We start from the raw sequence: 41,245 nt of genomic DNA on the forward strand, positions 1-41,245 counted from the left end.
TCCCTCCCCCTACCCCCTCCCGCAAGGGGAGGGGGCTTGGTTTTATTCGCCCTCAATTCACCCCGCCAGCGCGGCCGCGTGGTGGCGGAGATGGTCTTCGATGAAACTCTCGATGAAATAGTAGCCATGGTCGTAACCCTCATGCCGGCGCAGCATGAGTTTCTGGCCGGCGGTCTCGCAGGCGGCTTCGAAGAGTTCGGGCTTGAGCTGGGTCTCGAGGAATTTGTCGGCGAGACCCTGGTCGATCAGGATCGGCCGGCCGTAGGGGCGCTTGCGCACCAGCGCGTTCGCGTCCCATTCGGCCCATGTCGCGCGGTCGGGCCCGAGATAATTGGTGAAGGCCTTGATGCCCCAGGGTACCTGCGACGGGCTCGAGATCGGCGCGAAGGCCGAGAGCGAACGGAAGCGCTGGGGGTGGCGCAGACCCAGCACCAGCGCGCCATGGCCGCCCATCGAATGGCCGAAGATGCCGAAGCGCCTGGGGTCGGCGGGGAAGATCTTCTCGACGATCTCCGGCAGCTCGCGCGAGACATAGTCATGCAGGCGGTAATGCGCGGCCCAGGGCGCCTGGGTCGCGTCGAGATAGAAGCCGGCGCCCTGGCCGAAATCCCAATCCGCATCGTCGCCGGGCAGCCGCGGCTCGCGCGGGCTGGTGTCGGGCGCCACCAGCATGATGCCGAGCTCGGCCGCGATCTTCTGCGCGCCGGCCTTGATCATGAAGGTCTCTTCCGTGCAGGTCAGGCCCGCCAGGAAGAACAGCGTCGGCACATGGCCGCGCGCCGCCTGCGGCGGCCGGTAGACCGAGAAGCGCATCGGCCCGGCGCAGGCCGTCGAGGCATGGCGATAGAAGCCCTGGGTGCCGCCGAAGCAGCGATGCTCGGAGATCGTCTCGATCGTCATCCTCAGGACTTCTTCTTCGTTTCCTGGTCGAGCGCGCCCTGGAGCGCCACGAGGCAGCGGTCGCGCCAGGCGGCCAGCTCGGGGTAGCTCTGGCCATGGGCCTGGGATTTGGTGCCCTCGATGAAGGTCTTCATCAGCTCGGGCGTGAGCTTGGGATTGCCGAGATCGGCCCAGTTCTTCTCCATGTCCGGTCCGAAATGGTCGAAGCTGTAGGCGAGCCCGCCGGGGCCGCCCGCCATGTGATAGGTGAAGGCGGGGCCCATGAAGGCCCAGCGCAGGCCCGGGCCGTAGGCGACGCCGATATCGGCATCCTCGACGCTGACGATGCCCTCGGCGACGCAATGCACCATCTCGCGGAAGATCGCTTCCTGTACGCGGTTGACGTAATGGCCGACGATCTCCTTCTTGAGCAGGATCGCCTTCTTGCCGATGCCATCATAAAATTTCATCGACCAGTCGACCGCTGCGGGATCGGTCTTCTTGCCGCCAACCACTTCGACCAGCGGGATCAGATGCGGCGGGTTGAAGGGATGGCCGACCACGACGCGTTCGGCATGCTTGCATTTCGCCTGCAGGTCGCTCGGTGGATAGCTCGAGGTCGAGGAGGCGATGACGCGGTCGGGCGGCAGCACGGCGTCGATCGCGGCCAGCACGTCCTGCTTCAGATCCAGCCGCTCGAACACATTTTCCTGGACGAAGTCGGAGCCGCGCGCGGCATCGACCGGATCGGTATGAAAGGTGAGCCGGCTGGGATCGGCATTCTCCACCATCCCGAGCTTCTTCAGCAGCGGCCAGGCATCCTTGACGAAATTGCGCAGGAAGGCCTCGCGCTTCGGGTCGGCGTCGCTGGCCCGCACCGCAAAGCCGCGCGACAGATACCAGGCGGTCCAGCCGGCGCCGATCAGCCCGACGCCGATCACGGCGACCGTCTTCACCTGGGAAATGGGGATCAATTTCATCAGTGGATTCCTTGCAGGGGCGCGGAGTCTGAAAAGCCCTTGTCGCAGGACAATGCCCGATGTCCCGGCGAGCCTGGGGCGGCGAAAAAGCGCGCCAGTGTTCCAGAGCGGGGGAGGATAGGCAATCGTACAAAGTGGCGGAAAAAATCGTCCCGGCGTTCGCGCTTTCGAGGGGCTGGCCTAGCGCTTGGGCTTCACCCGCACGACCACATGCTGCTGGCCGCCTTTGGGGCCGCGGCGCTGCAGCTCGAAATCGCCGCTCGCTTCGAGCAGCGAGGTCAGCGTCTTCTGCCCATAGCTGCGGGAATCGAAATCGGGCAGGCGGTTGCCGACGATATGGCCGACACGGCCGAGATTGGCCCAGCCGGAATCGTCGCTCGCGGAATCCACCGCATCCTGCAGGATGGTCAGGATTTCCGACGGGAGAGCCACGGCCTTGGGGGCGGGTGCCGTCTCCTTCTTGCCGGCGCTGGTCCGGGCCGGCCCTTTCAGGATCTCGGTGTAGATGAATTTGTCGCAAGCCTCGACGAAGGAGGAGGGCGTCTTCTTCTCGCCGAGGCCATAGACCGTAAGACCTTCTTCGCGGATGCGGCTGGCGAGGCCGGTGAAGTCGCTGTCGCTCGAGACGATGCAGAATCCGTCGAAGCGCTTGGAATGCACCAGATCCATCGCGTCGATCACGAGCGCGATGTCGCTCGCATTCTTCCGGACCGTGTTGTTGAACTGCTGCACCGGCTTGATCGAGTGCTTGAGCAAGGCCGCCTTCCAGGGGTTGAGATGGCTGCTGGTGAAGTCGCCATAGGCGCGCTTCACGCTGGCCACGCCATATTTGGCGATCTCCGCGAAGAGCTCGTTGAGGAGGGCCGCTTGCGCATTCTCGGCATCGATGAGCACGGCCAGACGGCGCGGTTGATCGGTCATGGGCGCGAGGGGCCTCCTTCGGGTGGCGGAGGGCGAGCGTAGCAAATCGCCAGGGTGGCCGGCTATGACGGCTCTCTAAGGCGCGCTGGCGCTCGACTGGGTATCGCCGGGAGCGCCGCTGCCGGCGAGCGGGGCGCTGTCGCCCGGCTCCCAGCCATTGAGCCAGGTCTGCAGCGGCAGCACCACCGCCGGCGCGCCGTTGTCGTAGAACCAGGAATCGACCGCATAGCGCTGATCGGTCGCGAGGTCGCGGACCACGGCGGTGTTGTGCGCCAGGATCACGCCGCCCCGATGCGCCGGCGTCTCGACGGCGTGAAATCGCAGCAGGCCGGCGGATTCGATCAGATGCAAATAGGTCGAGCTGTTGACCGCCTCGTCGACGCAGTCGAGCTGCCCCGCTTGATCGACAACGGCGAGGTTGCGGCCGACATCCTTGGCGGTACCGGCCTGGGGTGCCACGAGCCGCTCCATCAAGCCGATCGCATTGGCGATACGCTGGCGCTCCGCGCTCGCGGTCGTGGCGGGGGGCTCGAACAAGGCACGGACGCTGTTCCAGTCGTTCCCGTCGAGCCTGACGGCAGTTTCGATGCGGCAGTTGCTGCCGTGGCAAACCTGCAGCGTCTCGGGCGTGGGCGCATGCTCGACCAGCGAGCCGACGCGGTGCTCTTCGAGGTCGGCGCAGCTGGCGAGGAAGATGAAGGTCAGGAACAGGAGGAGACTGAGACTTCCACGCGCGAGGCGGTCGATGATTCGTTGTGCCATGCCCGATGCCGCTGACGCCTGCGCCTTTCCGATCCTTGAAGCCTGCGCGGTCGTTGCGCGATTGGCAAGACATGGTTGGGAGGGTGGGATTGCCAGAAGGGCGGACCGGTCCCACACTCGGGCCATGGGCAAAAGGGGTCGCGCAGGCCTGGGTCTGTTGCTGGCCGTCTGGCTGGCCGGCGTCGCCGCCAACGGCGCCCGGGCCGGCTCCTCCGAGCATGATCAGCAATATGCCGCCTGGCGCGAGACCTATTACGGCGCCAACGTCATCGAATATTGCGGCTTCATCACCGACGAGGTAACGGACGGGTTCCGCCGCAAGGTCCAGTTCTTGCGCGCCTGGAGCGGGATGCCGGCCGCGATCGAATGGCGGATCCGGGTCTGGGCGGCGGTCCGGGCCGACTACCAATACATGGACCATAGCCTCGGTGGCCACCGGACCTGGTGCGAAACCGACGGCCTGAGCGCGGTGCGCAGCTTCCTCGCCTTCCGCCAACGCGACATGGCGCGGGAAGCGAGCGTCACGGAGTAGGAGTCTTCTTATCCTCTCCCCACCGTGTGGGGAGAGGGAGGGGCCCATTGCGAAGCAATGGGGGGTGAGGGGTGCGGTGCGCGCCAGGAAGGTCACCCTCTCCCAGCTTTGGCTAAGTCTCCGCTTTGCTCCGACTAACCCTGCGCAACCCTCCCCCTCGCTGCGTGAGGGGGCGGAAAGAGGGCTCCGCATTTGCGAAGGGCAGTCACGCGCGATTGGCATGGCGCGGCGGCGGCGGCCCATGTTATCGCTGGAACCGTCATGATCCGTTCCGTCCTCAGCGCCCGAATTCGTCAGCTTTGGCTCGGCTCCGCCTGGCGCGGCCGGAACGGCGTTTGATGTTTTGACGTCCTCATCCGGTCTCGCGAATCTCGCGGGGGCCGGATCTCTCCCTTCCTCCGCGATCGTTCCCGGGACCTTTCCCCGTCCGAAGTCATGAATGATCGCGTGATGTCCTCTCCTTCCAACTCCGCCGCTGCTGCGGCCGCTACCGCCGAGAAAGCGCCGTCGCGTCCTGTCATCGGCGGTGCGCTCTGGATCGGTTATGCGCTCGCCTGCACCGGCGCGACGCTGTTCGCGACCAAGGCGATCATCGTGAAGCTCGCCTATGCCGAAGGGGTGGATGCCGAGACCCTGCTGGCGGTGCGCATGATCCTGTCGCTGCCGGTCTATCTCGCGATCGGGCTCCATGCGTTGATGCCCTCGCGGCGCGGCCCCTTCGATCATGTGAACAGCCGGCTGATCCTGCGTGCGGCCCTGGTCGGCGCGCTCGGCTACTGGCTCTCGAGCTATCTCGACTTCAAGGGACTCGAGTTGATCTCGGCGCAGTTCGAGCGGCTGATCCTCTTCACATATCCGTTCTTCGTCATGCTGTTCGGCGCGTTCTTCTTCCGCCAGCCGATCAAGCTCAAATCGCTGGCGGCCTTCACCATCAGCTATGGCGGGTTGCTGCTGCTGTTCCTGCGCGACTTCTCGCTGCTCGGCGAGGACGCGGCGCTCGGGGCGGGCTTCGTGATGGGCGCGGGCATCTGCTTCGCGCTCTACCAGCTCTTCGCCAAGACCATCATCCTGGAAATGGGCCCGCGGCTCTTCACCTGCGTGGCGATGAGCGCCGCCTCGGTCGTGGTGATCGTCCAGTTCCTGTTGATGCATCCGATGAGCCAGCTGGTCCTGACCCCGCATATCTGGATGCTCGGCGTGGCGCTCGCGATCGGCGGCACGATCGTCCCGTCCTTCTTCATGAACGCGGCGCTGCAGCGGATCTCGGCCCAGGCCAACTCGATGATCGGGACCTTGAGCCCGGTGATCACGATCCTGCTGGCGGTGGCGATCCTCGCCGAACCCCTGACCGGGCTCGACATACTGGCGGCGGTGCTGGTCATCGTCGGCGTGGCGGTGGCCACCCTGGCGGACCGGCGCTGACGAACGCTGCTGACACAGCGCTGTCAGCAGCGTTCGTTCACGATCTTCCCATCTTCAAATTTCGATGGGGAACGGGCGAATGATCACGCGGGGCTTCGAGACGAGAGCGGTGCGAATGGAGCCGATGCTGCTCCTGACCCTTCTGGCGCCACCGGACGATGTGGACCGCATCATGGCGGCGGTGATCAAGATCGCGCCCCTCGTCATGGGCAAATATGACTGCAACGCCTATCAGTCCGGCGCTGGAATCGAATGGTACCGCCCGCTCGAAGGCGCTGCGGCCGGGCCGGAGACGGAGGTGCGAAAGCGGCCGGGCACCGTCGAGCTGTGTTTCGAGCTGTCGCCCGAGCAACCGCTGGTCGACGAGGTCATCGAAGCGATCTTCCAAACCCACAGCTATCAGGAGCCTGTGATCCGGATCCAGAACATCCTGGCCAGCCGTTCCAAAGGCCTCGACGACCGCGACAATCCCAACCGCTGGTGGAACACGACGGGAGATTGGAAGAAACGCGCCTCATCGACGGCGGAGTCCGGCAGCCGCTAGGGTCACACCCTGACGGCCTGGGCGAGGGCGCGGAAGGGCAGGAGGACGCAGTCCTGCCGGCTTCGCACCTTGCGCACGGGCGCGAATTCCTCGACCGCGCTCCAGCCCGAGGGTGCCGGACCGTCCTTCTGCAGGAAATGGCGCACCCGGTCGGTGAGGCCCGCCAGCGCAGCGAGGGAAGCGCCAGGGGCCTGCTCGACGATCAAAGCGGATGCGGCCTCGCAGAGCAGGCAGCCGCGGGTGCGATGGCCGGCTGCCGCGACCTGGCCATCGACAATCTTCAGATCGATGGTGACGCGATCGCCGCAGAGCGGATTGTCGAGCGTCACGCTTTTGTCGGGCTGCTCCAGCCGTCCAAACGCGCGTCCCGCTTCGGCGCGCTGCGTCAGCTTCTCGTGATAAAGCTCGTCGGTCATCGAAACCTTTTCAGTGCGTCATCGAGCCCGGCGAGCAGGGCATCGATATCCGCATCGTTGTTGTAGGGCGCGAGGCTGGCACGGGTGGTGCCGGCGACGCCGAAACGCTTGGCCAAGGGCTGCGCGCAGTGATGGCCGCCGCGCAGGGCCACGCCCTTGCGGTCGAGCCATTGGCAGAGATCGTGCGGATGAATCCCGTCGAGCGTGAAGGAAACGACACCGAGCCGCCCCTGCAGCCCGGTCGGGCCGATCACGCGGGCGCCTTTGAGGGCGCCGAGCCCGTCGAGGATGCGGCCGGTGAGGCGGGCCTCATGCTGGGCGACGCCAGCCCAGTCCAGTGCCTTGGCCCAACGGACGGCGGCGCCGAGGCCCACGGCCTGCGCGATCGGTGGTGTGCCGGCCTCGAAGCGGCGTGGGATGTCGGCGAAGCTCGTGCCCATGTCGAGATCGACCTGCGCGATCATGCCGCCGCCGCCCATGAAGGGCGGCATCGCCGAGAGCAGCTCGCGCCGGCCCCACAGCACGCCGACGCCATTGGGCGCATAGAGCTTGTGGCCGGAGAAAGCGTAGAAATCGATGCCGAGCGCCGGCAGATCGAGCGGTCCCTGCGGCGCGCGCTGGGCGCCATCGATGAGCACCTTGGCGCCGACGCTGCGGGCCGCGGCCACGATCGGCCCGATATCGGTCACCGCACCGGTCACATTGGAGCCGTGGGTCAGCGCGATCAATCGCGTGCGCTTGCTCACAAATGCCGGCAGCCGCTCGAGATCGAGCCGGCCCTCGTCGGTCACGGGCAGAACCTTGAGCGTCACGCCGCGGCGCGTCGCCAGCATCTGCCAGGGCACGAGATTGCTATGATGCTCGAGCTCGCTGACCAGAATCTCGTCGCCGGGCCCCAGGCTCTCGCCGAAGCTGGTGGCCACCAGATTGATCGAGGCGGTGGTGCCGCCGGTGAAGATGATCTCTTCCCGATCGGGGACACCGAGATAATCGGCGACGGCGCTTCTCGCATCCTCATAGGCCGCGGTCGCGGCCTCGGCCAGCTGATGGACGCCGCGCGCGACATTGGCCCGCGCCATGGTCTCGTGACGGCGCACGGCCATCAGCACCGCCGCCGGCAGCTGCGCCGAGGCGGCATTGTCCAGATAATGCAGCGGCAGGCCGCCCGGCGGCTCGGTCAGGATCGGAAATTGCGAGCGGCAGTCTTCGGGATCGAAGGTTTTTGGCGCTCTCATGCGGTTCGATCCCCGCCGCTCTTGCCTTCCTGCCGGCGCAGCGCCTCGAGGGCCTGGGGCGTATCGACATCGGTCAGGACCGCGTCGTCGGGCATGGCGACCTCGGCGACGAGCTCGCCATTCTCGGCGATCAGATGCCGCGCGCCCACATCGCCCTTGAGATGCGCCATGGGCTCGAAGAAGCGCCGGCTCCAAAGCACCGGGTTGCCGCGCTTGCCGTTGAAGGTCGGAACGCAGATGGCGCGGCCCTCGACCGGATTGAAGGCGGAGATCAGCCGGTCGAGCTGCGTCGGCGCGATGCGCGGCATGTCGCCCAGCAGCACCAGCACGCCGTCGATGGCGCTGTCCTTCAGCGCCGCCAGTCCGGCCGCGAGCGAGCTGGCGATGCCACTGGCATAGTCAGGGTTATGGACGAACTCGACCTTGCGGCCCGTGAGGGTCTGGCGCACCCGTTCGGACTCATGGCCGGTCACCACGATGACGCGCTCGACGCGCGTCGCGAGCGCAGCATCGACGGCATGGTTCACTAAGGGCTTGCCATCGAGCTCGGCCATCAGCTTGTTGGCGCTGCCCATGCGGCTCGAACGGCCAGCCGCCAGCACGATCGCCGCGACCTTGGCGGCGCGCGGTGCCAGGGTCTCGTTGGCGGCGCGGGGCTGCGGACGGGTCGGGATCTCCTTGAGCAGGCCGCCGGTGCCCATCGCCATGATGTCCTGGCGCGTCACGGGGAGATCCGCCATCAGACGCTGCAGCACCCAGTCGAAGCCGTTGAGCTTGGGCGATCGCACGCAGCCGGGGAGGCCCAATACCGGCTTGTCGCCGATATGGGCCAGCAGCATCAGATTGCCGGGATCGACCGGCATGCCGAAATGATCGACCGTGCCGCCGGCGCGCGTAATCGCGGCGGGCAGCACATCGCGCCGGTCGGTGATGGCCGAGGCGCCGGCGATCAGCACCATCTCCGAGCCGCTTTTGAGGGCCGTGTCGATTTCCGCCATGAGGGCCGCCTCGTCATGCGGGCAGCGGCGGTCGCGCGCGGGCTCGCTGCCAAGGCCTGCGAGCCGGTCGTTCATGATGGCGACCGTCTTGTCGATGACGCTTTCCTTGAGGCCTGGCAGGCGGGTCTGGATCAGGGTGATGGCGCGGGGCCGCAAGGTCGCCACGCGCAGGAGCGGCTCGCCCGCGACCGTCCAGAGGCAGCGCTCGAGCGCTTCGCCCGGCACCGCGAAGGGGATGATCTTGACGGTCGCCACCATGTCGCCCGGCGCCACCAGGTCGAAGGCGGGCAGGGTGGCGAGGGTCACCGCTTCATCCACTGCATTGAGCTGGTCGAGCCGCGGCCGGTCGATCACCAGCAGGCCATGGCGCTTGGCGATCAGGTTGGAACGGCCGGTGAAGGGCGCCGCCACCTCGAGATTCTCGCCGCAGACGGCCGTGGCGATCTTGCGGGCGGCTTCGTCCTCGGCGACATCGCCCGGCTCGAAGCGGACGACCGTGACGCGCTCGATGCCTGCGTCGCTGAGCGCGCGCAGATCGTCGGGCGAAAGCTTGCGGCCCTTGCGGAACGCCATCTTGCCCATCTTGATGCTATGGACCAGCAGCGCGCCTTCGGCTTCGTTCACGGGAAGGCTGGCAAAGATCACGCCGCATGCTCCGAGGCGGGCGCTTCGCCGCCCACGGGCCCCTTGGCGCCGGCGCGGCGGACTTGCGTGATCTGGCCCAGGATCGCGACCGCGATCTCGGCCGGCGACATCGCGTTGATCGACAGCCCGACCGGCCCATGAATGCGCGCGAGATCGGTTTCGTTGAAGCCGGCGCGGGTCAGGCGGTTGAGCCTGGCCCCATGGGTCTTCTTGCTGCCGAGCGAGCCGATATAGAACGCCGGCGATTTGAGCGCGACCGTGAGGGCCGCGTCGTCGAGCTTCGGATCATGCGTCAGCGTCACGACGGCGGTGCGGACATCGGGCGCGAGCCGCTCGAGCGCTTCATCGGGCCAATCGGAGGTCAAGGTTACGTCGGGAAACCGCGCATCGGTCGCAAAGGAGCGCCGCGGATCGACCACGGTGACGCTGTAGCCGGCAAGCGCCGCCATCGGCGCCAAGGCCTGCGAGATATGGACCGCACCCACCAGGATCAGGCGCGGGGCGGGCATGGTGGCCTGGAGGAACAATTGCCGGCCGGGAACGTCGAGCAGGCCGCTGCGATCGGCCTTGAGCCGGCGCCGCGCCTGCTCCAGGGCTTCGGGCGCAAGCTTCAGGTCGCCCGTCGCATCGTCGGGATGCAGCAGCAATTGCTGGCCGCTGGCGAGATCGGTCACCAGCCCGACCGGCCGGTGATGCTGGCGGTCGGCGACCAGCCGGCGGAGCAGGGCCTCCTTCATTCCACGGCCTCGACATAGACCTGCAGCTTGCCGCCGCAGGCGAGCCCGACCTCCCAGGCCTGCTCGTTGGTGATGCCGAAATCGAGCAGCCGCGGCTTGGCGCCGGCCATGATCTCCTGCGCTTCCTTCACCACCGCGCCCTCGATGCAGCCGCCGGAGACGGAGCCGACCATCTGGCCGGCCTCGTCGACCGCCAGCTGGCTGCCCACGGGACGCGGGGAGGAGCCCCAGGTCGCGATGACGGTGGCCAGTGCCACCCTGCGGCCTTCGCTCCGCCAGGCCAGCGCCTGGTCGATGACGTCCTGTTCGCTGCGATCCATGGTTCGGTGCCTCTCTCATATATCGCGTCTTCCCCCTCCCTAGCCCTCCCCCGCAAGCGGTGGAGGGGGCAGATCGCGACTGTCCCCTCTCCCCGAAAGGGGGAGGGCTAGGGAGGGGGCTGCTCTCCCGCATCAACTTCTACCACACCCGCTCAAGCCCCGCCGCGCCCGGCCATCAACTCGGCGTAGGATCCGGCAGCTTCGAGACGGCGGGTGGGTTGGCGGCCGAGGACGGCGCCGAGCTCGGCGATACTCTCTAGATTGTGCACCGGCCTGAAATCGTCAACATGCGGCAGGATCGCCTGGGCGCCCTGGGCCTTGGGCTCGTAGCCCTCGAAGCGCAGCAACGGGTTCAGCCAGATCAGGCGCCGGCAGCTTTTATGCAGCCGCTCCATCTCGTCGGCGAGCCCATGGGCGCCTTCGCGGTCGAGCCCGTCGGTGATGAGCAGCACGACCGCGCCCTGGCCCAGCACGCGGCGCGACCAGACCGCGTTGAACTCGGCGATGCAGCCGCCGATGCGGGTGCCGCCCGACCAGTCCTCGACCTTGGCGGCCACCTTGGCGAGCGCGATATCCACGTCGCGCTGGCGCAAGGCGCGGGTGATGTTGTTGAGCCGCGTCCCGAACAGGAAGCAATGGACCCGGTCGCGGTCGTTGGTGATGGCATGCATGAAATGCAGCATCATGCGCGAATAGCGGCTCATGGAGCCCGAGATGTCGCAGAGCACGACCAGCGGCGGATGGCGCCGGCGCTTGCGCTTATATTGCAGCGGGATGGTGCCGCCGCCGCGCAGCGAGGCGCGCAAGGTGGCGCGGATATCGACGCGCCGGCCATGGCGATCGGGAAAGAAGCGCCGGGTCGGGAGCTGCATGATGGGCAGGCGCATCGACGCGATCATGCGCTTGGCCTCGTCCATCTCGGCATTGGTCATCTTCTCGAAATCCATGTTCTGCAGCAGCTCGCGCGCCGAGAAGGTCATGGCCGCGTCGAACTCGACCTTCTCTTCCGGTTCTTCGCCGGGCCGCTCGCTCTGCCGGCCCGCCAGCGCTTCCGCCAGCCGGCGCAGCATCTCCTCACCCTTCTCGGGCTCGTCGCGTGGCACCGCGATCGAGGGCAGCATGGTCTGCAGCATCTTTTCCAGGAGCTGCGGATTGCGCCAGAAGATGTGGAAGGCCTGATCGTAGAGCGGCTGCTGGTCGCGCCGGTTAACGAACACGGCATGCAGCGTCCAGTAGAGATCCTCGCGGGTGCCGATGCCGACCGCCTCGATCGCGCGCAAGGCATCGATCACGCGGCCGGGCCCGATCGGCAACCCCGCCGCGCGCAAGGTGCGGGCGAAGAACATGACGTTCTCCGCCAGGCGGCTCGCTTCGACCGGCGGAGGCCCGGCGCCGTTGCTGGTGGAGGTGGCGGCGAGGGAAGGGATCATTGGCGTGGGAACCCGCGATGGGCCGCCGCTCAGCGCGGCGCCGCGGCCAGCTCCGCCTTCACCTGCTGCAGCAGATGCGCGGCCTCGCTGCCTTTGATCTTGGCGATGTCGTCCTGATATTTCAGCAGCACGCCCAGCGTGTCGTCGATCCCTTGCGGATCGAGCGCCACCTTGTCGAGCTGGATCAGGGCTTCGGCCCAGTCGATGGTCTCGGCCACGCCCGGCAGCTTGAAGAGATCCTGCTGGCGCAGCTTCTGGACGAAGGCGACCACCTCGCGCGCCAGGGCGGGGCCCACCTCGGGCGCCTTCACCGTCAAGATCTCGCGCTCGCGCTCGGCGCTCGGATAATCGACCCAGTAATAGAAACAGCGCCGCTTCAGCGCGTCATGGATCTCGCGCGTGCGGTTGGAGGTGACGACGACGATCGGCGGCGCGTCCGACTTGATCGTCCCCAGCTCGGGGATCGTGATCTGGTAGTCGGCGAGGATCTCGAGCAGATAGGCCTCGAACGGCTCATCGGTGCGGTCGAGCTCGTCGATCAGCAGTACCGGCGCGCCGCCGATATCGCCTTCGAGCGCCTGCAGCAGCGGCCGTTTGATGAGGAAGCGTTCGGCATAGATGTCGCTCGCGAGCGCGTCGCGATTGGCGGCACCGGCGGCTTCGGCCAAGCGGATCTCGATCATCTGGCGCGAATAGTTCCACTCATAGGCGGCAGAGGCGATGTCGAGGCCTTCATAACATTGCAGCCGCAGCAATCTGCGGCCGAGCGTGTTCGACAGCACCTTGGCGATCTCGGTCTTGCCGACGCCGGCCTCGCCTTCGAGGAACAGGGGCCGGCGCAGCTTCAGCGCGAGAAAGAGCGCGGTGGCGAGGCTGCGGTCGGCGATATAGTCGCCCGATTTCAGCAGCGCCAGCGTCTCGTCGACGTTTTGCGGCAGGGGCTTGCTCGCCGTCATGGCGCGATCTTTCGCCGTCTTGGCGATATTCGAGGTCATTTCTGAGTCCAGCTTCCATCCGCGGCCAGGAACCAGGTGCCCTTCGGCGCCTTTTGGATGATCTGGCCGGCATAGACCTGGCCGACCTCGTTGGCGGTCACGCCCTGGGCCTTGGCGCGCGCCTCATAGATGGCGCGACGCTCGGCATTGACGCGATCCACGACCGACTGGGCGGTGGCGCCGGTGGAATTGTCCTTGACCATCACATAGCCGTCGAAGCGCTCGGCGATGGTCCCTTGCGCGCGCAGGCTGTTGAGCTGGGCATCGTCGGCACCACGGGCCGGCCCGGTGGCGGCGAAGGCCGACAGGACCAGTGCCAGGAGGCCGAAGAGGGCGAAACGGGTGAAGTATCGGCGAGATGAATACATGGGGTTCTCGGATCCTGCCTCAGAAGATGTCGGGGTTCTTGGCAATATCTTCTTGCGCCTGCTGTTCGATCTTCACGCGCACCTCCTGCTCGATCTTGATGTTCATGTTGATGACGATGGGCTTGTCGGGTGCCTCGACCTTGACCGTCGGATTGCAGGCGGCAAGGCCCAGCCCCAGGAGGAGGGCGGCCGCACCGCCATGACGTAACCTTTTCAGCACGAACCCTTCCTTCCGGGCCTAGCCCGTCGGCTCCAGTCACAAATGGCGCCCTGTCCAACCCACGTCCAGGGGCAGCCGGTCCTACGCTGGTCTTGCTCGAGCCCCGTCAGGGTGGCTTGGCCAGCTTGTCGCGCACCAGATCGGGCACGCTGTAACCTTCTAGACTATCGTGCAAAATTCGGTCGAGCTTGCCGTTGAGGGCAAGATTGAGCTCGATCGGATAGCCGTTATAGAAATTCGGATTCTTTCCCCGGACATGTAGCAGCAGGGTCGCTTCTCCGCCTCGATCGCGGTCGAGCGTCAGCCATAGCTGATCATACCGGAAATCGCCCAGCGCCGAGAGGACCAGACCCATCGTTTCGCCGGCCGCGTCCATGCCGCTTGGAGGGGCCGTGGGCGAATAGGCCAGGCGGCCCGGCCCGGCGGCATCCAGCCGGGCGCCCGAGATGACGACACCCCCATTCTCCAGGATGACCGGAATCACGCCCTGGAGCTTGCCCGTGCCGGTCAGCCCGTCGACCTCGGCCAGCGCCAGCAGCTCGCCCAGATCGACGTCCTGGACATGGAGATCGACCTGTTGCCGGGCGGCGGCCGGATCCAGACGGGTCGGTCCGACCGTCACCTGGCCGTGGGCGAGCTCGAGCGAGGCTTTCTGGATATTGAGGATGGGACCCGGGCCGACCGCGAAAGTGATCAGGCCGTTCTTCATCGGCACGCCGAGATCGATCTGACCCACGGCGATCTGCTGATTGGGAGGCGTCGAGACGGGCTGGAGATTGGCCAGGGTCACCGCGCCATTGATCCGGGTGAGGGCCATGTCCGGGGTCGAGACCGAGACGTCCTTCAGCCGCATATCGAGGTTACTGAAGAGGGCGCCGTTCTTCCAGGCCAGCGCGCCCGCCACCAGCACGGTGCCGGTGGCCTCGTCGATCGTGGGCCCGATGCCCGGCACCAGGTCGCGCGGCTGCAGCCCGCCCGGCAGGAACCGGACCGGTGTCATCTCGATATGCCCGGCGCCGCGCCCGTTCGCGAGGTCATGGATGCCGGAGAAGGCGAGCTGGAGGACCTTGCTCTTGTCGTGGGCGGTCAGCGCGAAATCGACCGTGTTCCGGCGCAACTGCGCCGTTCCCTCCATCGCCATTTCGGGCAGCCATTTCCGATCGGCGCCCAGGCGCAATCGCCCGGCCGTCGCCGTCAGCTTGGCTTCGTCGGCTCCGCCATAGGCGAGCCGCCCGTCCAGATTTTCGATGGCCAGGCCGCGGTTCGGCAGATCCGCCACCAGATCGGCGACACGGATCTCCCCGGCCGCACCCTCGGCGGCCGACCAATGGCCATAGAAGCCGCTGGCGCCCAGGCGGAGATTGATGGGCTCGGTCTCGTTCTTGGCGATCTGCCGGAGCGCGAAGGTGAGCGGCCCGGTGCGGATGCCGTAATCGAGGCTGGTGCCCTCGGGCCCGAGCCGCGCAACCAGCAGCGGCCGGTCCTTGGCCGGGCGAAGCGCGAAATGAACGGCTTTTCGGCTTTCGACCCCCGCCGCCAGGGTGAAGCCGCCAAGATCGGCGGTTCCGGGTTCCGGAATCGAGAGAGTCAGTGTCTGATCAATGAATTGGATCTGATTGTTAAGATCAAAGGCGAGACTCTTCAGGATTCCGGTTGTGGCTTTAATATTCGAGAGTTGCGGCGCGATTCTCATGTTGCCAGAGAACTGATCCGGGCGGCCGGAGAGGGCGCCGGAGAAGTCTACCCGGTCGAGCCACAGCGTCGTCCCGGCTTCCGCCACGGGCCAGTTCTGGGCCTGGCCCTCGATCCGTTCGAGCTCGAAATCGGCGATGCCCTGGCCGTCGGGCGCGGTATGGACCGTGCCGCCGAGGCGCAGGCTCGCCGGCTGGGCGCCCGCGAGCTGGATCATCAGATCGCCGTCGAGCGTCTGGCCGCCGGCCGCGTCGCGCTGGGCGGTGACGCCTTCGGGTGCCGAGAGGCTCAACTCGACCGGGGCGTCGAAAGGCCGGCGCAGGGAGGCAGGGAGCGAGAGACGGTCCAGCAGGGCCGGGTCGAGCTTCGTGGTCAGGGCCAGCGGCGCCGGGGTCTGGACTGCCACGAGGTTGTTGGGTCCCATGGTAATGATGATAGGACCACCACCCGAGACGCTTTCCACGATGCCGGGCCAGACCACCTTGTCGAGTTGGACGTCCAGATGGGCGGTTACGCCGGCGATCGGTGGGGTGCCGGCACCGGTGGGCGGCCCCGAGAGGCTGATCGAGGCGGGGCCGCTGATGGTGATGCGCCCGCCCGACGGCGCCGGCAGGCCCAGCGCCTGCCAGACCGGGGAGTTCGCGTCGGCATCGAGCGCAATCTGGCCGTCGGCCGAGGGCATGGCGGAATCGAGCGTCAAGGTGCCCTTGCCGCTGGCCCGGAAGCTGCCGTCACGGCCCACGGCCTCGGCGCTGATGAGGGTGCGGGTCGCATCCTGATCGACCTGCAGCTTCACCCGCGAGGTCGGCAGGCCTTGGAGGCTGACCTGGTCGGCGCTTACGGCGACCGTGGCCGCCCAGGGTTCGAAGGCGATCAGGCTCAGATAGGCCTCGCCGGCGACCTGGTCGGCGGCGAGGCCATGCTCGGGCAAAGTGAGCTTGCCGTCGGCGAAGGACACCCGCAGCGAGCCGCTGCCGGTGAGGTCCAGGCTGCCATCGGCCCGGCCGGCAACCTGGCCCTGGGAGCCGGTGCCGGTGACGACAAAATCCACCGCGTAACGGTCGTCGCCGGCCGGATCGAGCCGTCCGGTAAAGCCGAGCCGGGCGAGGGATCCGCCATCGGCCCCTTTCATCAGGATCTCGCCATTGCGGATCTCGATCGGGGGCAGGCCCGGTAGCCGCAAAGTACCGCCGCCGGCGGCGGGAGAGCCGAAATTATCGCCCAGGCTGGCGATTGCCTGGTCCAGGGGGGTGTCCGCGGTGAACTCGATCCGCGGGTTCTGGACCAGGATCGACTGGATCTGGGGCTCGAGGCCCTGCCAGCCATAGACGATCTGAATCTGGGGCAGATACAGATGGGCATCGCCCGGCAGATCGACATCGGTGATCCGAGCCTCATGCCAGCCGATGGAGGCGATGTGGAACTCGAGCTTGCCCAGCCCGCGCGATTGCAGCTCCTGGTCGGCCCAGCTTTGGGCCAGCCGCGGCAAAAGCAAAAGGACGAGCAACACGGCCAATGCGCCCGTGACGAGCGCAGCCGTAGCCCCGACCAGCAATCTTTGGGTGAGCCTTCCCCGCATCTTTATCTTCGAAACGCCGCGCGGAGATGCGCCGCGTTCTTTGGAGGTCAGCATAGAAGGGGGGCCCGTCGATTCCATCGCGAGGGGCCTGTGGTTAAATAGAATCCTGTGGATGATACGAGTCGCAGCGAGTCGCTGTGTTTTTGCATGAGCCTCAGAGATCGCTCACACAACCGCCGCTAAGCGCGCAGAAAGATGTTTCAATCACGCCCTGGCGGTCAAAACGACTCGCATTGGGCAAGGTTCCGAGTCGAGAGGCCGTGAACCTGCCTGTTCGAGGCCATTGCGACGACTCGGAAGGGCTCGCTGGAAAGGGACAAAGAAGAAGAGCGCGGATGCCATCGGCACCCGCGCCCTCGATCCGCGAAGCAGGATCGTCGGCGATCAGCTCGCCGAAGCCACGGCCCTTGCCGCCATCACGCTCACCAGATTGGCGCGATATTCGGCGCTGCCATGCATGTCGCTATTGAGATTCCCCGAGGCGATCTTGATGGACTTGACGGCATCGGGCGAGAAGTTGCCCGCCAGCGCCTTCTCCATCTCGGCCACGCGGAAGACGGAGGGACCCGCTCCGGTGACGGCGACGCGAACGCCACCGGCGGTCTTCGCCACCATCACGCCGACCATCGCGTAGCGCGACGCCGGGTTCGGGAACTTCGAATAGCCGGCCTTCTCCGGCTTCGGGAAGCTCACGGCGGTGACGATCTCGCCATCCCCGAGCGCCGTCTCGAACATGCCTTTGAAGAAATCGTCGGCCGCGATCTTGCGCTTGTTGGTGATGACGGTCGCACCCAGCCCCAGCAGACCCGCCGGATAATCGGCCGCCGGATCGTTGTTGGAGATCGATCCGCCGATGGTGCCGCGATTGCGGACCTGCGGATCGCCGATGCCTTCGGCCAGCACGGCGAGGGCGGGGATGGTGCGTTTCACCTCGGCGGAATGGGCCACCTCGGCGTGGGTCGTCATCGCGCCGATAGTGAGCCCGCCGCCTTCGGCCTTGATGCCCTTGAGCTCGGCCACCGACCCCAGATCGACCAGGGCCGAAGGCTGGGCGAGACGCTGCTTCAAGGTCGGCAACAAGGTCATGCCGCCGGCCAGGAGCTTCGCTTCGCCCGAGAGCAGTTTCGCCGCTTCCGCGAGCGAGGCCGGACGCTGATAGGAAAAATTATGCATGATCGTTTCCTCCCTTACTCAGCGGCCATTTTGGATTTGGACTTCTGCGCGATGCGCCAGACGCGTTCCGGGGTGGCGGGCATCGCAATGTCCCGCACACCCAGTGCGTCGGTGATCGCGTTGATGAGCGCCGGCGGCGCGGCGATCGCGCCGGCTTCGCCGCAGCCTTTCACCCCCAGCGGATTATGCGGGCAGGGGGTCACGATCGTGCCGATCTTGAAGCTCGGCAGATCGTCGGCCCGCGGCATGCAGTAATCCATATAGGAGCCGGTCAGGAGCTGGCCGGTGTCCTTGTCATAGACGCAAGCCTCGAGCAGGGCCTGGCCGACACCTTGCGCGATGCCGCCATGAACCTGCCCTTCGACCACCATCGGATTGACCACATTGCCGAAGTCGTCGACCGCCGACCAGTTGGCGATGGTGGTGACGCCGGTATCGGGATCGATCTCGACCTCGGCGATATGCACGCCCGCCGGATAGGTGAAGTTGGCGGGATCGTAGAAGGCCGTCTCGTCGAGGCCCGGCTCCAGATCCTTGGGATAGTTGTGCGGGACATAGGCGGTGAAGGCGATCTCCTGGATCGTCTTCTGCCGGTCGGTGCCCGCCACCTTGAACACGCCCTTGGAATACTGGATGTCGTCGACCGAGGCCTCGAGCAGATGGGCCGCGATCTTCCTGCCCTTGGCGATGATCTTGTCCACGGCCTTGACCGCGGCCGAGCCGCCGACGGCGAGGCTGCGCGAGCCGTAGGTGCCCATGCCGAACGGCACCTGCGAGGTGTCGCCATGGACCACGGTCACCGCATCGACCGAGAGACCGAGCTGATCGGCCACGACCTGCGCCAGGGTCGTCTCATGTCCCTGGCCATGGCTGTGCGATCCGGTGAGAATCTGTGCCGTGCCGGTCGGGTTGAAGCGGATCTGCGCGGATTCCCACAGACCCACGCCGGCGCCGAGCGAGCCGACGACGGCCGAGGGTGCGATGCCGCAGGCCTCGATATAGGCCGAGAAGCCGATGCCGCGCAGCTTGCCGCATTTTGCGGATTCGGCCTTGCGGGCCGGATAGCCCTTGTAGTCGGCGAGCTTCAGGGCCTCGTCGAGCGCTTTCTCGTAGTTGCCGGAGTCATATTGCAGGGCAACCGGCGTCTGGTACGGGAAGGCGTCCGGCTTGACGAAGTTGCGGCGGCGGATCTCGGCCGGATCCATCTTCAGGTCGCGCGCGCAATTCTCGACGATGCGCTCGACCACATAGGTGGCTTCCGGACGGCCGGCGCCGCGATAGGCGTCGACGGGGGCCGTGCTGGTGAAGACGGCCTTCACATTGGCGTAGATCGCCGGCGCGGTGTACTGGCCCGCCAGCAGCGTCGCGTAGAGATAGGTCGGCACGCAGGTCGCGAAGGTCGAGAGATAAGCGCCCATCGCGGCGATCGTATCGACCTTCATGGCGAGGAACTTGCCGTCCTTGTCCATCGCCATCTCGACATGGCTGACATGGTCGCGGCCATGCGCGTCGGAGACGAAGGATTCGCTGCGCTCGGCGGTCCATTTCACCGGGCGCTTCACCTTCTTCGCGGCCCAGGTGCAGACGACTTCCTCGGCATAGCAGAAGATCTTGGAGCCGAAGCCGCCGCCGACATCCGGCGCGATCACCCGCATCTTGTCCTCCGGCACGCCCATGATGAAGGCGCACAGGATGAGACGCAGCACATGCGGGTTCTGGCTGGTGGAGTAGCAGGTATAGCTGCCGGTGCCGCCGTCATACTCGCCGATCGCGGCCCGCGGCTCCATCGCGTTGGGGATGAGCCGGTTGTTCACCAGATCGAGCTTCGAGATATGCGCCGCCTTGGCGAAGGCGGCATCGACGGCCGCTTTGTCGCCGAGCTCCCAATCGTAGCAGAGATTGTTGGGCACATCGGCATGGAGCTGCGCCGCCTTCGGTTCCATGGCGGTAGCGGTATCCACGACCGCCGGCAGCTCTTCATAGTCGACGTCGATCTTCTCGGCCGCGTCCTTGGCTTGCGCGATGCTCTCCGCGATGACCACGGCGACATGGTCGCCGACATAGCGGACCTTGTCGTTCGCCAGGATCGGATGCGGCGGCGCCTTGTGCGGCTTGCCGAAGCGATCGGTGACGGTCCAACCGCAGATCAGCCCGCCGATCTTGTCGGCGGCGACGTCGGCGCCGGTGAAGATGGCGACCACGCCCGGCATCTTCGCTGCCGCGGCGGTGTCGACCTTCGTGATCTTGGCGTGGGCGTGGGGCGAACGCAGGAAATAGGCGTAAGCCTGCCCATGCTTGTTGATGTCGTCGGTGTAGTGACCCTGACCGGTGAGAAACCGGAAATCTTCCTTGCGCTTTACCGAGGCGCCGATGCCAGTGTCAGCCATGACGTCCTCCTCCTAGCGCTTCATCGCTTGCGCGCCGGCCTGGATGGCCTTGACGATGTTGTGATAGCCGGTGCAGCGGCAGATGTTGCCTTCCAGCCACTCACGCACTTCCTTCTCGGAAGGGGCGGGGTTGTTCTGCACCAGATCGACGGCGCTCATCACCATGCCGGGCGTACAGAAGCCGCATTGCAGGCCGTGATGCTCCTTGAAGGCCGCCTGCATCGGATGCAGATCGGCGCCATTGGCGAGGCCTTCGATGGTGGTGACGCTGGCGCCGTCCGCCTGGACCGCGAGCATGGTGCAGCTCTTCACCGACTTGCCATTCACATGGACCACGCAGGCGCCGCATTGGCTGGTGTCGCAGCCGACATGCGTGCCGGTCAGGCTCAGCTTCTCGCGCAGAAAATGAACCAGCAGCGTCCGCGCTTCGGCATCACCCGAAACGGACTTGCCGTTCACCGTCATTGAAACGGTGGACATCCGATCCTCCCTCTCGATATGGCCTCGGGCAACCTATCGGTTGGCCGGGGTATCCCTTTTCACGCCGATCGGGCGATCGGCGGCTCTCCCTGGCAGAAGCCGCCACGGGGCAGCCCTGCTTATTCTTTGTGTCTCGTTGCTAGTCTTGTGTGCAGCTTGGCCGAGGTCAAGGCCGACCGGCGGACGCCGGCGATCCTGACGCTTCGGTTACATCAAGGTGACTCTAGCGGCCGAAATAGATCAGCAGCCCCAGCACGACGACGACCAACCCGCCGATCCAGACCACCGGATGCAGGCCTTTGCGGGTCGGCGGTGAGGGTGGCAGAGCGCCAGGCTGGGTCTTTGGCGCCGACGGGACCGGTTCAGACTGTAGCGTCGCGAGTGCCGCTGCGGGGGCCTGGGCGCTGACCAGTGCCGAGAATTTGCCGAAAAATTCATCAGCGAGCTTGCGCGCCGTTCCGTCGATCAGCCGCGCCCCGATCTGGGCGATCTTGCCGCCGACCGCGGCGTTGACGGTGTAACTCAGCACGGTGCCCTGACCGGTCTCGTCGGGCGTCAGCTTGACGTCGGCGCCGCCTTTGGCGAAGCCCACGGCGCCGCCGGTGCCTTCGCCGGTGATCTTGTAGCCGTTGGGCGGATCCAGGTCGGAGAGGGTCACCTTGCCGGAGAAGCGGGCGGAGACGGGGCCCACCTTCGTCACCACCTTGGCGGTCATCTCGGTGTCGGAGAGCTTGACGATCTCCTCGCAGCCGGGAATGCACTGCTTCAGCACGTCAGGGTCGTTCAGCGCTCGCCACACGGCTTCGCGCGGCGCGGTGATCCGGTATTCACCGGTCATTTCCATGGACTAGAAACTCCTGTCTCGATGAGACCCCACCCTCAAGGACGGCTCAGAGATAGCGGAAGTAAACATAGGCCGTCGAGATCAAGATGCTCACGATCATCATGGGAAAGGCGAGCAGCAGGAACGGGACGAAGCGAAACGGGACGCCCGACCGCTCCCCGATCCCGGCCACCGTCAGGTTGGCGCTGGCCCCGATCAGGGTCCCGTTGCCGCCCAGGCAGGCGCCCAGCGACAAGGCCCACCAGAGCGGCAGAAGCCCTTCCGGTCCGCCGAAGGTGGGCGCCATGTTCTTGATCACCGGGATCATGGTCGCGACGAAGGGAATGTTGTCGATGATCGCCGACAGGATCGCGGAAGCCCAGAGGATGGCCAGGGTCGTGGTGGTCAGATCGCCGCCGGTGGCCTGAATCAGGTGATCGGCCAGCAGCGCCAGCAGGCCGGCATGCTCGACGCCGGCAACGATGATGAAGAGCCCGACGAAGAAGAAGATCGTGATCCACTCGACCTCGCCGAAAGTCAGGTGGACGGAATGCGACTGCTCCTCGCCGGAACGGCCGAAATTCTCCAGCAGCAGGAGCAGGGCGGCCCCCAGCATCGCGATGCTGCCAGGCTCCAGATGCAGCGGATGCGCAAGGACGAAACCGACGATCACCAGGGCCAGGACGAACAGCGATTTCCACAACAAGGGCCGGTCGGTGATGGCTTCCGCGGGCTTGAAGGCCATGACACGGGCTCGGTCCGCATCCGCGACCTTCATCTTCCGACCCCAGATCAAATGATTGATCAGGATTTGCACCGCCAGGACGATCAGGACCAGTGGCGCCAGGTTGATCACGAAGTCGTTGAAGGCGAGGCCGGTCGCCGAGCCGATGATGATGTTCGGCGGGTCGCCGATCAGGGTCGCGGTGCCCCCGATATTGGAGGCAAATATCTCAGTGAAGAGAAAAGGGTAGGGCGGGACCTTCAACTGTGCTGTGATGACCAGAGTGACCGGCGCCATGAGCAGCACGGTGGTGACATTGTCGAGCAGGGCCGAGACCAGCGCCGTCACCAGCGTCAGCAGCGCCATCATGAGCCAGGGACTGCCGCGCGCGACCTTCGCGGACCAGACCGCCACATACTGGAACATGCCGCTGCGCTTGCAGATCGCGACCAGCAGCATCATCCCGGTCAGCAGCGCGATCGTGTTGAAGTCGATGCCGGCGATGGCCTGATCCTGATCCAGCACGCCCGACAGGATCACGACACCCGCGCCCAGGAGCGCCACGATCGCGCGGTTGGCCCGCTCGGTCATGATGGCGGCGTAGCTGAGGATCAGGATCGCGGTCGACAGCCACAGCGGATCCAACCCGAAAATGGTGGCGTGGCTCGCGATGTCGGCCGCCATCAGCGCTGTCTCATCAGCGCGCGCAACGCATCCCAGTAAGACACCATGCCGACCAGCTTGCGGCCGTTCTTCTCGACCACGGCCAGCGTATTGCGCGCCCGATAGAGCTCGAGCACCGCTTCAAGCGTACCGGATTCCGGATGCAGCACCGGCGCGGTCTTTTTCAGATGGTCGCCGATACGAAAGAAACGAGCTTCTTCAAGCTGATCCTGGACGGTATTTACGTCGTCTTTCAGGAAGCCGAGATCGAGCCCGGCGCTCTCATCGAGCGCGGCTTTGGGCAGGACCAGCGCCAGAAGATCGAAGACGCCGAACACCCCGAGATAAATCCCGTCCCGATCGGCCACCGGCAGATTGACGAACCGGTTCTCGATCAGCTGTTGCGCGGCCGCGCCGACGCTGTCGTCGGGTCGAAGCGACAGGGGCGGCGACGTCATGAAGGTTTGGACGGTCATGGGACGCTGGGATGACTCCGGAGGGGACGATCCCGCAGGCTTGGCCAGGGGCAGGGGCCTGTCAAGGATTCGCGCCGGGCTGCTAGAGTGGCCGCCATGCGCGCTTTATTCGCTTTTCTCCTCGGTCTGTTCCTGCTGCTGCCGTCGGGCCCGGGTCATGCCGCCCTGGAACAGGCGCCGCTCACGATCGACACCGCGACGGGCTTGACCCTCAGCTTCCATGTGGAGCTTGCGCGTACCGAGGCGGAGCGGGCCCAGGGGCTGATGTATCGGGACAAGCTGGCACCCGATGCGGGCATGTTGTTCTTCTATCTGACCGACCGGCCGGTGGCCTTCTGGATGAAGAACACGCTGATCCCGCTCGACTTGTTGTTCATCAAGCGGGACGGCACGATTCTGTCGATCGCGGAACGCGCCGTGCCCCTGTCCGAAACCACGATTCCCTCAGAGGGTCCGGTCGCGGCGGTCCTGGAGCTGAACGGGGGAACCGTCTCGCGACTGGGCATCAAGCCCGGCGATCGGATCCACTGCGCGGTGATGCCACAGTCGCAGCCCGAAGATTAGGCCCGGGGAATTAGACGGGGTGGCCGGAGGCCTGGGTGACGGGTTTGGTCGGCTGCCAATCCTCGCCCGCCGCCACCAGGCAACTGGTTCCGCTGGGGCTGGTGGCGATGATGGTCCAGGTGGCGCCGCCATTGCTGGAAAACACCTCCAGCAGGCTGCCATTGCTGGCAAGCCCGAGGGCCACCGACGCTTCCTTGTAGCGTTCGGAGAGTTCTTTCAGCACGTCGGCGCGATGGCCGCAGGCCGGCTCCGCCTTGGCCGGAGCCAGGGGCAGAAACAGGGTCCAGACGACGAAGAGGGGCGAAACCAAGCGCATGGCTCATCTCCTTCCTGGAGAATTGTGCCGCCTGCTTGCGGCACCATCGACGCTGACCGGCAGGCTGCGCCCCGGAGCTTAAAGATCGACTTAAATTGCGCCGATGCCTGTGGGTATCTCTGGTTACAAATAATATATGTATAACAATATATTACGCGGCAATTTCGCCGCCGGCACGGCGGCTTAGTGCTTGCGCGCCAGGGTCAGCCCGTCACCAATCGAAACCATGGCGAGCGTCACCCGGTCGTCCTTGGCTAGCTTGTCGTTCAGGCGCCGGATCGCGACCGTGTCGTCGCTCTTGTCGCCCGGGTTGGCGACATCGCCGCCCCACAGGACATTGTCGATGGCGATCAGGCCGCCGGACCGGACGAGCTTCAGCGCCCGCTCGTAATAGGGGTCATAATTGGTCTTGTCGGCATCGATGAAGGCGAAGTCGAACTTGCCGGCCTCACCCGCGGCCAGGAGCTTGTCGAGCGTTTCGGTTCCCGGCCCCAGCCGCAGATCGATCCGGTCGGCGACGCCGGCCTCGCGCCAATAGCGCCGCGCGATCGAGGTGAATTCCTCGCTGATGTCGCAGCAGATCATGCGGCCCTGCGGCCCCATCGCCTCGGCCACGCAAAGCGAGCTGTAGCCGGTGAAGGTGCCGATCTCGAGCGCGCGCCGGGCGCCGATCAATTCGGCCAGAAGCCCCATGAACTGGCCCTGGTCGGCCCCGATCTGCATCATGCCGAGCGGCAGCTTGGCGGTCTCCTCGCGCAGGCGCCGCTTGATCGGGTTGTCGCGAACGGAATGGGCGATCAGATATTCGTAGACATTGTCGGGGAGCCCGATATTGCGAACGGACATGGGAGATACTTTCGCTGGGGGCAGGCGGGGAGGGTGAGGCCGCGATCGCTCGCGCGCTCAGTTCGAGCGTTTATACTGGATGCCGCGGCGCAGAGCGTCCTGCGCGACGGTCTTGCGCTGGCTGCGGTCGTTGACATTCACCAGCATGGCATAGGGAACGCCATCGGGGCCGCGAAAAGTCTGCGTGACCTCCCAGATGATGAGCGCGGCGTCGATCTTGCGATAGCGCTCGCCAACCGCAACGACTTCTTCCCGATTCCGGTTCTTCGCAAACATCGTCGGTCGGATCCTGGCGTTGGAACGGGCCGCTCCGGCCCGGGACTTCAGAGGAGCAATTTGGGGGCCATATCTGCCACTCAATGGCGCGGGAATCCAGGGCTTTCGGGGAATGCCACGGCAACCGCCGCTCTCCCATGGAGTGCGCTTAATCCGCGAAGCGATAACGCTCGATCATCGGCTTCGTGGCGATGCGCCGCTCCAGAATCCCGAGGGTCTCGGGATGCCACGGGATCTTGTGGCGCGGCTGGCGAGGGGCCGCGAACACGATCGAGGCGCAGGCCTCGAGATAGTCCGGCGGCGCAGTCACCCCGAGAAATTCGCATAAGCGCGACAACTCGCCCCTCGGATCGGCGACGAGATCTTCGTGATGCACGGTCGCGACGGCATCCGCGCCGACGCGCTTGATGATCGCACGGTTGGTCCGCAGCAGCTTGAAATATTCTCCGACCGCTGCCTTCAGCGACTGGCCATGCTGAACCATGGCGGCGATGTTGTCATAGGGATTGCGCAGCACATGGATGAAGCGCTTGCGCTTGCCGAAGCGGGTCATCACCTGCTTGAGCAAAGCGGGGTTGCGCGCAATGCGCAGCGTCGTCATGCCGCCTTTCTTGTCGCCGATCACCGCGAGCTGCGTGTGGCGGCCTTGCCATTGCCCGGGCACCCGGTAGGTATATTCGCCCCAGCGCCGCCCGAGCTCGCCATGCATGCGCGAGACCTCGAGCATGAGATAGAGGATCTCGCGCGGGTGGAATCCGCGTTTGAGGTAGAACAGCGCATCGAGCTCATGTGCGATCGCCATCTGCGGATGCGCGTCGAGCAGGCTGCCGACCAGGCTGTGGCCGCTGCGCTGATAGCCGATGAAGAGGCAGAGCGTCCTGACCTCGTCCAGCAGCGGCTTGCTGGCGATCGCACCCGCGTGGGCCCGTTCCTGCAGTTCTGGCAGATCCAGCCCCATCAGCCGCCAGAGATTTTGCTCCTCGGCGAGCCCGGCGACGATCTTCTCGCGATCGATGGCGAGCGCCAGCGTCGGGCCGGCGCGGCTGGAGGGCGGCGGGGCGGCCCCGTCATCGGTTGCCATGGCACCGGAATTCCCGCGGCCGGCATTCCTGCCGTCGCGGTTCCGTTTCCGGTCCACGGCTGGTTTCGGCGGTGCCCCCAGATTTGCCAAATCGCCCCCGCTTGGCTGCATGGTCGCGGACAAGGGAGCCATCGACATGGGCTTCCCTGACCAAATCGTAACATGAGTCCCGCAACATCGGCGTGAAGAGCCGTATCCGACTCAATCAGAAGGGATTGTGGATCAATCTCCGTTGGAACATAGAAAGAACATCAGGGGCGCCACGAAGCCGCGACCAGGGGTCCGGCAAGGCATCAGCCGCGGATCATCCACGAATGTTCCTTATATGTTCTCTTGCTCCAGGGTTGCGACTTGTCGGAGAACTCCATAGTTTGCAAGCGCTTTCCGGGGACCGGGGTGTAGCTCAGTCCGGTAGAGTGCCTGCTTTGGGAGCAGGATGTCGCTGGTTCGAATCCAGTCACCCCGACCATTCCCCGGCCGCGGGCCCTCTTGGAGGGCCGCGGCAGCGTGCCTAACAAAAGCGGAGCGACGCTGACCATGCAGGTACGAATTTTCCGGCCTTCCAAGACGGCCATGCAGTCCGGGCGAGCGGGCGAGCGGCGCTGGCTGCTCGAGTTCGAGCCCTCGGGCCGGCGCGAGGCCGACCCCCTGATGGGCTGGACCGGGTCGGCCGACACCAACAGCCAGCTGCGGATCTATTTCGACAGCGAGGGCGAGGCGATCGCCTATGCCCGCAAGAACGGATACGCCTATCGCATCGTCGAGCCGAAGGAACGCGTCGTCAGACCCAAGGCCTATTCCGATAATTTCCGCTACGACCGGGTCAGCCCCTGGACGCATTGATGGCGTCCGATCGATGCGCCTGAACCGGCGTACGCATGATGCCTCGTGCGCCCGTAGCTCAGCGGATAGAGCAACCGCCTTCTAAGCGGTAGGTCGCTGGTTCGATTCCAGCCGGGCGCGCCACAGGCTCTTCGATTCTCATCACGCCGACCGCAAAACTGCAGCGCTCAACCCGCACAAAAAACGCGAGAAACACTGCATTTTCCGAATGATTCTGCGTTACCCATTTGTAATTTGAACCACCTCTCCGCCGGGGCTTCACTCACCCCGGGCGCAGGAAGCGCCTCCCTGATGCAGGTAGTCCTTGCGACGAACTGCGCCGCTTCCGGGGGTCGCCTGAACGGCTACCGAGGGACAGGCCAACCCACCCACCGGCACTCCCTAGGCCTGCCCCCAAACCACCTTCGGTCAGCCGGAGACCCCCGGAAGCGGTGCATATTCCCCGGCTCGTCGCCGGGTCCGCCGGCGGCAGACGCCGCTGGCCCTCGATCGTCCCGACGACGTCGAACCTTCATCCCCGAAACTCAATCAGGCGAGCCGCTGCCCGCAGCCGGGCCAGCCTCATCCCCTTTGGCGCGGCTTCGCCTTAAGGCGTGACCTGCGTCAGATTGATGATGCGCGGGCGGTTGTAGGAGACTTGATAGAGCGACGCGCTGGTGATCTTCGTGGCGCCGAGGAAGACCGGCACATAATTGTAGAACACCTCGGCGACGATGACGTTGTCGCCCTGCCGCAGGGTCAATCCGGCCGGCAGTGCGGCGATCTGACCGGCGGTGCCGAGGGCGCTGGTGACGGCGACCGTCCCGCTGGAAATGCGCTGCCACGCCACGGTCGGGTCCGCCGCGGTCGGCTTTGCGACCGACGAGATGATGACGCGGCCGGTCCCGGCGAGATCGAAGGGCAGGGCGGAATCGTCGGCCGCCGAGAACAGATCGGTGATCTGCGCCTCGCTGATCCCTTCGGATTGGGCCACGAGATCGGCCGTGGTGGCGGCAACGCGCGCCAGCTTCTGATCGAGCAGCACGAACCGAGCCGCCTCGAAGCAGCCCAGGAGGATCATCACCAGGATCGGAAGACCGAACGCCAGCTCCATGAGGACGGTGCCGCGCCGGTCGCGGACGAACCGATAGATCAACGGCAAGAGACGCTTTCTCATCTCAGCCTCCACTGGCTACGACGGCGTAGGGTTCGTTGCGCACCACCACGCTGGCGCTCATATGGAACACCCCGTTATCGCCGAGCACGTCGGAGAGCAGGGGGGTCATGAGGCGCCATTGGTAGTCGACCTTGTAGCGCACGACCTCGCCGGAATTGCCGACACCCGCGATGCCGCGGTCGTCGTCCCATTTCCCGTTGCCGTTGATGTCGGTGTAATTCTCGCCGATATCGTACTTGCCATTGTGGTTTGGGCTGGGTGCCGGGGTGTCGACGAAGGGTTCCGGCTGGCCCACATCCTGGAAGCTGGCGTACTTCATGAAGGTGATGCTGGTGGTATCCGGGTCCAGCATGCCGAAGGAGTTGGCCTCGATGATCGCGAGGATCTGGTCTTGCCGGCTCATATCGGCCGGCGTGTCGCCGGTGATGCCGAAGCGCGACGCTTCGCGCAGGCCGTTCTCGACCGAGGTCGAGACGAACATGGCAACCGCGACTTCGAACATGCCGATGATCAGAAGGATGAGCGGCGGCAGCGCGAGGGCGAATTCGAGCGCCGCTGAACCCGACTGGGCGCGGGCGAACCGGTGCAGCCCGGAGAGGGCCTTGGCGGCCCTTTCCGGGACCCGGGGCACAAAAATGCCACAGCAGATAAGTGTAAGTGGTGACATGGGTTTTTACCTTCCGCTAACCATGGCGGGGATAGTGTTTGAGCCATGCAGACCATTCCCCGTATCTGCGGTCATTTGCTGCCGGCGCTGAGCGTGGCGCTGGCGCTTTCCGCCTGTTCCAGCAACGCCGAGCAGCCGACCGTGGTGTCGTCCGCCGCGGTGGTGCGGGTGGCGGACATGACCCGTGACGAGGGCGATCTCACCAGTGCCGCCGGCCTCTATCAGAAGGCCCACGAGATCGATCCCACCAATCCGAAGCCGCTGATCCTGCTGGGCCAGACCCTGGCGAAGATGGGTTCGCCCGGCGGTGCCGCGCAGGCCTATCGCGCGGCGCTGCAGCTCGACGGAACCAACGCCGAAGCGCTGCGCGGTCTCGGCACCGCGATGCTCAACACCAACGATGCCGAAGGCGCCATCGCGCAATACGAGAAGGCGCTCGATACCGGCGAGGATTACCGGCTCTATAACGGCATCGCGGTCGCCTACGACATGCTGGGCGATCATGCGTCGGCCCAGACCTATTACCGGACCGCCCTGCAGCTTTCGCCGGGCAATCTCGAGCTGAACAACAATCTCGCCCTCTCGCTGGCCCTCGAGGGCCGCTACCAGGAAGCGATTCCGCTCCTCGAGCAGGCGGTCTCCGATCCAATGGCGACCGCGCGCTATCGCCAGAACCTGGCCTTCGTCTACGGGCTCGCCGGCGAGCGCGACCGGGCCCGCCAGCTGGCGGAACGCGATCTCGACGCCGCGACGGTCGAGCGCAACATGACCTATTTCGAAGTGCTCAAGGGCATGAAGGACGACCGCACCATGGCTTCGGCCCTGGGCGCCCATTATGCCGATCAGAAGTTCCCGAACGCGCCGGTCGCCGCGGTGCCGGAAGCCAATGGCGCGCCCGTCGTGCCGGCGCCCGAACCCGACAGCATCACGGCCGCGCCGATCAATCAGAGCCAGTTGACACCGAGCCCCGTTCCGGCCGCGAACGTCACTGTGCCGGCCGCCGAGATCAGCAACATCCCCGCCGCGCCCGTCGCAGATCCGACGATCGGTAAGCCCCGCGCCGAACTTGAGGGCGGTGGCGCGCCACTGGCGCTGATGGGCGGCGGCGGGCAGCCTCCAAGCGGCGTCGACGCTTCTGCGGCGATGACAATCCCAGTCGCCCTCGTTGAGCCCGCAACGGAGGGCTCCGCCGGGGCCAACGGCTCGGCGCGCAACAGCTCCGATTATCGCTGATCTTTTCATCGTCAGTGCATATGCCTGAAGGCGTCGATCACCCGGAGGATGGCCGGGCCGATCAGCACGATGAAGAGCGGCGGCAGGATGAACACGATCATCGGCACCGTCATCAGCGCCGGCAGCCGCGCCGCCTTCTCCTCGGCGCGCATCATTCGCTCTTCCCGGAACTCGGCTGACAGCACGCGCAGCGACTGCGCCAGCGGCGTGCCGTATTTGTCCGACTGCAGCAGGTTGTTGACCATGCCGCGGATGCCCTTTGATTCGGTGCGCTGCGACAGATTGATCAAGGCCTGACGGCGGTCGGGCAGGAAGCCCAGCTCCAGCGAGGTGATGGCCAACTCGTCGGCCAGCTCCGGGCAGGACCGCCCGAATTCCTCCGACACGCGTTTGAGCGAGGCGTCCAGGCTGAGGCCGGCCTCGGCGCAGATCACCATCAGATCGAGCGCATCCGGCAGACCTTTGCGGATCTTGTCGGCCCGTTTGATGATCGTGTTCTTCACGATGATGTCGGGCAGGAATGCCCCCACCAGCACGCTGCCCATGATGACCGCCAGCCGCGTCATCAGCGGCAGGTGATAGAGCTGCATGATCTGGAACAGGAACAGCGAGATGCTGCCAAAGACGAAGGGCAGCAGCAGTTTCGCGAACAGGAACCGCACGAGCGCATCCGAAGACCGCCAGCCGGCCTTGGCGAGCTTGCGTTGCATCGCCTCGCTCTTGCTGGTGCGCAGGAGCTTGAAGCGGTCGACGATCTGCCGCATGCCGCCGGTCGACAGCATCGAGCTGCGCTTGCGATTGCCATGAATATAGTCGTGACGCAGGGTGACACGGCGCTGCGCCAGCTCCTTCAGCCGCCGGCCGCCGATCTCGCGTCGCAGGAAGGCGTGCCAGACCGCGACCACTGTGAGGAAGGCGGCGGCGGCGGCCATCATCGTGATCACGTCTTCCATGGTGACCCCGGGCGGCAGGTAGTCCTTGAGGCTAGGGGTCATATCTCGAACCTCACCATTTTCGCCATGATGCCGATGCCCATGCCGTAGCAGACGAGAGCGCAGGCCAACATGATCCAGCCGCGCGGGTCGGTGAACAGCGTCATCGCGTAGCGATGGTTCTCGGCCATGATGATGCCGAACATCATGAAAGGCAGCGAACCGATGATCCAGGCGCTGGCCTTCGCTTCGGACGACAGCGCCTTGATCTTGAGCTTCATCTGCCGGCGCCGGCGCAGCACTTGCGACAGGTTGTCGAGCGTCTCGGCGAGATTGCCGCCGGTCTCCTGCTGGATGCCGAGTGTGATCGCGAAGAAGCGGTATTCCGGGATGTCGATGCGCGCCGCCGCGGCCCAGAGCGATTCCTGGAGCGTCATGCCAAAGGTGATGGAATCGGCGATCAGGCGGAACTCGATGCCGACGGGATCCGAGATCTCGCGGCCCACCGCCTTGATCGATTCCGTGACCGGGAGGCCGGAGCGAAGCCCCCGAACGATCAGGTCGATCGCCTCGGAGAAATAGGCGTTGAACTGCTTGAGCCGGCGGTTCCCCAGATACCCGATATAGATATGAGGCAGCAACAGGCCCAGGGTGACGCCGAAGAGAAGACAGGCGATCCCCGGCAATCCCAGCCCGAGTTTGGTGCCGGCACCCGCAACAGCCGCGATCAGGATGCAGGCCAGCGCATACTGACCGAGCGAGATGTTCTTTCCGGTGCGCAGCAGGCGCTGGCGGATCTTGGTGGGATTGGGCAGCACCGCGCGCGCCAGGCGTTCGAACAGGGGCAGGGGCTCGCTCGGGTCGCGACGGACCGAGAGCGCTTCCTGCTCCTGCATCCGATTGCTCATGCCCTGGGCGCGTTTGAGCCGGCGCTGCATCTGGCGCCGATCCTTGGCGCCCGATACCAGCGCCATGAACAGGATACCGACTGACAAGACACCCAGCACGAAGGCGCCGATCAGGAGATGCGTCAGTTGGATGCCGCCGGTCATATGACCTCCAACAGAGCCCGATCGAGACCGAAATAGGCGGCCTTCGGCGTGAAATGCGGCCGCAGGCCCGAGGACTTGAACTGGCCGCGCAGCTTGCCGTCGGGCTCTTCGCCCTCGAACTCGTAGGTGAAGAGATCCTGGGTGATGATGACGTCGCCTTCCATGCCGACCACTTCGACGACATGGGTGATGCGGCGCACGCCGTCGCGCATACGGCTGATCTGGACGATGATGTCGATGGCGGCCGAAACCTGGGTCCGAACCGCCTTGGCCGGCAGGTTGATGCCGGCCATGCCGACCATGTTCTCGAGACGGGTCAACGCCTCGCGCGGCCGGTTGGCATGGATGGTGGACATGGAGCCCTCATGGCCGGTGTTCATGGCCTGGAGCATGTCCACCGCCTCGGAGCCGCGCACCTCGCCGAGGATGATGCGGTCGGGGCGCATACGCAGCGCGTTCTTGACCAGATCGCGCATCGTGATCTCGCCTTCGCCCTCGAGATTGGCAGGGCGTGTCTCGAGGCGCACCACATGGGGCTGCTGCAGCTGGAGCTCGGCCGCGTCTTCGATGGTGACGATACGGTCGCCATTGTCGATCATCTGCGACATGGCGTTGAGCAATGTCGTCTTGCCCGAGCCGGTACCGCCGGAGATCAGGATGTTGAGCTTGGCGCGCGAGGCGATCTTCAGCACGGTCGCCAACGGATCCGAGATGTTCTTTTGACGGGCCATCACGTCGAGCGTGATGCCCTTCTTCGAGAATTTACGGATCGAGATGCTGGGGCCGTCGATCGCCAGCGGCGGAATGATAATATTGACGCGGCTGCCATCCATCAGGCGCGCGTCGCACAAGGGCACGGACTCGTCGACGCGCCGTCCGACCTGGGACACGATGCGCGTGGCGACGTTCATCACATGCTGGTTGTTGCGGAATTTGATGTCGGTCACGACCAGCTTGCCGCCGCGCTCGACATAGACCTGGTTCGGGCCGTTGACCATGATGTCGGTTATGGTCTCGTCCGCCAGCAGCGGCTCGAGCGGGCCCAGGCCCAGCATGTCGTCGAGCAGCAGCTCGGTGAGGTCGCGCTGTTCGCGCTGGTTGAGGCGGATCTTCTGTTCGGCCAGGACTTCCTGGGCGATCTGTGCCACCTGGCGGCCGAGCTCGCCGCGCTCGAGCTTGACCGCGGCAGCGAGGTCGATCCGTTCGACCACGAGGGCCTGGATCTGGTCCTTGGCGATTTCGATATGCCGGGATCCCGCCACTTTTCGCTCGGGCGCCTTGGGCGTCAGCGATTCCGCGGTCGATTGCGGCCGCGAGGCCGGTTGCGGTTCCTGCACCGGTTCCTGCGTCGATGCCGGCGCCGGTGCCGGTGTCGGCCGGGGCGAGGAACCCGGATCGGCGGCGAGCGTGTCCTGAACGATGGCCTCGACGTCTCCTGGCGCGGCGGCAGACAGGGGCGTGCCGGTTTTCACTTCGGCGGCGGCCAGCAGATTGGTCATCAGCTGCGCGATCAGGTTGCGCCGCTCGAGCAGATTCAATGGGATCTGGCGGCCATCCAGCACCGTGGTGACTGCCTGGCCGACCTCGATCGCCAGGCTCTGGCGCGATAGAGTCAGCACATCGCGGCCGGAGAAGAACCGATCCACGACGGGGTGCAGCTCTTGGGCGATGCGCGCGATCAGCTCCGAGCCACGCGGGGCCGGAGCGGCGCGGTCACGGGCGTCATCGGGAGCCATGCGCTACTCCTTGCGGCGGCGCCACAGGCTCCATCGCCGCTTTGCTGTTGAAACGTGCCCGAGGCGTCCCGCCAGTTGGCGCAGCGCAGCGGTTGTCTTACTTGACGGCACGGCAGCAGAAAGCGGTTTGCCGGCGCTGGCTGCCTGCTGCGCGGCCTTTGCATCCTCCGGGAGGAGGAGGTCGATTTTATGTCCCAACGCGCGCTCGAACTCCGAACGGGCCAAGGCGGAGTCCTTGTGGACGCAGCGATTGGCGACGATCGTGAGCCGGGCGCTGCTGGCGACCTGCTGGATCTGTCCGTTGATGCGGATCGCGTCGCGCAGGCCCGCCAGGGTGAAATCAGTGACCAGGACGATGTCCGTGGCCGCCGTCAGAACGCGCGGGCGCGCCCGGATCGCGCTGCGCGGCAGGTCGATGACGATGCATTCGGACTGGCGCTTGATCGCATCGAGCAGAATGGTGACGCCCGAGGCGTCGTAATGCACGTCTTCCTCGACCGATTCCTCGGCCGCCATGACGTGGAGATGCTCGCCGACTTTCACGGAGGCGCTGCTGATGAAGAGACTGTCGATGCGCGCCGGATGCTCCAGCGCCTCGCGCAGGCCCCGGGTTGGCTCGATATCGAGGGCAAGAGCCACGGTCCCGTTCTGCAGATCGAGATCGAGCAGCGTCGTCGGGCGCTTCTGTTCTTGCGCCAACAGCCAGGCGCAATTGACCGCGATCAGGCTCGAGCCGACGCCGCCGCGTGAGCCGATCACCGTGACGATGCGGCGGCTGTCGTTCGCGTTGGCCGCGGCCGTGGGCTGCGTGATCCGGTTGATCGTGGCGGTCAGCGCCTTGTCGGTGATCGGCTTGACCATGTAGTCGGCGACGCCGGCCTCGATCACCTCGTGATAGAATTGGACGTCGTTGACATTGCCGATGGCGATGACCTTCGTGTCGTCCATGAAGGCGGCCACGATCGGCAGCAACGCGTTCAACGGCTTGGGCGCATCGGTGATGTCGACGATCAGCAGGCCGGGCGCGGCATTCTCAGTGAGAAACTCCAACGCCTCGCGGCTGCCGCCATCGCGAACCTGCGACTTGCCGAAGAGCTGTTTGGCGACGCTGCTCATGACGCCATGGGTCTGGTTGTCGGCGACGAATGCGATGCAGTCCAGGCGCTGCGCGTTGGCAGGCTTGGGCGCCGACGCCGGCTTGGGGGCGTCGTCCTTCTTGGAACGTTTGGCGAGCTTCAACATCGCGGGTGCCGTTAGTTGGTCGTGCCCTGCGTTACCGGCGCATAGGTCTGGCCCGTGCGGTAACGCTGGATGGACAGGGATTGGCCCTCGGCATCGGCCGGCGGCAGGGCGCGGCCCTGGCTCAGATCGTTCGGATTTTCGAGCATGAGGCCGAGATCGATTGCGTTGGCGCAACCGGGGTTGAGGATCGGCCGGCCCTCATGGTCGAGCTGGATCGGTGCGTTGTAACCCGGGCAATTGATCGGGACGATCTGTGATTTCATCGCCACCACGGCGACCTGGTTCGGATTGCCACCCTGCAGTGGCGGCGCCATCTCCACGATGAGGCCGCGCGCGGCCAGGATCCGGCGCACCTCGCCCATGCGATCGGCCAGCAGGCCGGCATCGGTGCCGTCGGGTGCGTTGGGTGTCACCGTCACCCGGGTGCCCGAGGTGATGTTCTGGCGGTTGAGGAAATCCAGCAGGGACGCCTTTTCCGCACCCGGCATCGCGGAGGCGCGGGGCGGGAAGCTGACCGGATGCGTCAGCGCCACTGTTTGCACCCGGGGCTCCGCCGGCGGCGTCGCCTGCTTCCAGGTCCCGAGGGTGACGAGACGGTCCTGCTGCTCGGCTTCGCAGGCCTGGAGGGCCGGGCTGAGGACCAGGGTGGCGAGAAGAGCGAGCGTGGTGCGGTTCATGGGGATCTCGGTTCCTGGGCCGCGATTACTGTACGACAAAGCCGACGGGGCCATTGGCGCCGACGGCAGGGACGGGCGCGCCGTTGGCGGTCGGCTGGTCGCCGACAGAAACCCCGGTGCCCGAGCCATAGGCCAGCTTCTGGCTGCCTTCGCTGCCGGTGCTCGCGTCGGTGGGGGCCGCCAACCGGGGTGACGAGACCGGCTGCACGATATAGGGCGTGACCAGGATCACGAGTTCGGTTTCCTGGCGCTGGAACTTGTCGGACTTGAAGAGGTCGCCCAGGATTGGGATGTCGCCCAAGCCTGGCACCTTGTCGGCGTCGAGGCGCTGGTTGTTTTGGATCAGGCCGGCGATCGTGAAGCTTTGGCCGCTGGCGAGCTCAACCGTGGTTTCGGCACGCCGTGTGGTGAGCGAAGGAACCACGAAAGCGCCAATTCTGAGCGCGTTGTCCGTACTGAGCGCACTGACTTCTGGCGCGACGCGCAGACTGATGCGCCGGTTGCCCAGGAGTGTCGGGGTGAAAGCCAGGCTGACACCAAACTTCTTGAACTCGACAGTGAAGACCGCACTGGAAGTGCTCTGCGGAACCGGGATCGGAAACTCGCCACCGGCGAGGAAGCTCGCCGTTTCGCCGGACAGCGCAGTCAGGTTGGGTTCGGCGAGCACCGTGACCAGGCCTTCGGTGGACAAGGCGTCGATGAGCGCATTGATATCAACTCCGCCGGAGCTGTAGCCGAGCGAGCCGATTGTCGTGGTTTGGGCGGTCGTGCTGAGATTGGCGGCGCTGACTGGGAAACCCAGTGTCGTAAGGCCGAAAGCGAAGCCGGCGGTATTGACAGCGGCGCTCCAATTGATGCCGAGCTGCTTGATGACGCTGCGTGAGACCTCGGCGACGCGGACTCGGAGATTGATCTGATTGGCGGCGGTGATGGCGAGATGGTCGATCACCTCTTCGCCTTGGCCGATGAAACGAACCGTGAGCCGGCGGGCGTCCTCGGCCTCGGCCGCGGTTGCGACCGCGCCATCCAACACGATGCCGGCGTCGACCGAGTGCGGGGTGATATCGCCGTCCGGGACCATGCGTTTCAGCTCTTCGGTCAGCCGCGACAGGTTGTGCTCGACGACGATCGTGGAGCTGAGCAGGACCTTCTCGTTCTCATCGACCGCATAGAGCGTGGTCTCGCCGGGCTTCTTGCCGAGGACGTAGATCAGCCGCGGCGACTTGACCGCGACATCGGCGATCTCGGGGTTCGCGACGAAGACCGAGGCGGCGGGCGAGTTGATCCGGAGCAGCGTGCCCTCGTTGCGCTCGATCTGGATCTTGGCGCCGGTGACGGCGACCTGTTCCTGCGCGGAGACAGGCATGACCGCGCCAAAGGCGAGGGCGGCCAAGGCCGCCGCGCCAAAGACCAGCCGTTGCAACGGGGGGCGCATGACTGAGCCTTTCATTGGTCGAACGTCATCTGGTTGACCGTGCTGCCCTGGACCACTTGCACCTGGATGGTGGATTTGCGGCCCAGCAGCCGGCTGACTTCGCTGTCGAAGGTGTAGGTCTTGCCGCGGATCGGCGGCGTATCCTCGTCGACCGGTTCCGGCAGAGCTGATTCCGCGGGCTTGGAGACGCTGTCGTCGCCGGGATCGCCGGCGAGCGTTTCGTCGTTCTGGCGGCCGGCCGCGCCGTTGGGCGTGGGGGTCGGCTGGGCGCTGGCGATCGCCGGCTGCTGGTCGGCGGGATCCTTCGCCAGGCTGCGCAGGCTGAACTGGACGCGGCCGATCTCGCCGATGACGGCGATCATCTCCGCCTGCTTGGGCGTGACTTCGAGCGTTGCGACCTTGCCGGAGACCGGCTGGCCCTTGATGTCGTCGAGCGTCTGGTCGATCGCCAGGATGCGGATATTCTCGAGCACCGTCTCGGTGGCGTGACGGTCCTGTTTGTTGCCCTCGGTGTTGGCTTCGGCGGGCAGGGTCTGGGTGAGCAGCATGTCGACGCGGTCGCCGGGCAGCATCATGCCGGCGATGCCCGTGATATCGCCCACGCCGATCGAGATGGCGCGCATGCCCGGCTTCAAGACGGCGGCGAGGAAGCCGCGTTCGCCCGGCTTCACGACGGCTGTCGCCTGCAGCGGCTCGCCGATGGCGACGCCGCGGCGGATGACGGCGCCGACGAAGTCCTCGACCTTGAACTGATCCTGGGCGAAATAGGCCGGCGTGATGGCGTTCTGCGGCCAGGCCTGCCATTTCAGATGCTCCGGCTTGAGCAAGGTGCCGGTCGGCAGATCGGCCGCGGCCACCAGGATCATGCTGTCGGCGGCGGGCAGCGGCGGCGCCACTTGCGCAACGGCCTGCTGTTCGGCGGGCTTGCGAGCCCCCAGCACACCGCGGGTGATATAGGCGGCCGTGCCGGCGATCAGCAGGGCCGCAATGAGCAGGATCACGCTGCGTGCTGACATGGGAAAACCTCAGCCTTGCATCAAAAGGGAAACAGCGACCGCGAGGCCGCCGAGAGCGATCGCCGCGCCATAGGGCAGACTCATCTGCGCGGCGCGTTTGGCGACGGGATCGTCATGAGGGACGCCGGCGGCACTCAAGCCATGCGCGGCCGCCCAGCGCGGCGCAACACGCGGGGCCAGATGCCGGCGCGCCAGCATCGCCCCGGCGATGAGGCCGCCGCTCACCCCGGTGATGAGCAGGAAAACCGGGAACAGGGCAGGGCCGGCCCAGAGGGAGACGACCGCGAACAGCTTGGCGTCGCCGCCGCCGGCCCATCCCATGAAGAAACAGAAGATGCCGCCGGCCAGGACCAGTCCGGCGAGGACGAGCGAGCCCTGCCAGTCGATCGGCGTCGCCGAGACCAGCACATGGCCGGGATAGAGCAACAGGATCGCGAGGCTCAGCCGGTTGGGCAGCTTGAGCGTCAGCATGTCCTGCGCCGCCGCGTAGAGCAGCAGCCCGGCATAGCTGGCAATGATGAGCAGGTGGACGACCGAGCTCAACATATCGACGGTCTACCTCGTTGCGATCGGCAGGAGCGCGTGCGCCACGGCGGCGCGATACGGGCGCTCTCCGTCAACCCTCAGCGAACCACCTCAGGCTTAAGGTTCGGTAAAGCGGAGCGATGATGCGGGGCCGTGCCACAGCACAAAACATCAGTGTTGCTGTGGTATTTTGCGGGCTGCGACGATGAATAATGCGCAAGAGCGAGCCGGCTCGTTTTGCGCTGCATCACTTCTGGCGGAAACCCGCCATCGATCGCTCGAGCTTGCGGCAAATTCACCGCAAACTGCGTCCATCCTTAAAGATTCCTTTAAGCGTGCCGGCGTATCTGAGCGGCATGGATCGACGTGTCACGAATCCAGTCGGACGTATGCGCCAGCTTTGGCGGCAATGCGCGGCGGGCCTTCGCGCCTTCGCCGCGGATCGCCGAGGCACGGTCATTACTTTCATGGCGGTCGCGATCGTGCCGCTGATCGGCGCGCTCGGGCTCGCGACCGACGCCGCGCGCGGCTATATGGTGCGCTCGCAGCTTTCTTCGGCCCTCGATGCGGCGGCGCTGGCCGGCGGCAAGATCATGTTCTCGACCAACCGCGACGCTGATATCAGCATGTTCTTCAAGGCCAACTTCCCCAACGGTTATATGGGCTCGACCGTTACCGGGCCGGTCATCACCGTCAATGCCGACTCCACGAAACTGAAGCTGACGGCATCGGCCGTGATCGCCACGACCTTCATGCATGTGCTCGGTTTCGAGACCATGACAGTCGCGGCCGAAACGGAAGTCACGCGCTCGGTCGACATGCTCGATCTGGTCCTCACCATCGATATGTCGGGTTCGATGGGCCAGCCGATGACCAAGATCGCCGGTGCCCGCGACGCCGCCAATTCGCTCGTGGGCATCCTCTATGGCGACAACACCGTCGCGCCCACCTACGCGGTCGATGGCACGACCTATAATCTGCTCAATATCGGGTTGGTGACCTGGAACGCGAAGACCAACGTCACCATCAATGGCGGCCCCGCCTACAATCCGGCGCTGACCACGACGGTCACGGTTCCTGCCTTCACCAATCCCGTGACAGGGGCGACCAATCAGACCGTCCTCTACAAGGTGAACAATTCGCCTGTGCTGTTTCTGCGCAACCCCGGCGCGGGTTGGAAGGGTTGCGTCTATGCCCGCTATGTCGGGGATGGCAGCAATACCAACGATGCCGACCTTCAGATCGGCTCCATCACCGTGGGGGGCAAATATTGGCCGGCATACGATCCGATCCCGGCGCTGGAAGGTGAATCGCGGTCGGGCACTTACCCCAACAGCGAAAGCGCCACTTGGCGCAATAAGGCCAAAAGCTGCTACGGCGCTTACTGGAACACCAGCAATACAAGCACGAGCCATCCCAGTGACGTGCCCGATCGGCCGGCCTGGTGGCACGCCGCGGCGCCCGTCATCAACACGCCAGAAAACAACGACTGCACCGACTGTCTGATCCACGGCATCACACCGCTGAATCATACGAAGCAGACGATCACCGATGCGATCAACGCTTTGACCACGCCGGCGGGCAACACCGACATCCCGCAAGGCCTCTACTGGGCGTGGGAAGTGCTGATGCCCGGCGATCCCTTCAACGAGGCGGTCGTGACCGTTCCCTTCCCGCGCCAGCGCGCGATCGTTTTATTGACGGATGGTGAAATCGTCGGCGGCAATGGCGACGCCTATGGCGGGCGGTTCGGGGCGACCGCCAGCGCCGGCACGACGACCAACGCCGCCCATGGGTTCATGCCGGCGCCGCCCGCGGCGCCCAACACGCGCAATAATCTCAATAATCGTCTGCTGCAGCTCGCTGCCAACGTCAAGGCTGCGGGCATCAAGCTCTATGTCATCCAGTTCGACAATACGAACCCGGCTCTGACGACATTGCTGTCCTCGGTCGCCACGGAGCCGAACGCGCCCTATTACTACAACGCGCCGACCACGGCCGAGCTCAAGGAAGCGTTCAGCCAGATCGCTTCGAATCTCTCGAAGCTGCGCCTGTCGATGTAGCCGGCGAGGGCCTAGCCCGCAGCACCGTAGCCCAGCTCCCGATAGAACGGCTCGCATTCACCCATCATCAGACTGGTCTCTTCGTCGCTCAAAGGCTGGGGCGGCCGGTAATCCGTGACGGCAGTGCCATCGGGGGCGAAGCGCGGCTGGTCGTTGATGCGGCGGGTCATCACCGCGCGGTCGA

The 41,245-nt window shown here is 65.6% G+C and carries 41 protein-coding genes and 2 tRNA genes; 9 read left to right on the forward strand and 34 right to left on the reverse strand.

What is annotated here, in order from left to right; all coding sequences use genetic code 11:
• Positions 1 to 57: 57 nt before the first annotated feature.
• From fghA to ACREE8_RS09240, 4 genes are all read right to left on the reverse strand, one after another.
• The gene (fghA, locus tag ACREE8_RS09225; RefSeq protein ID WP_431572693.1) at positions 58 to 900 is read right to left on the reverse strand and encodes an S-formylglutathione hydrolase; all 843 of its coding nucleotides are present in this window, start codon (positions 898 to 900) and stop codon (positions 58 to 60) included.
• Between the two features lie 2 nt (positions 901 to 902).
• A complete protein-coding gene (locus ACREE8_RS09230) occupies positions 903 to 1,859 on the reverse strand; it encodes a 3-hydroxyacyl-CoA dehydrogenase NAD-binding domain-containing protein (RefSeq protein WP_431572694.1) in 957 nt (318 codons plus the stop codon).
• Between the two features lie 180 nt (positions 1,860 to 2,039).
• Complete coding sequence (locus tag ACREE8_RS09235; RefSeq protein WP_431572695.1) at positions 2,040 to 2,780, reverse strand: NYN domain-containing protein; 741 nt, start codon at positions 2,778 to 2,780, stop codon at positions 2,040 to 2,042.
• A 75-nt stretch (positions 2,781 to 2,855) separates the two neighbouring features.
• Entirely contained in the window at positions 2,856 to 3,542 is a 687-nt protein-coding gene (locus ACREE8_RS09240) for a hypothetical protein (protein WP_431572696.1), read from the reverse strand.
• Between the two features lie 124 nt (positions 3,543 to 3,666).
• On the opposite strand from ACREE8_RS09240, the gene ACREE8_RS09245 reads away from it, so the two are divergent.
• The 3 genes from ACREE8_RS09245 (at position 3,667) to ACREE8_RS09255 (ending at position 6,040) form a co-directional block, all read left to right on the forward strand.
• Complete coding sequence (locus tag ACREE8_RS09245; protein WP_431572697.1) at positions 3,667 to 4,074, forward strand: hypothetical protein; 408 nt, start codon at positions 3,667 to 3,669, stop codon at positions 4,072 to 4,074.
• A 450-nt stretch (positions 4,075 to 4,524) separates the two neighbouring features.
• Positions 4,525 to 5,496, forward strand: a complete 972-nt coding sequence (locus ACREE8_RS09250) for a DMT family transporter (RefSeq protein WP_431572698.1) — start codon at positions 4,525 to 4,527, stop codon at positions 5,494 to 5,496.
• A gap of 79 nt (positions 5,497 to 5,575) precedes the next feature.
• Entirely contained in the window at positions 5,576 to 6,040 is a 465-nt protein-coding gene (locus ACREE8_RS09255; RefSeq protein WP_431572699.1) for a hypothetical protein, read from the forward strand.
• 2 nt (positions 6,041 to 6,042) lie between these two features.
• Here ACREE8_RS09255 and ACREE8_RS09260 read toward each other — a convergent pair whose 3' ends face one another.
• The 16 genes from ACREE8_RS09260 to ACREE8_RS09335 form a co-directional block, all read right to left on the reverse strand.
• Entirely contained in the window at positions 6,043 to 6,456 is a 414-nt protein-coding gene (locus tag ACREE8_RS09260; protein ID WP_431572700.1) for an iron-sulfur cluster assembly scaffold protein, read from the reverse strand.
• Complete coding sequence (locus ACREE8_RS09265; RefSeq protein ID WP_431572701.1) at positions 6,453 to 7,691, reverse strand: aminotransferase class V-fold PLP-dependent enzyme; 1,239 nt, start codon at positions 7,689 to 7,691, stop codon at positions 6,453 to 6,455. Before ACREE8_RS09265 ends, ACREE8_RS09260 begins: the two co-directional genes overlap by 4 nt.
• Positions 7,688 to 9,334: an NTP transferase domain-containing protein gene (locus ACREE8_RS09270; RefSeq protein ID WP_431572702.1), complete on the reverse strand. Its 1,647-nt coding sequence runs from the start codon at positions 9,332 to 9,334 to the stop codon at positions 7,688 to 7,690. The genes ACREE8_RS09265 and ACREE8_RS09270 overlap by 4 nt, the downstream gene beginning before the upstream one ends.
• The gene (locus tag ACREE8_RS09275; protein ID WP_431572703.1) at positions 9,331 to 10,071 is read right to left on the reverse strand and encodes an XdhC family protein; all 741 of its coding nucleotides are present in this window, start codon (positions 10,069 to 10,071) and stop codon (positions 9,331 to 9,333) included. The genes ACREE8_RS09270 and ACREE8_RS09275 overlap by 4 nt, the downstream gene beginning before the upstream one ends.
• Positions 10,068 to 10,391, reverse strand: coding sequence for an XdhC family protein (locus tag ACREE8_RS09280; RefSeq protein WP_431572704.1), 324 nt, complete (start codon positions 10,389 to 10,391; stop codon positions 10,068 to 10,070). Before ACREE8_RS09280 ends, ACREE8_RS09275 begins: the two co-directional genes overlap by 4 nt.
• Before the next feature lie 152 nt (positions 10,392 to 10,543).
• Complete coding sequence (locus tag ACREE8_RS09285) at positions 10,544 to 11,821, reverse strand: vWA domain-containing protein (RefSeq protein ID WP_431572705.1); 1,278 nt, start codon at positions 11,819 to 11,821, stop codon at positions 10,544 to 10,546.
• A 29-nt stretch (positions 11,822 to 11,850) separates the two neighbouring features.
• Complete coding sequence (locus ACREE8_RS09290) at positions 11,851 to 12,816, reverse strand: AAA family ATPase (protein ID WP_431572706.1); 966 nt, start codon at positions 12,814 to 12,816, stop codon at positions 11,851 to 11,853.
• Positions 12,813 to 13,184 (reverse strand): YdbL family protein, encoded by a 372-nt coding sequence (locus tag ACREE8_RS09295; RefSeq protein WP_431572707.1) that lies wholly within the window; start codon positions 13,182 to 13,184, stop codon positions 12,813 to 12,815. The genes ACREE8_RS09290 and ACREE8_RS09295 overlap by 4 nt, the downstream gene beginning before the upstream one ends.
• A 19-nt stretch (positions 13,185 to 13,203) precedes the next feature.
• On the reverse strand, positions 13,204 to 13,404 hold the full coding sequence (locus ACREE8_RS09300) for a YnbE family lipoprotein (protein WP_431572708.1): 201 nt from the start codon (positions 13,402 to 13,404) through the stop codon (positions 13,204 to 13,206).
• Positions 13,405 to 13,510: 106 nt separating this feature from the next.
• Positions 13,511 to 16,606 (reverse strand): intermembrane phospholipid transport protein YdbH family protein, encoded by a 3,096-nt coding sequence (locus ACREE8_RS09305; protein ID WP_431572709.1) that lies wholly within the window; start codon positions 16,604 to 16,606, stop codon positions 13,511 to 13,513.
• Positions 16,607 to 17,059: 453 nt separating this feature from the next.
• On the reverse strand, positions 17,060 to 17,848 hold the full coding sequence (locus ACREE8_RS09310) for an FAD binding domain-containing protein (protein ID WP_431572710.1): 789 nt from the start codon (positions 17,846 to 17,848) through the stop codon (positions 17,060 to 17,062).
• A gap of 14 nt (positions 17,849 to 17,862) precedes the next feature.
• Positions 17,863 to 20,235: a xanthine dehydrogenase family protein molybdopterin-binding subunit gene (locus tag ACREE8_RS09315; RefSeq protein ID WP_431572711.1), complete on the reverse strand. Its 2,373-nt coding sequence runs from the start codon at positions 20,233 to 20,235 to the stop codon at positions 17,863 to 17,865.
• Between the two features lie 12 nt (positions 20,236 to 20,247).
• Positions 20,248 to 20,715 carry a (2Fe-2S)-binding protein gene (locus ACREE8_RS09320; RefSeq protein WP_431572712.1) on the reverse strand — a complete coding sequence of 156 codons (468 nt, stop codon included), beginning with the start codon at positions 20,713 to 20,715 and terminating at the stop codon, positions 20,248 to 20,250.
• Positions 20,716 to 20,938: 223 nt separating this feature from the next.
• Positions 20,939 to 21,559 carry an SRPBCC family protein gene (locus tag ACREE8_RS09325; protein WP_431572713.1) on the reverse strand — a complete coding sequence of 207 codons (621 nt, stop codon included), beginning with the start codon at positions 21,557 to 21,559 and terminating at the stop codon, positions 20,939 to 20,941.
• 46 nt (positions 21,560 to 21,605) lie between these two features.
• Positions 21,606 to 22,946 (reverse strand): ArsB/NhaD family transporter, encoded by a 1,341-nt coding sequence (locus ACREE8_RS09330; protein ID WP_431572714.1) that lies wholly within the window; start codon positions 22,944 to 22,946, stop codon positions 21,606 to 21,608.
• On the reverse strand, positions 22,946 to 23,401 hold the full coding sequence (locus tag ACREE8_RS09335) for a CBS domain-containing protein (RefSeq protein ID WP_431572715.1): 456 nt from the start codon (positions 23,399 to 23,401) through the stop codon (positions 22,946 to 22,948). Before ACREE8_RS09335 ends, ACREE8_RS09330 begins: the two co-directional genes overlap by 1 nt.
• A 96-nt stretch (positions 23,402 to 23,497) precedes the next feature.
• Here ACREE8_RS09335 and ACREE8_RS09340 point away from each other — a divergent pair, with 96 nt between their 5' ends.
• Complete coding sequence (locus ACREE8_RS09340) at positions 23,498 to 23,965, forward strand: DUF192 domain-containing protein (RefSeq protein ID WP_431572716.1); 468 nt, start codon at positions 23,498 to 23,500, stop codon at positions 23,963 to 23,965.
• A gap of 10 nt (positions 23,966 to 23,975) precedes the next feature.
• Here ACREE8_RS09340 and ACREE8_RS09345 read toward each other — a convergent pair whose 3' ends face one another.
• The 4 genes from ACREE8_RS09345 to ACREE8_RS09360 form a co-directional block, all read right to left on the reverse strand.
• Positions 23,976 to 24,281 (reverse strand): hypothetical protein, encoded by a 306-nt coding sequence (locus ACREE8_RS09345; protein ID WP_431572717.1) that lies wholly within the window; start codon positions 24,279 to 24,281, stop codon positions 23,976 to 23,978.
• A gap of 183 nt (positions 24,282 to 24,464) precedes the next feature.
• On the reverse strand, positions 24,465 to 25,127 hold the full coding sequence (locus tag ACREE8_RS09350; RefSeq protein ID WP_431572718.1) for a class I SAM-dependent methyltransferase: 663 nt from the start codon (positions 25,125 to 25,127) through the stop codon (positions 24,465 to 24,467).
• Positions 25,128 to 25,184: 57 nt separating this feature from the next.
• Positions 25,185 to 25,403 (reverse strand): hypothetical protein, encoded by a 219-nt coding sequence (locus tag ACREE8_RS09355; protein ID WP_151177302.1) that lies wholly within the window; start codon positions 25,401 to 25,403, stop codon positions 25,185 to 25,187.
• A gap of 148 nt (positions 25,404 to 25,551) precedes the next feature.
• Positions 25,552 to 26,484, reverse strand: a complete 933-nt coding sequence (locus ACREE8_RS09360) for a sulfotransferase family protein (protein WP_431572719.1) — start codon at positions 26,482 to 26,484, stop codon at positions 25,552 to 25,554.
• Between the two features lie 392 nt (positions 26,485 to 26,876).
• On the opposite strand from ACREE8_RS09360, the gene ACREE8_RS09365 reads away from it, so the two are divergent.
• From ACREE8_RS09365 to ACREE8_RS09375, 3 genes are all read left to right on the forward strand, one after another.
• Positions 26,877 to 26,953: transfer RNA gene (locus tag ACREE8_RS09365), tRNA-Pro, on the forward strand.
• Between the two features lie 68 nt (positions 26,954 to 27,021).
• Positions 27,022 to 27,327, forward strand: coding sequence for an ETC complex I subunit (locus tag ACREE8_RS09370; protein ID WP_431572720.1), 306 nt, complete (start codon positions 27,022 to 27,024; stop codon positions 27,325 to 27,327).
• Positions 27,328 to 27,374: 47 nt separating this feature from the next.
• Positions 27,375 to 27,450 (forward strand) — tRNA-Arg (locus ACREE8_RS09375).
• A gap of 463 nt (positions 27,451 to 27,913) precedes the next feature.
• On the opposite strand, the gene ACREE8_RS09380 is transcribed toward ACREE8_RS09375, so the two are convergent.
• Positions 27,914 to 28,483 (reverse strand): TadE/TadG family type IV pilus assembly protein, encoded by a 570-nt coding sequence (locus tag ACREE8_RS09380; RefSeq protein WP_431572721.1) that lies wholly within the window; start codon positions 28,481 to 28,483, stop codon positions 27,914 to 27,916.
• A 1-nt stretch (position 28,484) separates the two neighbouring features.
• A complete protein-coding gene (locus tag ACREE8_RS09385) occupies positions 28,485 to 29,114 on the reverse strand; it encodes a TadE/TadG family type IV pilus assembly protein (protein WP_431572722.1) in 630 nt (209 codons plus the stop codon).
• Between the two features lie 81 nt (positions 29,115 to 29,195).
• Here ACREE8_RS09385 and ACREE8_RS09390 point away from each other — a divergent pair, with 81 nt between their 5' ends.
• The gene (locus tag ACREE8_RS09390) at positions 29,196 to 30,383 is read left to right on the forward strand and encodes a tetratricopeptide repeat protein (protein ID WP_431572723.1); all 1,188 of its coding nucleotides are present in this window, start codon (positions 29,196 to 29,198) and stop codon (positions 30,381 to 30,383) included.
• Positions 30,384 to 30,394: 11 nt separating this feature from the next.
• Here the strand turns inward: ACREE8_RS09390 and ACREE8_RS09395 are convergent, their stop codons facing one another.
• Genes ACREE8_RS09395 through ACREE8_RS09430 form a run of 8 tightly spaced genes read right to left on the reverse strand, consistent with a single transcriptional unit; the run spans position 30,395 to position 39,019 of the window.
• Positions 30,395 to 31,378: a type II secretion system F family protein gene (locus ACREE8_RS09395; protein WP_431572724.1), complete on the reverse strand. Its 984-nt coding sequence runs from the start codon at positions 31,376 to 31,378 to the stop codon at positions 30,395 to 30,397.
• Positions 31,375 to 32,367, reverse strand: coding sequence for a type II secretion system F family protein (locus tag ACREE8_RS09400; RefSeq protein ID WP_431572725.1), 993 nt, complete (start codon positions 32,365 to 32,367; stop codon positions 31,375 to 31,377). The genes ACREE8_RS09395 and ACREE8_RS09400 overlap by 4 nt, the downstream gene beginning before the upstream one ends.
• Positions 32,364 to 34,103: a CpaF family protein gene (locus tag ACREE8_RS09405; protein ID WP_431572726.1), complete on the reverse strand. Its 1,740-nt coding sequence runs from the start codon at positions 34,101 to 34,103 to the stop codon at positions 32,364 to 32,366. The genes ACREE8_RS09400 and ACREE8_RS09405 overlap by 4 nt, the downstream gene beginning before the upstream one ends.
• Before the next feature lie 3 nt (positions 34,104 to 34,106).
• A complete protein-coding gene (locus ACREE8_RS09410; RefSeq protein ID WP_431572727.1) occupies positions 34,107 to 35,345 on the reverse strand; it encodes a hypothetical protein in 1,239 nt (412 codons plus the stop codon).
• 11 nt (positions 35,346 to 35,356) lie between these two features.
• Complete coding sequence (locus tag ACREE8_RS09415; protein WP_431572728.1) at positions 35,357 to 36,022, reverse strand: CpaD family pilus assembly lipoprotein; 666 nt, start codon at positions 36,020 to 36,022, stop codon at positions 35,357 to 35,359.
• Between the two features lie 25 nt (positions 36,023 to 36,047).
• Complete coding sequence (locus tag ACREE8_RS09420; protein ID WP_431572729.1) at positions 36,048 to 37,457, reverse strand: type II and III secretion system protein family protein; 1,410 nt, start codon at positions 37,455 to 37,457, stop codon at positions 36,048 to 36,050.
• Between the two features lie 11 nt (positions 37,458 to 37,468).
• Positions 37,469 to 38,473, reverse strand: a complete 1,005-nt coding sequence (gene cpaB, locus ACREE8_RS09425) for a Flp pilus assembly protein CpaB (protein ID WP_431572730.1) — start codon at positions 38,471 to 38,473, stop codon at positions 37,469 to 37,471.
• Between the two features lie 9 nt (positions 38,474 to 38,482).
• Complete coding sequence (locus tag ACREE8_RS09430; RefSeq protein ID WP_431572731.1) at positions 38,483 to 39,019, reverse strand: A24 family peptidase; 537 nt, start codon at positions 39,017 to 39,019, stop codon at positions 38,483 to 38,485.
• 368 nt (positions 39,020 to 39,387) lie between these two features.
• On the opposite strand from ACREE8_RS09430, the gene ACREE8_RS09435 reads away from it, so the two are divergent.
• Positions 39,388 to 41,061: a pilus assembly protein TadG-related protein gene (locus ACREE8_RS09435; RefSeq protein WP_431572732.1), complete on the forward strand. Its 1,674-nt coding sequence runs from the start codon at positions 39,388 to 39,390 to the stop codon at positions 41,059 to 41,061.
• The last annotated feature ends 184 nt before the right edge of the window (positions 41,062 to 41,245 follow it).

Origin of the sequence: Hypericibacter sp., assembly GCF_050729195.1 — a bacterium.
Taxonomy (GTDB): Bacteria; Pseudomonadota; Alphaproteobacteria; order Dongiales; family Dongiaceae; genus Hypericibacter.

What these genes read in the sequence shown, in the direction of transcription:
- fghA (WP_431572693.1), bottom strand. Translation starts at nt 900, where the DNA reads ATGACGATCGAGACGATCTCCGAGCATCGCTGCTTCGGCGGCACCCAG.
- ACREE8_RS09285 (WP_431572705.1), bottom strand. Translation starts at nt 11,821, where the DNA reads ATGATCCCTTCCCTCGCCGCCACCTCCACCAGCAACGGCGCCGGGCCT.
- ACREE8_RS09350 (WP_431572718.1), bottom strand. Translation starts at nt 25,127, where the DNA reads ATGTCCGTTCGCAATATCGGGCTCCCCGACAATGTCTACGAATATCTG.
- ACREE8_RS09275 (WP_431572703.1), bottom strand. Translation starts at nt 10,071, where the DNA reads ATGAAGGAGGCCCTGCTCCGCCGGCTGGTCGCCGACCGCCAGCATCAC.
- ACREE8_RS09315 (WP_431572711.1), bottom strand. Translation starts at nt 20,235, where the DNA reads ATGGCTGACACTGGCATCGGCGCCTCGGTAAAGCGCAAGGAAGATTTC.
- ACREE8_RS09410 (WP_431572727.1), bottom strand. Translation starts at nt 35,345, where the DNA reads ATGTTGAAGCTCGCCAAACGTTCCAAGAAGGACGACGCCCCCAAGCCG.
- ACREE8_RS09250 (WP_431572698.1), top strand. Translation starts at nt 4,525, where the DNA reads ATGTCCTCTCCTTCCAACTCCGCCGCTGCTGCGGCCGCTACCGCCGAG.
- ACREE8_RS09230 (WP_431572694.1), bottom strand. Translation starts at nt 1,859, where the DNA reads ATGAAATTGATCCCCATTTCCCAGGTGAAGACGGTCGCCGTGATCGGC.
- ACREE8_RS09290 (WP_431572706.1), bottom strand. Translation starts at nt 12,816, where the DNA reads ATGACCTCGAATATCGCCAAGACGGCGAAAGATCGCGCCATGACGGCG.
- ACREE8_RS09245 (WP_431572697.1), top strand. Translation starts at nt 3,667, where the DNA reads ATGGGCAAAAGGGGTCGCGCAGGCCTGGGTCTGTTGCTGGCCGTCTGG.
- ACREE8_RS09340 (WP_431572716.1), top strand. Translation starts at nt 23,498, where the DNA reads ATGCGCGCTTTATTCGCTTTTCTCCTCGGTCTGTTCCTGCTGCTGCCG.
- ACREE8_RS09400 (WP_431572725.1), bottom strand. Translation starts at nt 32,367, where the DNA reads ATGACCGGCGGCATCCAACTGACGCATCTCCTGATCGGCGCCTTCGTG.
- ACREE8_RS09310 (WP_431572710.1), bottom strand. Translation starts at nt 17,848, where the DNA reads ATGCATAATTTTTCCTATCAGCGTCCGGCCTCGCTCGCGGAAGCGGCG.
- ACREE8_RS09240 (WP_431572696.1), bottom strand. Translation starts at nt 3,542, where the DNA reads ATGGCACAACGAATCATCGACCGCCTCGCGCGTGGAAGTCTCAGTCTC.
- ACREE8_RS09405 (WP_431572726.1), bottom strand. Translation starts at nt 34,103, where the DNA reads ATGGCTCCCGATGACGCCCGTGACCGCGCCGCTCCGGCCCCGCGTGGC.
- ACREE8_RS09255 (WP_431572699.1), top strand. Translation starts at nt 5,576, where the DNA reads ATGATCACGCGGGGCTTCGAGACGAGAGCGGTGCGAATGGAGCCGATG.
- ACREE8_RS09390 (WP_431572723.1), top strand. Translation starts at nt 29,196, where the DNA reads ATGCAGACCATTCCCCGTATCTGCGGTCATTTGCTGCCGGCGCTGAGC.
- ACREE8_RS09360 (WP_431572719.1), bottom strand. Translation starts at nt 26,484, where the DNA reads ATGGCAACCGATGACGGGGCCGCCCCGCCGCCCTCCAGCCGCGCCGGC.
- ACREE8_RS09235 (WP_431572695.1), bottom strand. Translation starts at nt 2,780, where the DNA reads ATGACCGATCAACCGCGCCGTCTGGCCGTGCTCATCGATGCCGAGAAT.
- ACREE8_RS09430 (WP_431572731.1), bottom strand. Translation starts at nt 39,019, where the DNA reads ATGTTGAGCTCGGTCGTCCACCTGCTCATCATTGCCAGCTATGCCGGG.
- ACREE8_RS09355 (WP_151177302.1), bottom strand. Translation starts at nt 25,403, where the DNA reads ATGTTTGCGAAGAACCGGAATCGGGAAGAAGTCGTTGCGGTTGGCGAG.
- ACREE8_RS09415 (WP_431572728.1), bottom strand. Translation starts at nt 36,022, where the DNA reads ATGAACCGCACCACGCTCGCTCTTCTCGCCACCCTGGTCCTCAGCCCG.
- ACREE8_RS09280 (WP_431572704.1), bottom strand. Translation starts at nt 10,391, where the DNA reads ATGGATCGCAGCGAACAGGACGTCATCGACCAGGCGCTGGCCTGGCGG.
- ACREE8_RS09260 (WP_431572700.1), bottom strand. Translation starts at nt 6,456, where the DNA reads ATGACCGACGAGCTTTATCACGAGAAGCTGACGCAGCGCGCCGAAGCG.
- ACREE8_RS09370 (WP_431572720.1), top strand. Translation starts at nt 27,022, where the DNA reads ATGCAGGTACGAATTTTCCGGCCTTCCAAGACGGCCATGCAGTCCGGG.
- cpaB (WP_431572730.1), bottom strand. Translation starts at nt 38,473, where the DNA reads ATGTCAGCACGCAGCGTGATCCTGCTCATTGCGGCCCTGCTGATCGCC.
- ACREE8_RS09380 (WP_431572721.1), bottom strand. Translation starts at nt 28,483, where the DNA reads ATGAGAAAGCGTCTCTTGCCGTTGATCTATCGGTTCGTCCGCGACCGG.
- ACREE8_RS09320 (WP_431572712.1), bottom strand. Translation starts at nt 20,715, where the DNA reads ATGTCCACCGTTTCAATGACGGTGAACGGCAAGTCCGTTTCGGGTGAT.
- ACREE8_RS09420 (WP_431572729.1), bottom strand. Translation starts at nt 37,457, where the DNA reads ATGCGCCCCCCGTTGCAACGGCTGGTCTTTGGCGCGGCGGCCTTGGCC.
- ACREE8_RS09435 (WP_431572732.1), top strand. Translation starts at nt 39,388, where the DNA reads ATGCGCCAGCTTTGGCGGCAATGCGCGGCGGGCCTTCGCGCCTTCGCC.
- ACREE8_RS09325 (WP_431572713.1), bottom strand. Translation starts at nt 21,559, where the DNA reads ATGGAAATGACCGGTGAATACCGGATCACCGCGCCGCGCGAAGCCGTG.
- ACREE8_RS09330 (WP_431572714.1), bottom strand. Translation starts at nt 22,946, where the DNA reads ATGGCGGCCGACATCGCGAGCCACGCCACCATTTTCGGGTTGGATCCG.
- ACREE8_RS09265 (WP_431572701.1), bottom strand. Translation starts at nt 7,691, where the DNA reads ATGAGAGCGCCAAAAACCTTCGATCCCGAAGACTGCCGCTCGCAATTT.
- ACREE8_RS09345 (WP_431572717.1), bottom strand. Translation starts at nt 24,281, where the DNA reads ATGCGCTTGGTTTCGCCCCTCTTCGTCGTCTGGACCCTGTTTCTGCCC.
- ACREE8_RS09395 (WP_431572724.1), bottom strand. Translation starts at nt 31,378, where the DNA reads ATGACCCCTAGCCTCAAGGACTACCTGCCGCCCGGGGTCACCATGGAA.
- ACREE8_RS09295 (WP_431572707.1), bottom strand. Translation starts at nt 13,184, where the DNA reads ATGTATTCATCTCGCCGATACTTCACCCGTTTCGCCCTCTTCGGCCTC.
- ACREE8_RS09335 (WP_431572715.1), bottom strand. Translation starts at nt 23,401, where the DNA reads ATGACCGTCCAAACCTTCATGACGTCGCCGCCCCTGTCGCTTCGACCC.